The organism is Chryseobacterium sp. SIMBA_029 (assembly GCF_046535275.1).
GTDB lineage: Bacteria > Bacteroidota > Bacteroidia > Flavobacteriales > Weeksellaceae > Chryseobacterium.
In genome coordinates, this window is record NZ_JAWRXA010000014.1 from 1 (window position 1) to 57,671 (window position 57,671).

General features: G+C 36.4%; 56 protein-coding genes. 18 read left to right on the forward strand and 38 right to left on the reverse strand.

Going from position 1 to position 57,671, the window contains the following annotated elements:
• Positions 1–137: 137 nt before the first annotated feature.
• On the reverse strand, positions 138–1,907 hold the full coding sequence (locus tag SB679_RS20840) for a TonB-dependent receptor (protein WP_410704236.1): 1,770 nt from the start codon (positions 1,905–1,907) through the stop codon (positions 138–140).
• Between the two features lie 73 nt (positions 1,908–1,980).
• Positions 1,981–4,944, reverse strand: coding sequence for a tetratricopeptide repeat protein (locus tag SB679_RS20845; protein ID WP_410704237.1), 2,964 nt, complete (start codon positions 4,942–4,944; stop codon positions 1,981–1,983).
• Between the two features lie 174 nt (positions 4,945–5,118).
• Between SB679_RS20845 and SB679_RS20850 the strand changes: the two genes are divergently transcribed.
• Positions 5,119–6,795 (forward strand): APC family permease, encoded by a 1,677-nt coding sequence (locus tag SB679_RS20850; protein ID WP_410704238.1) that lies wholly within the window; start codon positions 5,119–5,121, stop codon positions 6,793–6,795.
• Between the two features lie 118 nt (positions 6,796–6,913).
• Positions 6,914–7,264: an Mpo1-like protein gene (locus SB679_RS20855; protein ID WP_410704239.1), complete on the forward strand. Its 351-nt coding sequence runs from the start codon at positions 6,914–6,916 to the stop codon at positions 7,262–7,264.
• 76 nt (positions 7,265–7,340) lie between these two features.
• Here SB679_RS20855 and SB679_RS20860 read toward each other — a convergent pair whose 3' ends face one another.
• On the reverse strand, positions 7,341–9,362 hold the full coding sequence (locus SB679_RS20860) for a hypothetical protein (protein ID WP_410704240.1): 2,022 nt from the start codon (positions 9,360–9,362) through the stop codon (positions 7,341–7,343).
• Positions 9,363–9,510: 148 nt separating this feature from the next.
• Here SB679_RS20860 and SB679_RS20865 point away from each other — a divergent pair, with 148 nt between their 5' ends.
• A complete protein-coding gene (locus tag SB679_RS20865; RefSeq protein ID WP_410704241.1) occupies positions 9,511–9,858 on the forward strand; it encodes a DUF4377 domain-containing protein in 348 nt (115 codons plus the stop codon).
• Between the two features lie 69 nt (positions 9,859–9,927).
• On the opposite strand, the gene SB679_RS20870 is transcribed toward SB679_RS20865, so the two are convergent.
• Positions 9,928–10,857 carry an SPFH domain-containing protein gene (locus SB679_RS20870; RefSeq protein ID WP_410704242.1) on the reverse strand — a complete coding sequence of 310 codons (930 nt, stop codon included), beginning with the start codon at positions 10,855–10,857 and terminating at the stop codon, positions 9,928–9,930.
• A gap of 55 nt (positions 10,858–10,912) precedes the next feature.
• On the reverse strand, positions 10,913–12,268 hold the full coding sequence (locus SB679_RS20875; RefSeq protein ID WP_410704340.1) for a deoxyguanosinetriphosphate triphosphohydrolase: 1,356 nt from the start codon (positions 12,266–12,268) through the stop codon (positions 10,913–10,915).
• 46 nt (positions 12,269–12,314) lie between these two features.
• Between SB679_RS20875 and SB679_RS20880 the strand changes: the two genes are divergently transcribed.
• The 4 genes from SB679_RS20880 (at position 12,315) to SB679_RS20895 (ending at position 15,318) form a co-directional block, all read left to right on the forward strand.
• Entirely contained in the window at positions 12,315–13,379 is a 1,065-nt protein-coding gene (locus SB679_RS20880) for a hypothetical protein (protein ID WP_410704243.1), read from the forward strand.
• Complete coding sequence (locus SB679_RS20885; RefSeq protein ID WP_410704244.1) at positions 13,379–14,113, forward strand: DNA-formamidopyrimidine glycosylase family protein; 735 nt, start codon at positions 13,379–13,381, stop codon at positions 14,111–14,113. Before SB679_RS20880 ends, SB679_RS20885 begins: the two co-directional genes overlap by 1 nt.
• A gap of 156 nt (positions 14,114–14,269) precedes the next feature.
• The gene (locus SB679_RS20890) at positions 14,270–14,893 is read left to right on the forward strand and encodes a class I SAM-dependent methyltransferase (RefSeq protein ID WP_410704245.1); all 624 of its coding nucleotides are present in this window, start codon (positions 14,270–14,272) and stop codon (positions 14,891–14,893) included.
• 26 nt (positions 14,894–14,919) lie between these two features.
• A complete protein-coding gene (locus tag SB679_RS20895; protein WP_410704246.1) occupies positions 14,920–15,318 on the forward strand; it encodes a YybH family protein in 399 nt (132 codons plus the stop codon).
• A gap of 48 nt (positions 15,319–15,366) precedes the next feature.
• On the opposite strand, the gene SB679_RS20900 is transcribed toward SB679_RS20895, so the two are convergent.
• Both SB679_RS20900 and SB679_RS20905 read right to left on the reverse strand, forming a co-directional pair.
• On the reverse strand, positions 15,367–16,092 hold the full coding sequence (locus SB679_RS20900) for a LytR/AlgR family response regulator transcription factor (protein WP_410704247.1): 726 nt from the start codon (positions 16,090–16,092) through the stop codon (positions 15,367–15,369).
• Positions 16,089–17,144, reverse strand: a complete 1,056-nt coding sequence (locus SB679_RS20905) for a sensor histidine kinase (RefSeq protein ID WP_410704248.1) — start codon at positions 17,142–17,144, stop codon at positions 16,089–16,091. The genes SB679_RS20900 and SB679_RS20905 overlap by 4 nt, the downstream gene beginning before the upstream one ends.
• A 219-nt stretch (positions 17,145–17,363) precedes the next feature.
• On the opposite strand from SB679_RS20905, the gene SB679_RS20910 reads away from it, so the two are divergent.
• Both SB679_RS20910 and SB679_RS20915 read left to right on the forward strand, forming a co-directional pair.
• Positions 17,364–17,792 (forward strand): hypothetical protein, encoded by a 429-nt coding sequence (locus tag SB679_RS20910; protein WP_410704249.1) that lies wholly within the window; start codon positions 17,364–17,366, stop codon positions 17,790–17,792.
• Positions 17,789–18,763 carry a DUF6268 family outer membrane beta-barrel protein gene (locus tag SB679_RS20915; RefSeq protein ID WP_410704250.1) on the forward strand — a complete coding sequence of 325 codons (975 nt, stop codon included), beginning with the start codon at positions 17,789–17,791 and terminating at the stop codon, positions 18,761–18,763. The genes SB679_RS20910 and SB679_RS20915 overlap by 4 nt, the downstream gene beginning before the upstream one ends.
• 163 nt (positions 18,764–18,926) lie before the next feature.
• Here the strand turns inward: SB679_RS20915 and SB679_RS20920 are convergent, their stop codons facing one another.
• The gene (locus SB679_RS20920; RefSeq protein WP_410704251.1) at positions 18,927–19,262 is read right to left on the reverse strand and encodes a DMT family transporter; all 336 of its coding nucleotides are present in this window, start codon (positions 19,260–19,262) and stop codon (positions 18,927–18,929) included.
• A 1,196-nt stretch (positions 19,263–20,458) separates the two neighbouring features.
• Here SB679_RS20920 and SB679_RS20925 point away from each other — a divergent pair.
• Together SB679_RS20925 and SB679_RS20930 are read left to right on the forward strand one after the other, a co-directional pair.
• A complete protein-coding gene (locus SB679_RS20925) occupies positions 20,459–21,187 on the forward strand; it encodes an AAA family ATPase (RefSeq protein ID WP_410704252.1) in 729 nt (242 codons plus the stop codon).
• Positions 21,188–21,317: 130 nt separating this feature from the next.
• On the forward strand, positions 21,318–21,932 hold the full coding sequence (locus SB679_RS20930; protein ID WP_410704253.1) for a hypothetical protein: 615 nt from the start codon (positions 21,318–21,320) through the stop codon (positions 21,930–21,932).
• An 879-nt stretch (positions 21,933–22,811) separates the two neighbouring features.
• On the opposite strand, the gene gcvP is transcribed toward SB679_RS20930, so the two are convergent.
• From gcvP to SB679_RS21020, 18 genes are all read right to left on the reverse strand, one after another.
• Positions 22,812–25,670 (reverse strand): aminomethyl-transferring glycine dehydrogenase, encoded by a 2,859-nt coding sequence (gcvP, locus tag SB679_RS20935; RefSeq protein WP_410704254.1) that lies wholly within the window; start codon positions 25,668–25,670, stop codon positions 22,812–22,814.
• Between the two features lie 1,034 nt (positions 25,671–26,704).
• Positions 26,705–27,349, reverse strand: a complete 645-nt coding sequence (locus SB679_RS20940) for a J domain-containing protein (protein WP_410704255.1) — start codon at positions 27,347–27,349, stop codon at positions 26,705–26,707.
• A 418-nt stretch (positions 27,350–27,767) separates the two neighbouring features.
• Positions 27,768–28,025 carry a hypothetical protein gene (locus tag SB679_RS20945; RefSeq protein ID WP_410704256.1) on the reverse strand — a complete coding sequence of 86 codons (258 nt, stop codon included), beginning with the start codon at positions 28,023–28,025 and terminating at the stop codon, positions 27,768–27,770.
• A gap of 91 nt (positions 28,026–28,116) precedes the next feature.
• Entirely contained in the window at positions 28,117–28,464 is a 348-nt protein-coding gene (locus SB679_RS20950; RefSeq protein ID WP_034711702.1) for a hypothetical protein, read from the reverse strand.
• A 13-nt stretch (positions 28,465–28,477) separates the two neighbouring features.
• A complete protein-coding gene (locus SB679_RS20955) occupies positions 28,478–29,032 on the reverse strand; it encodes an RNA polymerase sigma factor (protein ID WP_228384362.1) in 555 nt (184 codons plus the stop codon).
• 618 nt (positions 29,033–29,650) lie between these two features.
• Positions 29,651–30,109: a hypothetical protein gene (locus SB679_RS20960; protein ID WP_410704257.1), complete on the reverse strand. Its 459-nt coding sequence runs from the start codon at positions 30,107–30,109 to the stop codon at positions 29,651–29,653.
• 107 nt (positions 30,110–30,216) lie between these two features.
• The gene (locus tag SB679_RS20965) at positions 30,217–30,663 is read right to left on the reverse strand and encodes an SRPBCC family protein (protein WP_410704258.1); all 447 of its coding nucleotides are present in this window, start codon (positions 30,661–30,663) and stop codon (positions 30,217–30,219) included.
• 91 nt (positions 30,664–30,754) lie between these two features.
• On the reverse strand, positions 30,755–31,183 hold the full coding sequence (locus tag SB679_RS20970) for an SRPBCC domain-containing protein (RefSeq protein ID WP_410704259.1): 429 nt from the start codon (positions 31,181–31,183) through the stop codon (positions 30,755–30,757).
• A 102-nt stretch (positions 31,184–31,285) separates the two neighbouring features.
• Positions 31,286–32,119 carry an SDR family oxidoreductase gene (locus tag SB679_RS20975; protein WP_410704260.1) on the reverse strand — a complete coding sequence of 278 codons (834 nt, stop codon included), beginning with the start codon at positions 32,117–32,119 and terminating at the stop codon, positions 31,286–31,288.
• A gap of 48 nt (positions 32,120–32,167) precedes the next feature.
• On the reverse strand, positions 32,168–33,025 hold the full coding sequence (locus tag SB679_RS20980; RefSeq protein WP_410704261.1) for a VOC family protein: 858 nt from the start codon (positions 33,023–33,025) through the stop codon (positions 32,168–32,170).
• Positions 33,026–33,070: 45 nt separating this feature from the next.
• Positions 33,071–33,322 (reverse strand): hypothetical protein, encoded by a 252-nt coding sequence (locus SB679_RS20985; protein ID WP_410704262.1) that lies wholly within the window; start codon positions 33,320–33,322, stop codon positions 33,071–33,073.
• 35 nt (positions 33,323–33,357) lie between these two features.
• The gene (locus SB679_RS20990; protein ID WP_410704263.1) at positions 33,358–33,771 is read right to left on the reverse strand and encodes an SRPBCC family protein; all 414 of its coding nucleotides are present in this window, start codon (positions 33,769–33,771) and stop codon (positions 33,358–33,360) included.
• 78 nt (positions 33,772–33,849) lie between these two features.
• Positions 33,850–34,281 (reverse strand): VOC family protein, encoded by a 432-nt coding sequence (locus SB679_RS20995; protein ID WP_410704264.1) that lies wholly within the window; start codon positions 34,279–34,281, stop codon positions 33,850–33,852.
• A gap of 102 nt (positions 34,282–34,383) precedes the next feature.
• Positions 34,384–35,160, reverse strand: coding sequence for an alpha/beta fold hydrolase (locus SB679_RS21000; protein ID WP_410704265.1), 777 nt, complete (start codon positions 35,158–35,160; stop codon positions 34,384–34,386).
• A gap of 3 nt (positions 35,161–35,163) precedes the next feature.
• Positions 35,164–35,688: a DinB family protein gene (locus SB679_RS21005; RefSeq protein ID WP_410704266.1), complete on the reverse strand. Its 525-nt coding sequence runs from the start codon at positions 35,686–35,688 to the stop codon at positions 35,164–35,166.
• A gap of 124 nt (positions 35,689–35,812) precedes the next feature.
• Positions 35,813–36,205 (reverse strand): hypothetical protein, encoded by a 393-nt coding sequence (locus tag SB679_RS21010; RefSeq protein ID WP_410704267.1) that lies wholly within the window; start codon positions 36,203–36,205, stop codon positions 35,813–35,815.
• A 73-nt stretch (positions 36,206–36,278) separates the two neighbouring features.
• Positions 36,279–36,686, reverse strand: a complete 408-nt coding sequence (locus tag SB679_RS21015; protein ID WP_410704268.1) for a VOC family protein — start codon at positions 36,684–36,686, stop codon at positions 36,279–36,281.
• 77 nt (positions 36,687–36,763) lie between these two features.
• The gene (locus tag SB679_RS21020) at positions 36,764–37,354 is read right to left on the reverse strand and encodes a Crp/Fnr family transcriptional regulator (RefSeq protein ID WP_410704269.1); all 591 of its coding nucleotides are present in this window, start codon (positions 37,352–37,354) and stop codon (positions 36,764–36,766) included.
• Between the two features lie 404 nt (positions 37,355–37,758).
• Between SB679_RS21020 and SB679_RS21025 the strand changes: the two genes are divergently transcribed.
• Both SB679_RS21025 and mdlD read left to right on the forward strand, forming a co-directional pair.
• Positions 37,759–38,445 (forward strand): type 1 glutamine amidotransferase domain-containing protein, encoded by a 687-nt coding sequence (locus SB679_RS21025; RefSeq protein WP_410704270.1) that lies wholly within the window; start codon positions 37,759–37,761, stop codon positions 38,443–38,445.
• Between the two features lie 2 nt (positions 38,446–38,447).
• A complete protein-coding gene (mdlD, locus tag SB679_RS21030; RefSeq protein ID WP_410704271.1) occupies positions 38,448–39,767 on the forward strand; it encodes an NAD(P)-dependent benzaldehyde dehydrogenase MdlD in 1,320 nt (439 codons plus the stop codon).
• Between the two features lie 329 nt (positions 39,768–40,096).
• Here the strand turns inward: mdlD and SB679_RS21035 are convergent, their stop codons facing one another.
• The 4 genes from SB679_RS21035 to tpx (SB679_RS21050) form a co-directional block, all read right to left on the reverse strand.
• Entirely contained in the window at positions 40,097–41,308 is a 1,212-nt protein-coding gene (locus SB679_RS21035) for a DUF763 domain-containing protein (protein WP_410704272.1), read from the reverse strand.
• 92 nt (positions 41,309–41,400) lie between these two features.
• On the reverse strand, positions 41,401–41,805 hold the full coding sequence (locus SB679_RS21040) for a glyoxalase superfamily protein (RefSeq protein WP_410704273.1): 405 nt from the start codon (positions 41,803–41,805) through the stop codon (positions 41,401–41,403).
• Positions 41,806–41,819: 14 nt separating this feature from the next.
• Positions 41,820–42,164 (reverse strand): VOC family protein, encoded by a 345-nt coding sequence (locus SB679_RS21045; protein ID WP_410704274.1) that lies wholly within the window; start codon positions 42,162–42,164, stop codon positions 41,820–41,822.
• Between the two features lie 84 nt (positions 42,165–42,248).
• Positions 42,249–42,746, reverse strand: a complete 498-nt coding sequence (tpx, locus tag SB679_RS21050; RefSeq protein WP_410704275.1) for a thiol peroxidase — start codon at positions 42,744–42,746, stop codon at positions 42,249–42,251.
• Positions 42,747–43,128: 382 nt separating this feature from the next.
• On the opposite strand from tpx (SB679_RS21050), the gene SB679_RS21055 reads away from it, so the two are divergent.
• The gene (locus tag SB679_RS21055) at positions 43,129–45,348 is read left to right on the forward strand and encodes an NADP-dependent isocitrate dehydrogenase (RefSeq protein WP_410704276.1); all 2,220 of its coding nucleotides are present in this window, start codon (positions 43,129–43,131) and stop codon (positions 45,346–45,348) included.
• Between the two features lie 155 nt (positions 45,349–45,503).
• Here the strand turns inward: SB679_RS21055 and SB679_RS21060 are convergent, their stop codons facing one another.
• From SB679_RS21060 to SB679_RS21075, 4 genes are all read right to left on the reverse strand, one after another.
• Positions 45,504–46,496 (reverse strand): MBL fold metallo-hydrolase, encoded by a 993-nt coding sequence (locus tag SB679_RS21060; RefSeq protein WP_410704277.1) that lies wholly within the window; start codon positions 46,494–46,496, stop codon positions 45,504–45,506.
• Positions 46,497–46,671: 175 nt separating this feature from the next.
• Positions 46,672–47,673 carry an aldo/keto reductase gene (locus SB679_RS21065; RefSeq protein WP_410704278.1) on the reverse strand — a complete coding sequence of 334 codons (1,002 nt, stop codon included), beginning with the start codon at positions 47,671–47,673 and terminating at the stop codon, positions 46,672–46,674.
• A gap of 88 nt (positions 47,674–47,761) precedes the next feature.
• Positions 47,762–48,673 (reverse strand): helix-turn-helix domain-containing protein, encoded by a 912-nt coding sequence (locus SB679_RS21070; RefSeq protein ID WP_410704279.1) that lies wholly within the window; start codon positions 48,671–48,673, stop codon positions 47,762–47,764.
• Positions 48,674–48,795: 122 nt separating this feature from the next.
• Positions 48,796–49,245 (reverse strand): hypothetical protein, encoded by a 450-nt coding sequence (locus SB679_RS21075; RefSeq protein ID WP_410704280.1) that lies wholly within the window; start codon positions 49,243–49,245, stop codon positions 48,796–48,798.
• A gap of 287 nt (positions 49,246–49,532) precedes the next feature.
• Between SB679_RS21075 and SB679_RS21080 the strand changes: the two genes are divergently transcribed.
• On the forward strand, positions 49,533–49,820 hold the full coding sequence (locus SB679_RS21080; RefSeq protein ID WP_034711741.1) for a GNAT family N-acetyltransferase: 288 nt from the start codon (positions 49,533–49,535) through the stop codon (positions 49,818–49,820).
• 1 nt (position 49,821) lies between these two features.
• On the opposite strand, the gene SB679_RS21085 is transcribed toward SB679_RS21080, so the two are convergent.
• The gene (locus SB679_RS21085; protein WP_410704281.1) at positions 49,822–50,919 is read right to left on the reverse strand and encodes an MBL fold metallo-hydrolase; all 1,098 of its coding nucleotides are present in this window, start codon (positions 50,917–50,919) and stop codon (positions 49,822–49,824) included.
• 172 nt (positions 50,920–51,091) lie between these two features.
• Here SB679_RS21085 and SB679_RS21090 point away from each other — a divergent pair, with 172 nt between their 5' ends.
• On the forward strand, positions 51,092–52,630 hold the full coding sequence (locus SB679_RS21090) for a S41 family peptidase (protein WP_410704282.1): 1,539 nt from the start codon (positions 51,092–51,094) through the stop codon (positions 52,628–52,630).
• A gap of 14 nt (positions 52,631–52,644) precedes the next feature.
• Positions 52,645–53,385 carry a YdcF family protein gene (locus SB679_RS21095; RefSeq protein WP_410704283.1) on the forward strand — a complete coding sequence of 247 codons (741 nt, stop codon included), beginning with the start codon at positions 52,645–52,647 and terminating at the stop codon, positions 53,383–53,385.
• On the opposite strand, the gene SB679_RS21100 is transcribed toward SB679_RS21095, so the two are convergent.
• A complete protein-coding gene (locus SB679_RS21100; RefSeq protein ID WP_410704284.1) occupies positions 53,323–54,951 on the reverse strand; it encodes an NADP-dependent glyceraldehyde-3-phosphate dehydrogenase in 1,629 nt (542 codons plus the stop codon). The two genes, SB679_RS21095 and SB679_RS21100, sit on opposite strands and share 63 nt — an antisense overlap.
• 172 nt (positions 54,952–55,123) lie before the next feature.
• Here SB679_RS21100 and tpx (SB679_RS21105) point away from each other — a divergent pair, with 172 nt between their 5' ends.
• Entirely contained in the window at positions 55,124–55,696 is a 573-nt protein-coding gene (gene tpx, locus SB679_RS21105) for a thiol peroxidase (RefSeq protein ID WP_410704285.1), read from the forward strand.
• Between the two features lie 70 nt (positions 55,697–55,766).
• On the opposite strand, the gene SB679_RS21110 is transcribed toward tpx (SB679_RS21105), so the two are convergent.
• Both SB679_RS21110 and SB679_RS21115 read right to left on the reverse strand, forming a co-directional pair.
• On the reverse strand, positions 55,767–56,555 hold the full coding sequence (locus SB679_RS21110; RefSeq protein WP_410704286.1) for a porin family protein: 789 nt from the start codon (positions 56,553–56,555) through the stop codon (positions 55,767–55,769).
• Between the two features lies 1 nt (position 56,556).
• Entirely contained in the window at positions 56,557–57,642 is a 1,086-nt protein-coding gene (locus SB679_RS21115) for a PCMD domain-containing protein (RefSeq protein ID WP_410704287.1), read from the reverse strand.
• Positions 57,643–57,671 lie beyond the last annotated feature (29 nt).

A 57,671-nucleotide genomic window follows, 5' to 3' on the forward strand; every position in this document is an offset into this window, starting at 1 on the left:
GACATACTGGGTTTCTAAATGTTCTTCCATAACGATTCTTTTTTTGTGTATCGATATTTCAGGACTAGACATTGATAAAAACAAAAAGCCTTACATTTTAGAATGTAAGGCTTTTATTTTGTTGTATATTTTTTAGTTTAGAATGTAATCTTCACCCCTCCTACAACCTGTGCACCAAGAACTTTATAGCCTTTGTACGTTTGGTATTTTGAGCTTAGAAGATTATTTCCAAGTGCGAAAATGCTAAAATTCTTGTGAAATTTATACTCTGCGGAAAGATTTAAATCAGCATAGCCACCAACTTTATCGTTTTTGTTCTCCGTAGACTGATAAATCATCCCCGGATTCGCTATACCTTCGATAGCGAAAGAGTTTGTGGTTCTGTCACTTGCGAAGATTCCTTTGAATCCTAACAGTAGTTTTTTATCAAGCATTGTATATTTTGCTCCGATGCTTGCATTCAGCAATGGAACGTTATAAATATCTTCATAATTATTCAGATCGTACTTGGTAAAACGAACTTCACCGTCTATAATCAGGTTAGCCAAAGGAAAATACTGGATGCTTCCTTTGATGTCACTTACATTTCCGTCGTCATATACAGCGGAGAATGTATTCGCAAAATTGTAGGCAGAACGGTTCAGCGTAAATCCGTTGTCAAAAATACTGTTTCCTTTAAAGAACATAATATCTCTCATTTTTCCATACCCTGCCGAAACATCATACTTGATGGTTTCATCGATATCTCCTCTCAAACCTACATACAGATGATATTTGGTTTCTGTTGGTTTCAGATATTGATCAGAAACAAGGAACGGGTTTTCCTGCAGCATATCTCCGTACGTATTGATCTTCAGGCCTCCGTCTACCCCACCATAGAATTTAAATTCTTTAGCAGCAGCAAACTGAAACTCAGCCTGTGGAAACCAATAGGTCTTATTGTTTTTCATCTGCTCAGCCATCAGATCATTTGAATTTTTGGCATTCAGGAATGAAAATGCAGAACCTAGCATTAAATATGAATCTCCTTTTCTAAAAGTAACTTTCGGTGTTAGACTTGTATTGAAAAAATTAGATGAATTTCTGTCTCTGATAGCAAAATCCGTTTTTACAGCTTCTAGTCCAATACCTAAGTCTGCATTTAAGGTAATACCTGATTTACCCATCTCAACGGCATGTTTAGACAAATTAGCCAGCATGGAAACCTGGTTTTCCTGAGCATCAAAATGATCTTTTAAGAATGAAGATTTCACCCGTATATCATTTAAAATTTCATTGGAATAGAAGTCATAATATCCATTCACTTTAAACTGGTTGACTGTTTGCTTCAGATCAACATCAGAAGACGGCTGTAAGGCGTAAATGCCATAGTAATTGTAGTTGTTTAAGCCATACTCCGCATTCAGGTTAAGCTTCCCTTTATCACCATAAGAATTTACGAAAGCCCCGATGGTTGCAGAACTCTGCTTGGAATCCCAGTCGTATTCTTTTTTAAGTCCCTGAGTGGAAAGGAAATGGAAATCACCACCTACTTCAAGTTTATTCTGAAGGGTTTTAGAGATATTGGCATCTCCAAGGATCTTTCCATAGTTGCCCATTCCAAACTGGACGTAATTATTCTGTGCTGTTCCTTCAAATTTTGGAGCTACATCTTCCCCTTGAATCGTCGAAGTTTTGAAATCCGAAACCGCAGGAACATCTGTAATTTTGTATTGTACAGGATTCTGAGATTTCTCTTCCGGCGGATAATTCTTAATGGTTTCTACAGAAGTTTTCTTCTTTTCGATCTTCTTCACCTCCGGTTCTCTTTTTTTATTAAGAATCAGCTTCTCTTCTTTAATCTGGGAAAACGCAACCTGCGAAACTCCTAAAAATAATATGGATAATATTTGAATTTTTCTGTTCATTACATATTGTATTTATGTATTCACGTAAAATGTATTAATCGATATAATACTCATGAATACGATCGTACATTTTTTATTTCTTAATCTGCTTTTTAACTTCTTTCGCTTCTGCAACGATTTCCGGGAAATCCTTGTAATTGGCAATAATCTGGTCGCAGGTATAACTTGCCTGGTAATTATCTTTAAGACCGATGTAGTTCTTAGCCATTAGTACCAAAGCTTTCGCACCCCAGAATTCTTCCGATGCGTAGTTGTTAGCCAGCTTAAAAATCGTTTCATTGGAAGATTTGAACGCCTTCCCTTTATTTTGATAATAAGCCTTCGCATACAGCGCTTCTGCTGCTACAGAGGTATTCGATGATTTTTCAAGAGAAGTGTAAGCAGTCTGTGATTCTTTATCTTTTCCGGCATTCATCAGACTTCTTGCTTTAATCACTTTCGCAGTTTCAATAACGGCTGCTGAGTTTTTGGTATTAGCAATCACTGCATCCGCCAATTTTTCAGCCTGAGAGAAGTTCTTCTCTTCAGCGTACATCTTCATCAGTTCTACATTAGCATAATTTTTAATGCTTATATCAGAAGAGTTTTTGATGCTCTCCAAATATTTTTTAGCTTCTGCATTATTTCCCTGAGCAATAAAAATCTGTGCTAAACGGGTCTGCGCGTCATCCTGATAATCGTTCTGAACATTGGCAACTTCCTGTAAAACTAACAGGGCTTTCGTTGCATTATTAGTTTGATAATAACTTTCTCCCAATTCGTATTTAGCCTGATAAAGGCCTTCTCCCGTTGGGTTCTGCGTTAGATATTTTTCGTAATAAGAAATAGCATTTTTGTAATCTTTCTTCGTGAAATATTGTTTTCCTGTAGAAAGATTGATTTCGTCGATTTCAGAAGAAGCAACGTTAACTCCTATATTTTTCGCGAAATTTTCGTATCCTGAAACATCACCGTTTTTCGTAAAAATAGGTTTTGCAGCCTGAACGATTTTCTGAGCGTATGCAGTATTTTTATACTGCTCACCAAGAGATTTCAGTTCAGAAAGAGCTTTGTCACTCTGGTTCTGATCAATATAATTCTGTGCTCTGTAAATCGAAGCATTGGCAATAAGATCTTTATCAGAAGATGTTTTGATCACTTTTGCAAAAGCATCATTTGAATTCGTAAAATCATCCTGTGCGGCATATGCTGTTCCGATCTCATATTGTGAATCATCATAATATTCAGAATCCGGATACTTGGAAAGAAGCGTTTTCAAATTGTTAATCTTCGCCTGGGTATCTCCTTTAAATCCTAAAGCCATTGCTTTCTGATACAAGGTATAGTCGGTAGCATCTTCATTTTTATCGTAAATGGCAATGGCTTCATTCAGATCATTATTCGCATAATGGATATCGGCTAAACGAAGTTCTGCATCATTTTTAAACTCAGGTTTTGGGTTCGTCAGGTACTGCTGGAAATAGGTCTGTGCCTGATCGAATTTTTTAGACTTGAAATAAGCATATCCCAGGTCATATGGCAACTGCTGCTTTTCAGGGAAGGTTTCGTTAAGAAGCTTTTCATAACGTACAATCGCAGAAGGATAGTTTCCTTTCTGATAATAGGTCTGTCCCAGCCAGTACAGTGCTCTGCTGTTAAATTCTTTATTGATATTAAATCCTAAACTTCTCAGGAAATACCTTTCTGCCTCGTCATAATTTCCTTTGTTGAATTCTTCTGTTCCCAATAAATAAGAAACTTCCTGATCTACTTTATTGATATCAGGAGTAGAATTCTGCAATCTGTCGATGGCATTTAATGTCTCTTTATAGTTCCCGGAATACAAGTATGATTTCACTAAAAGCGATCTCATCTCCGATGCATTCGGGGCATTCTGATTTTCATTGATATAATTTTGAATGACCGTAGAGGCACTTTCAAAAGGGTTTCCGATATCGTAACTCAGTTTTGCATATTGTTCATGAGCCAGCTTTTTCACTTTAGGATCATAATCCATCTGATAAGAAGAACGGAACGCTGAAAGTGCTTCCTGCTTTTTATCTACTGCCAAATAAGCATTTCCTAATTGATAGTAGGCATTTTGAGCTAAAGCAGAATTACTGTTCAGAAGCTGATTGTAATATGAAACGGCTTCGTCATATTTTTTCAGCTGTGCTGCAACAAATCCTATTTCATACAGGTCATTTTCAGACGGATTTTGCTGAACGCTTAAATAGTCCTTCAAATGCGGATAAGCGGAAGCGTAATCATTTTTCATGAAGTAGCTTTCTCCAATGATTTTATGAACTTCTGCCTTGTAAGAATCGGAAAGATTTTCGTTGAGTAATGCATTCCCTTCCGAAATCGCTTTATCGTAATCCTTATCGTTATAATACATCTGTACATAATAAGGACGCACGAGTTTCGAGAACTTCGGCTGCTCTTTTATAGAATCAAAATACTGGAACGCTTTATCATTCTGTCTGTTGGAATAATATAAATGACCGAGCATATAGGCGATGTCTCCTTTTTGGGATTCATCAGCTGTTTTATAGGCTTCCTCCAGAGCGTCTACTGCTCCTTTGGTATCTCCGGTCATAAACTTAGCATAGCCCAACTTCAGGATATACTGTGTATTTTCCTCTTTTGAAAGCTGATACTGATTAACCTTTTTCAAGGTTTCCAACGCTTTATCAAAATCTTTCTTAGCAAGATAATAATCTGCCAAAGGTAAGTTAGCCTGAGCAAAATAGGCAGAATTCGGATATTCTTTCATAAAAGCAGTTAATCCTTCTTCAGCATGATTCTTCTGAAGGATAACCCCGATTACATTATCAAAAAACTGTGCACCTTCTTTCTTCGACCTCGACAAATTCTGATTGTAAAAATATTGTCTTGCATATTCATATTGAGAAGCACTGTATATTTTGGTCTGATAAAGATTTTCAGCTAGGTTGAATCTATAGTTTTCTTTCTGGGTAAAGTATTGGGACTGTTGAGCTTCGGAAACTCCGAAATAAAGCACAGCAGCCGCTAAAAGTATTTTTCTTGATTTCATTCTTTTTGAATAAAAAAATTAGTCTGTATATATCAACGAAAGTATTGAAAACTTATTGCTTAAACAAGTCTATAACGGGAGTTTAAGAAAAATATAGAAAATTTAGCCATTTTTTAACATACTTTTATAATTATCATTACATTTGTTTTTTTTCAAATCAAATATAGACATTGAATGAATCAGCTTTTTAGAAGAAAAATCTATTCAGAGACGGACACATCTACCAGCCTTTTAAGAGTTTTAGGCGTTTGGGACATCGTTTTTTTTGGCATTGCGGCAATTATTGGAGCAGGAAGTTTTAGCAGTTTAGGAGAAGCCGTTTTCAGAGGCGGTCCCGGTGTTATTCTGCTATATTTGATCTGTGGTTTCGCCTGTGGTTTTACGGCATTATGCTACGCAGAATTTGCCAGCAGAATTCCTACAGCAGGTTCCGCTTATACTTATGCCTATGCCAGTTTCGGGGAATTGATCGCCTGGATTATCGGCTGGGCCCTGATTATGGAGTATTCATTCGGAAATATATATGTAGCCTTTTCATGGTCAGATTATTTCACCAGCTTTCTACATCGTTTAGGCATGCATATTCCCGACTATCTTACCTGCAGTTACACAGAAGCTAAAAAAGCATTCATGAACGGTTCTACCAATACAGAATTGATTAACGCCTGGAAATCCGCGCCTCTAATCGGAAGCTTAAAATTCATTGTTGATGTTCCTGCTTTGGTCATCAACGGATTGATCACATGGCTTTGTTATGTGGGGGTTAAGGAAAGTAAAAATTTCAACAACTCATTGGTTATCTTAAAATTAGCTGTAATTGTGTTGGTTATTCTGGTAGGTTTCTCTTATATCAATACAGAAAACTGGACGCCTATCAATCCCGAAACAAAGGTTGCCTCTTTCATGCCAAATGGTTTTGCAGGAGTGATGAGTGCTGTTTCCGGAGTTTTCTTCGCTTATATAGGTTTTGATGCATTAAGTGTACTTTCTGAAGAAACAAAAGATCCTCAAAAGACATTACCAAAAGGGATGATCATCTCGCTTGTATTGTGTACTGTCATTTATATTGCATTAACATTGGTGCTTACAGGAATGGTAGATTACCGAAAATTTGACGGTATCGGAGATCCACTTTCTTTTATCTTTGAAAAAACGAATGCCAATGTCGCATGGATGGAACTGGTCGTTTCATTTGTAGCTATTGTGGCTATTACCACCGTATTATTAGTATTCCAGATGGGACAGCCCAGAATTTGGTACGCCATGAGCCGTGACGGGTTGATGCCTGAAAAATTCAAAACTGTACATCCAAAATATAAAACTCCTTCATTTGCAACGATCGTAACCGGTATTGCCGTAGGAGTTCCTATCTTATTTACAGATAAAACATTCATCCTTGATTTTACAAGTATCGGGACCATTTTCGCTTTCGTTTTGGTGTGTGCCGGAGTTTTAATGCTTCCTGCCAAAGAAAAAATCAAAGGCAGATTCCACCTTCCTTATATTAACGGTAAAATCATTTTCCCGGTTATTTTTATCGGGAGCTTAGTGGGTTTCTATCTATGGCAACCAGATTTTTTCCATGCCTTAATGGACTGGAAAGATCCTAAAGAAGGTGAATTCAGAGCATCGATCTGTGTTTTCATTATCATTAATCTGGTGCTTTGCATCGTTACTTTTATTAAAAATTTCTCTTTAATTCCTTTAATCGGTTTAAGCTCTTGTTTATACCTTCTTACCGGAATGAGCCACGAAAACTGGTTCTGGTTTGGGATGTGGTTTGCCGTAGGTCTGGTGATCTATTTCTTCTACGGTTACAGAAACAGTAACCTTAGGAAGCAGTCCGTTTAAAGAGCATTATTAAGAATAAAATATAAAGGTGAATTTGCTAATCTGCAGATTCACCTTTTTGCTTTTTTAGATTGGCGGAATTATTGCTTTGATCTCAATAATCATAAACTAATATATCATGTCTGAAAGAATAAAAACATATCGTGAATTTTATCAATTCTACCTTACCGAGCACAGTAAAACAGGAACCAGAATCTTTCATTTTATCGGAACCCTTCTGGTATTTGGGGTGATCTGGTATGTAATCAGTTCAGGAAAAGAAAGATTTTTATGGTACATCCCGATCTTCGGATACGGCTTCGCCTGGTTCAGTCATGCTGTGATTGAAAAAAATAAACCTGCCACTTTTACATATCCTCTTTGGTCTTTAATCTCTGATTTTAGATTATTTTTTGAACTGTTGATTGGTAAACAGAAATTCAGAGGAATTGCACCAAAACCCAAGGAAACCGAAAGTCCTGTGGTTTAAAAATAATTCCGGCGGCCTTTGGCCGCCGGAATCATGAACAATAGGATGTTTAGAATTTAAAACTAAAGTCCAAAACTTATTTAAATTTCTTTTTAAAACTGAATTTAAGCCGGTTCATCAATCCGGGTTCTATAATATCAACACCCAATCCAAAATTACTGTCTGCTACTGTATGATGGTCTGTTCTGAATGTCTCAAAGTCTTTTTGAGGGATTTCCAGATTAACGAGAGGATTGTACTCAATGAATACTGTGGCTCCGTTTTTAGTTACTTTCTTACGGCTTTTATAATCAAAATACGGATTGGCAATGGTGCTTTCCTGAACCGTATATTTTTCTTCGGTATCTATTTTATGATCCGTATACAAACTAATTTCATATTTTTCGCTGTCGAAATTATGCCAGAATGAAAGATCTTTATGGATAAAATCACGTGCGCTAGCCTTTACCACATTACGGTCAAAATACATTAAGAAACGGTTTTTCTGCGGATCTGTGTAATAAGGATTTTCAACGGTTGCCTGATAGTGGATCGTAAACTCATTCTGCTTTTTATCATCACTTACAATATCGATGGATGCATCCTTGAATACATTTCTGATATCCGTTCCGTTTCTATCACTTGAATAATTCAATCCGTAAAACAGGAAATTGTTCCAGCTGTCGACAATCTCTCTTTTATTGGTGCTTTTAAAATACCTTCTCATAGCATTCGCACGATTTCCTTTATACACTGTGGTCAGTTGTAAAGTTCCATTGGTATCCTGAGCATTGAATTCAATTTTTTCATTCACACAATAATATGGGAATTTATATGGCTTTCTTACCTGAAGCTCCTGATTAGGTTTTATTTCCAGGTAATGCATAAAATAGATAAATCCACGGTTTTCGATGAGCCCAAATTCATCACGGATGGTGGCATCAATGAAATATTCCTCTCCTTTGTAGTTCACTTTTACCACGACGTGATTAAAATTCAATAAAGAAGGCAGGTAATATTTAATATAAAAATCGGTATGAAAATTCACTAAAACTACAGAAGCATCCACTCCGATATAGTCCAGTATTACTTTTAACAATACTGATTTCGCTTTACAGTCTCCCTGCTTGTTTTCATAGGTTACAGCCGGTTCCTGTGGTTTATGGCCATTCATTTCATCTGCATTGAACACATAATAAATATGGTTCTGAACATATTCTATGGCAAACTGCAACTTTTCATCCTGATTGGGAATGGCATCGAGCTTTTCCACTAAATTCGGAGCAAATTCCGGCAACGAAGATTTGTTGAAAATTTCTTCATAAATAGGAGCAATATAATTGGAAAGATCTTTCCAGTTACTATCTGTAGCGAAGTCGATGTAAGGAAAAATTTCACGTCCTGCATCTACAGGATTGATATAATTTTCTTCTTCAATCACAAACTGCTCCCCTTTTTTCAAATAGCTGATTTCCGGTTCTAAAACATTTCCGTTTTCATCCCTGAAAAATGTTTTCTTATACGCAATCGTCTCCTCACGGTCATTGATCATCGTAAATCTAAAGCTTCCATATGCCCAATAATTATCCGGACTTACCCAAACGTATTTGGAGAATTCTTTTCTAAGAAAATCGCGGTCCGTAAAAGCTTTCACCCTGGAATCTTCCATGATCAGAACATCATACAGCCTCAGGTCTTTTATGGTGATATTAATCTTTTTATTGCTGCTTAATACTCCCCCGCTGCTCTGGTTTTCACTGTCCAGTACTTTAATTTTTGTATCGGGAATTTTATCAATCAGTACGCCATCTCTCAGCACACTGATTCTGTGAATGCTGTATACTTCATTTTCCTCAACCACCACATCGGTTGCTGATGCACGCTCTAAATTGCCTGGTTCATTCAGTGTGTAGGCCATGCAGGCATATTCACTGTTTTCAGTATTGCTGGTATAATATTTTTTATCTAAAAAATAGCAGTAATCTCTTCCTTCATCAATCTGTTTTTTTGCAAATTCAGAATCTTTGATCCTGTTTATAATTTCCTGATCTTCAATTATTCCCGCCCACGCTTCAGGTTGTTGGATTTTGTAATTTTCAGTTTGAATTTGATTATCCATATTATATTGTACTATTTATTTACTTGATTTCAATCATTAAGGGGGTTCAAATTAATTAATTAAAAAATAAAAAACAAGAGTAGAACCACGACAATTTCCGTAAATCAGTTCGGCATAATAATTGTCGGGTAAGGATAAAATCAGACTTATGAAAAGTATAGCAACCATTTTAAAAGGAGCAGTTCCTGCAGTAGCCTTATTTGCAATGACACAGTGCACAACCTCAGCCAATGCAACCAAAGGTGATGAAAAAACATTCATCGTGGGACCTCAAACTGCAGATTGTACGGGTGTTGCCCCAATGAAATGCCTTCAGGTAAAAGAAAAAGCTTCAGAAAACTGGACTAATTTCTATAGTAATATCGAAGGATTTACCTATGAACCGGGTTATGAATATGTATTAAAGGTAAAAACAGAAAAAATTGCCAATCCACCCGCTGATGCCTCTTCTATAAAGTACACACTGGTACAGCAGGTTTCTAAAACAAAGAAATAATACAGATAACAATTCCGGCGCCCCAATTGGGGCGCCGGAATTGTTTGTATCTCAAACTTCTGTAAGAATTTAGTGTTGATGATTTTTGGGAGGATCAATATGTCCTTTACTTGCCTCTCCTACAGTATTTGCAGTAGTCATCGCAACCACAAGGTCATTCAGCATTCCGCTTGCTGCAGTTGGTGAATTCGGAAGCAATACCAAGCTGCTTCTGTTCGTCGCTCCAATAGAGTGTAAAGTATCATAATGCTGGGTAACTACGATAAGCGCTGATGCTTCATGAGAGTTAATATCCACATTATTCAGCATTCTTACGGATTCCTCCAAACCTTTGGCGATCTCTCTTCTCTGATCTGCAATCCCCTGTCCCTGTAATTTTTTAGATTCCGCTTCCGCTTTTGCTACCGCTACAATTCTGATTCTTTGGGCTTCAGATTCGTATTCTGCGGCTGTTTTTTCTCTTTCTGCAGCATTGATCCTGTTCATGGCATGTTTTACCTGCTCATCGGGATCAATATCCGTAACCAAAGCTTTGATAATATCGTAGCCATAACTTTGCATTGCTTCCTGAAGTTCTGCCTTTACGGCAACAGCAATATCATCTTTCTTCAGGAAAACATCATCCAGTTTTAATTTGGGAACTTCTGCTCTTACGACATCAAAAACATAAGAAGTAATCTGATCGTGCGGGCTTTCCAATCTATAGAAAGCATCTGCCACCTGGCTTCTGATCACCTGAAACTGCACGGAAATTTTCATTTTCACAAAAACATTATCCAAAGTTTTGGTATCGATCATCACATCCAGCTGCTGGATCCTAAGATTCATTCTTTTTGAAATTTTATCTAAATAAGGAATTTTCAATTGAAGTCCTGCGTGACGGACCGAGTGAAATTTACCCAATCGTTCTACAATTGCTGCGGTCTCCTGCTTCACGGTAAAAAATGAAGCAAATAAGGTCACAAGACCAATGAAAATAATAATACCTAAGTACGCCATAGTTTAATTTTTTTTATGTGTTTGTAATTTTTTATATATAAAAAGGACGAAATTACTATACCGTCATCCCAATGTCGATTCCTTTTATTTTTCGGTATAAGTCGGTCGCATAATTGTCTGTCATTCCCGATACAAAATCAATCACACCCAATACTTTCTCATAGTCTGTCCCCTGCTCATATACAAACTGAATCGGAAGAAGTTTTAAAGCCATTTTATCATACGATTTTCTTTGACCTCCCGATTTCAGAACAGATGGTATAAAATGATCCAGCAATTCGTACATTACGTTGTATCCAGCATTTTCTATCTCTACAACAGCTTTATGGTTATAAATCTTGGCAATAGAGAACTTTTCTATTTCCTGCAATGCCGTGTTTTCAGATTTATACATATCCAGAAGCGCATGCTCCAAATTACCCTGAAGAATCGTTTCAAAATGCTGTTTATAGGTTTCTATTGATTTATTAATCAAAGCATTGATCACTTTTGCTCTTAAATAAGAAATTCTTTCATTATCATTGGAAATAGAAGCCAATTTATCTTTGATCCTTTTCGTATCGTTGCTTTCAGATTTTACCAATTCGAAAAACAGGTTCTCGCAGTCGGCAGTAGATACGATTCCCAGCCTGTGGGCATCTTCCATATCAATGATATTATAGCAGATATCGTCTGCTGCTTCTACCAGCCAGACAAATGGATGTCTTTTAAAAATATGGGGTTCTTCACTTTCTGAAATTAAATTAGTCGCTTTTGCAATTTCAAGAAAAGTCTCCTTCTCATTTTGAAAAAACCCAAATTTCTTTCTATGAATAATTCCTTTTTTCTTAGCAATGGCTTCACATGGATATTTTGCAATGCTTGCCAGTGTTGCAAAGGTTAGCTGGAGCCCGCCTGCATCTTTACCCTGCTGTTGGTGCGCTAATACACGTATGGCATTGGCATTTCCTTCAAAGTTAACGAGATCCGCCCATTCTTTATCATTGAATTTAGGTTTCAGATCGTTTTCATTTCTTTCAAAATAACTGGCAATGGCATCCTCTCCAGAATGTCCAAAAGCTGGGTTTCCAACATCATGGCACAGACATGCCGCCGCAATCACATTTCCAAGATTATGAAGATAAAAACTGCTGGAATCTTCAGTAAGTTCATTCCTGAAATTTTCAGAAATAAATTCTCCAATGATACTTCCCAAACTTCTTCCCACTGATGAAACCTCCAGTGAATGGGTAAGTCTGTTGTGAACAAAAACACTTCCGGGAAGAGGAAAAACCTGAGTCTTGTTTTGAAGCCTCCTGAATGCGGATGAGAAAATAATTCTGTCGAAATCTCTTTGAAAATCGGTTCTTGAAGCCTTTGTATGTGGATTATTTCCCGTACGCTGATTCGTGAAAATCTGGTTTAAGTTCATCATTTTTCAAAATTAAGTTTTAAATTTAAAATTCGAAAGAAACTGCATGAAAAATATCCTTTTATTCCTTCTTCCTATTTATTTTTTCTCTCAAAATAGCAACACTCCAAATCTTTGTTTTGGTGATGGCACTCGTGAATATTTTGGAAAACTTTTGGTAAATGATTCTGAAGAAACGATTGTATCTGAAAATCCCAGTCATATAAAGTTCTACGAAAACAAAAATCATATCAGCTATGAAGAGGATAAGAAAAACAGATACGGGGCACCACCAGCTAACGAGCAGACTTTTCAAAAATGGCATAACGCTTACGAAAAAAAATACGCCGGATTTACAAAATACTTTGGTAATTCATTCAGCTATATTCAGATCCAGACTCACAAAAAAGAGTCTTTTGCACTTGCAGAAAACAGGTTTGGATATTGGCTGTTAGAAATTAAAAATAACAATCCAAAAGCCTATTATATCGGATTCAGTAAATACACTCATCTCAATTATCATCAGGATCAGCCTTTTATAAAAGACAATATTCTTTCTGTATCCGGAAGTTTTGTAAGGAATCTTCAAGCAGTAAGATATCAAACTATTGAACCGGTAAAAGATTTTCTGACCTTTGAAGTACCGTTAGATGAAATCCGAAAAGATTCCGATCAGGATGGATATAATGATTTTTTTGAGCATTTAATTTACTTAAATCCCTATTCAAAAGACAGTGATCAGGATGGAATCTCTGATTTCTTTGACACCAATCCATTATATGCCTCTGAAAGCAATAAATTTTCAAATCTTTACGAACAAATTATTGATGGCAGATCAGAAAATGCTGACAATCCTTATAATTTTGATGTATACCGTTCAGATTGCGAATATTTCCAACAAGTCAATTCTAAAAAAAACCGAGTATTAATACTCAATGAAAAGCAGTCCTATCAATTTGATGAACACTACAGAAGAGATCTTTATCCCACCATTTATAATAAAATAATTAAGGACCCAAAGGATAATATATTTCGCATCCCATACCACACAATATCAAGTGGTGGCGAAATTATTGCTGTATATGAAAATAGACAATGGACTATCACTGAACATCAAACCTATATCATCTAATGCCTGAAGGACCCTCTATACTACTCATGAAAGAAAACCTGCAGAAATTCGCAGGTAAAAAAGTGGTGGAAGCATCAGGAAATGCTTCTATTGATACCGACCTGCTGGAGGGAAAAACTCTGCTTGAAATCCGAACCTTTGGAAAACAGACCTACCTTGTCTTTGATGAGGTGAGTGTAAGAATTCATCTTTTAATGTTTGGATCTTACAGCGTTGATGAGCAAACCAAACCGGATAAAAACCTCCGGCTGGCTTTACTATTTACGAAAGGTGGTATGTATTTCTATACCTGTTCTATAAAACTCGTTGATCCTGAATTTTTATCGGCCATTGATTGGGAAGCTGATATTTTAAGCGATGACTGGAATCCTGAAAAAGCCGAAAAGAAACTGAAAGCCAAACCGGAAATGATGGTATGTGATGCACTAATGGATCAGGATATTTTCTCCGGAGTCGGGAATATTATTAAGAACGAAGTTCTGTTCAGGATCGGCGTTCACCCTGAAAGCCTGATCGGAAAACTACCCGCTAAAAAACTAAAAGAACTCATCGCTGAAGCCAGAAATTACAGTTTCGATTTTCTGGAATGGAAAAGAGCATTTGTCCTTAAAAAGCACTGGCAGATTTACCATAAAAAAACATGCCCTATCTGCGGGCAAAAGGTAATCAAGAAAAATACAGGGCTTGGAAAGAGAAGTAGTTTTTATTGCGAAAAAGATCAAAAACTGTATTAGAAAACACATCACCTATCTATAAAAAAACAAAGTATTTCTCTTTGCCAGTAAATTGTATGTTTTTTGTCATGCATAAGCCTTTGCCATTCGTTTTTTCGTAATTTAACCCTCAGAAAAAGAAGATTTTTCGATAGTCTATTACTTAAAAACAAAACCATGAAAGATAGTTGGACCCACCGATGGGACGAGCGATACAGCAGCAATGAATTTGCATACGGCACAGCACCCAATACTTATGTAAAAGAACAACTGGAAAAACTTGGTCCCGGAACTATCCTTTTTCCGGCTGAGGGAGAAGGGCGTAATGCCGTTTTTGCAGCAAAATCAGGCTGGGAAGTTTCCGCATTTGATATCAGTGCTGAGGGAAAAAATAAAGCTTTACAACTTGCAGAAAGTAACGGAGTCACCATCGATTATCAGGTGGGTGAACTTCAGAACCTTTCTTTTAAAACAGAACAATTCGATGTGATCGCATTAATCTACGCTCATTTTCCTGCGGAGATCAAATCATCTATCCATCAAATGCTTAGTCAGTATCTCCGCAAGGGAGGGATGATTATCTTTGAAGCATTTAGTAAAAGCCATCTGGATTATGTGTTGAAAAACGAAAAAGTCGGCGGTCCAAAAGACATCGGATCTTTATTCTCCATCGACGAGATTAAAGCAGATTTTCCGGATTATAATTTTTTAGTGCTGGAAGAAACCGAAATTGAACTTAATGAAGGGCTTTTTCACAATGGAACAGGATCCGTAATACGATGTGTCGCACAAAAAAGATAATCACCAGATACAAAATTAAAAAAACAATGCCGCAAAATTTTGACAGAACCCAACCCGCTGATGCTGTAAACTTCTTCAGACACTGCATCCTGACGGGTAATGTAGAAGGTGCTTTAAGCTGTTTCGATAAAGACGCCATCTATATTGAAAGAGACGGAGACGAAATAAAAGGATTGGAAAACATCAGAAAACCATTAGAACATCTCTGTGGTTGGAAACCCAATATTCAGGGGATTAGGCATAAAGCTACTGTTGTGGGCAACCTTGCGGTATGGGCTGATAAATGGATTCTGAAAGCTCATGCACCGGATGGAAGCCCTATTGAAATGAAGGGAGCAACAACCTGTATGATGAAAAAAAATGAAGCGGGAATCTGGTTATGGCTTGTAGACAATCCGTTTGCAGGACAACTATTTGAGGATTAATAGTAGCTTCCAACCTCCCTCTTCCAGCCTCGGGCTCTTTCATATTATTTAAGATTCGGGATTCAGAGAATTTCCTGAGTATCGTATAAAAAAGTCTGATTTATATACTTCACCCAGCGGAATTTCTGAATCCTCGATGTAGATATTATGATTGTCGAAAGAATCAATATAATCAATGTTCACCACATAAGATTTGCTTACCCGTAAAAACTTATTTGCCGGAATTTTCTGATGAATCGTCTTCAGATTCATAGCGGTAATGAGTTTTTGGGTCCGGGTATGGATAACCACATAATCTTTCAGGCCTTCAATAAATTTAATATCAGAAAAATGTATTTTGTAATACCTTCTGTCTGCTTTGATAAATAGAAAATCTGCCGTATTCGATTCCACCGTATTTTTCACAGTGTCTTTGGAAAGAAGGTCTTTATACAAAACTGCTTTATTGATCGCTTTTTCCAGCCGTTTTTTCTCAATTGGTTTCAGAAGATAATCTACCGCATCCAGCTCATAACTTTTAAGCGCATATTGTGAATAGGCTGTGGTAAAAATCACAAGTGTTTCTTTTGGAAGCAGGGCCGCAAACTCCAGGCCGGTTACCGAAGGCATTTCAATATCTAAAAAAATAAGGTCGGTTTCTTTGGTTTTTAAAAATTCCATAGCAGCAGGAGCATTGGAAAAACTTCCCAAAATATCAATTTTGGAAACTTCATTAATCAGCGACTGCATTTCTGCCCTGGCCAGCGGCTCATCATCTACAATAATACAATTCATACGGGAACAATTAAATTTACAGTGTATTCTTTATCGGTGGAAACAATATCCAAATGATAGGTATTGCGGTACAAAAGCTCCAGACGTCTTTTAATATTAGCCAGTCCCAACCCGCCGGAATTCTTCTCTGCAGGACGATAGTCCGAATTTCTGGAATTGATGCATGTAAAATGAAGTTTTTTGTTCTCAATCATTATATGTATTTTAATATAATATTCTTTTCCGCTGATATCTACACTGTGTTTTACAGCATTTTCTACAAACGTTGTAAATAAATTGGGCGGAATAAAAATACTGTTCAATGTCCTTTTATCAATAGCTACATTCATATCTACAGAAAAATCTTCCCTTCTTATTTTCTCCAGGTTGATAAAATTGGAAAGAAACTCTATTTCGGAAGTTAGTAAGGTTTTTTCCTCTCCGTTTTCATACAACTGATAGCGCAGGAACTCAGACAATTTCATGATCACTGTAGTTGCTTTTTCCGGATCGGTTCTGATCAAGGCTTTGACATTATTAAGCATATTAAAAAGGAAATGCGGATTGATCTGATTACGCAGTTCATTAAGTTCCATCCGAAGCGTCAGGTTACTGAGTTCTGTGATTCTTTTATTATCCCGTATCCATTTCTGGAGTAATTTCACAGTGGTTGTCATCATAATAATAGAAATACACATCATCGCTCCTTCATACAGACCGGTCTTTCTGCTTTCTCCCTCCATGCTATTCAGGCGGTACTCAGAAAAAAGATGATTAAATCCATAGCCGATCAGATTAAGTCCTCCTATTCCCAACATCAATAGAAATATAACGTATACAATATATCTTGACCGAAAGAAGAATACAGGAACCAGCACATACATATTAATATAAGCCATGATCACCAGTGATGTATAGACAAACGCCAAAGCGTAATACTGGTAAATCCCGGAAAACCAATGCCAGAACCGGGCAAAGTACATCAGCCCGAAAAAGAAAAGCAAAAATGTACAGTGCCTCCAAAACCTGTATCGGTCTTCTACCAGAAAATCGATGATTAAGGTGTCTTTCATTTTCGGCGAATGGTATCCTGTCATGTTTCAGCACTTTTATAAGTAGAGACAAAAATAAGTAATAACGGTATTCCTCTCTATAATATTATACCAACCCTGCATTTTATTATACCAAGTTGAAAGATTCCGGATTTGGTATAAATTGTAAGGCCTTTGGTATAAAAAATAAATCTTCTAACGCTTTTCTCTATTCCTTTGTCTCGTTCAATTTACATGCTTATGGAATTAGCCGTTTTTCAGGAATTAACTGAACAGATAACATTAGAATGCTTTTTTATGACGGATTCTCAACAGGAGGAAAAAGTGATTCAGCTTATCGACCTGCATCATTTTATAGAATGTTATGACCACAAGATCATCATTCTTAATTACCTGCACCACTCTATCAATATCATTGAAGACCATGGGATAAGAAAGGGAATTTTATTTTATGATCTGAAACATTCAGCCTCATTGGATCTGAATGCCAATGAAGATTTTAAAAGAAAAAACAACCTCAAAGAACTCTGGTTTGTATTTGTGGAAGAAGATACCGGGAGCAGCTCACCAGGAAACTATACCCATTTTATCAGTGAAAACAGCATTGATATCTATTATGACAGAATATTTAAGTTCAGCTTTTTTCAATCTATAATCCACTTACTATGAAAACCTTAAGAAAACTCTTCATTCCTATCGCATTCCTTCCCATTAAAAATCTAATCTATGCCCAGAAACGGGACAGCATTCCCATTAGGGTACGGGCATTTGTTGCCGATAAATTTCCACAGGCCAGAGATCTTAATGTGGAATATACCCATGTGATGCCTTATCAATACACCTCCAGGTTACAAAATGGGGATTTGCCCGATAATAAAGTTAAAAGTTTCCAGCAGGTAAAAGCGAATGCCAATATTTATTTCATTAAAAAACAGAAATGGATGCTGAGCACTTCCCTAAACTACCGCTACACCTCGCTCAATACAGAACATCCGGTATTAGCCGAAGCCACCCCGCAGGAAAAAGATTTCCATTACCATTCTGAAGCGTTGAATTTCAGTTATTTTTCAAGATTGTTCAATAAAACAGCCATTTACAGCGCCACTGCTTCTGTAGACGGCAGCGAACAGCATTTTGAAAGGATCCGCGGTATGGTAACCGGTTCTCTTGTATTGAAAGCAACGCCAAAAACTAAAATAATGCTGGGACTTGCCGCTTTTATTGATCCCAGTGCACAAATTCCGATCCTTCCTATTTTTACTCTTGAAAATAAGTTTGATAACGGCTGGGTACTGGATGTATTGCTTCCTAAAAAAGTACTGATCAGAAAAGATATTTTCGCCAATGGAAGAATTTCCTTGGGAACCGAAATGGACAACACCTCATTTTACATTTACCGCTCTGATAAAACCTATGAATTCCGCCAGATGGAAATCAATTCCGGAGCGATTTACGAGCATAATTTAGGGGGAAATTTTATAGGCACTTTAAAAACCGGAATCCGGGCAACGCCACGAACAAGAATATTTGAAAAGCAGGAATCTTTTAAAGATTATGTCTTTGAATCTACCAATAAACCAGCATTCTATTTCAATGTCGGAGTTTCTTATAATCCTTTTGGAAAGCCGAGGGTGAGGTAGTTTTGTTTGGTTATTAGTTTATGGTTGTTGGTGTTTGGTGCTTAGTGTTCTCTGTATAATTTATAATGTATAATGTATAATGTATAATGTACGAATTATGAAGTGAGATGTCTAATGTCTGATGTCTGAAATCTAATATCTATTATCTAAAAAACCCCACTCATCAATGCGTTCCCATTTTAGAAAAAACATTAATAATGACGACACCAATAACGATCAAAGCTATTCCAATAATGGCAGGAAGATCCGGAACCTGCTTAAAAGCTATGATTCCAATCAGTGTAATAAAAACAATTCCCACTCCGGACCAAATAGCATAGGTAATTCCCACAGGGATTTGTCGAAGAGTCAGACTCAGAAAATAGAACGCTGCCGAATATCCTATGATAGTCACCACCGAAGGCCAAAGCTTTGAAAATTCTTCAGATTTTTTCAAAAAAGTAGTAGCGATAATTTCAAACGTAATCGCCAAAGCAAGAAAAATATAACTGCGTCCCATATTTACTTTTTACACAAAAGTAACGAAAATAGCTTTCTTTTCCATTAAAAGAGAGCTGTAGATCATGGAAAATCAATATTGATTTTCATTCTGTAATGCATGACAATTTTCTTATCATATTAAAAAAAATCCTTCCATCGAGTGATTAAAATTTGTAAGCCTTTTTTGAAAAATCGAACTGAAAACCAGTTCAGTCTCCTTTCAAAATAACTCATTATACTTAGATATATTTTACATAAGGTCATGATTTTTTTTGATTTCTGATTTTATTATTTTGTATTTATTTGACAAGATTGCGTCCCAAAATAAAACATAAATACCTGAAATAATGATACTTAAAAAATACATCTTCATAAAATAAAATCTACCATCCTTCATAAAAACGGACAATTCAGTTTAAAAACGTGACATTATTCAATAAATAGTGACAATAGGTCCGCCATTATTGTCATAAAACATGACAGATTGAAAATAAATTCAGTGGTAAAAATTCAGACTGAAAAATAAATTTTATTAACATAAAAATTCGTTTCACGAAAAAAATTCATGCTGAAAAATGGTACCGTTCGGCAATATTATGCATACCATTCCTTCTTTTTTGTTTTATCAAGTCCAATATATAAGTGTTCAATTGATTGTCAAATTTTCAAAATTTTACAGATAATATAATAAACATATTAATAAATTCTCAATAACACATTAATTTAATCTAAACAAATGTTCACTAAAAACGAACAATAAACACACATAACATACTGATATACATCATAATGATTTGCTTTGGCACATGATTTGAAAGTAGTAATATTGCAATTGAAAGATTGATAAAATAAAGTCAAATAATTAAAAATAAAACAAAATGATCACTTACATCGGAATCGCAACATGTTTAGTAGTATTCGCTTCTTACTTTATGACTGTAAAGAGAGAAAACAACTAAGAATTTCTAAAACCGTATCTTCTGACTTAAGAAGGTATGAATTGTATTGTTTATGTTTATATCTGGTCACCAGATTCGCTCTTTTACTCAACCGGAGTAAAAGAGCTCCAAACATACAATACCCTATTTCAAAACAAATTTTAATATATATAGTTTGGCCGGACTCCCCAGTTCGGCTTTTCTTTTTTTCATAACCGGACTTCAAACTTTAAGAAAGTTTTATCTTTGTAGTCAATAAAGCGAATTTCTTTTACTCATGAATCTGTACAATCTCATTATCCAGGACAAAGAACAAGTTACCTTACAGGATGTATTCCTTGATGGCAACAACAGGAAACAATTTGTACAGCTTATCAAAGAACACACTTACCTCAAAGAACTGCAAGAATACGGACTTCCGGTCAATAATAAAGTATTGCTTCAGGGAAGTTCAGGATGCGGGAAAACGATGACCGCAAAAGCGCTTGCGAATGCTTTGGGAAGAAATATTCTTATTCTTAACCTCAGTAATATTGTTTCTTCGCGTATCGGAGAAACATCACAAAATATCAAAATGATCTTCGATAAAGCCGGCAGGGAAAGGTCTGTTTTATTTCTGGATGAACTCGACCAAATTGGGAAAGCCAGAGGCAGTGATGATAAGGATGTCGGGGAAATGAGAAGACTGGTGAATACTCTGATCCAGCTGATCGATTATTATCCTGAAAATGCGCTCTTACTGTGCGCTACCAACCACCCTGAGATCATTGATACTGCGTTAATAAGACGTTTTCAACTGAAGATCAACTACGAAATGCCTTCTCACGAATTTTTAAACACCTATTACGATAGCCTGATGTCTAAATTTCCAGAAGATCTAAGGAATATTGAGCGTAAGTATAACATCTCTTTTGCAGAAGCGAAGGATTATGCTTTTACATTAGTGAAAGGACGTTTGATTGAGAAATTGGAGACTCAACAAAAAGTTAGAATACAAACAGATTAAAATGATGAAAACATATACATATTTCTTCATTTTCTCATAAAGGCAATATTTATTACTTTTATAAAAATATAGACTGAATCTACTTAAATACTGAAGATCAAGATTATTAACTGAATGTAAAGATGAATTGATGACAAAAAAAATTTCAATTTTAGTAATAACATGGTTAATTTTTGTGTTTGCCTACTATTTTTATCTTCCTTATTTTGTTCAACCATTTTCCTGGCTTTTAGTCTGTATTATCTTGCTATTTTTATTTGTTAGACAGGTAACAAAAACAATAACAGAACGTAAAAACTTAAAGGAAAACAGAATATTAAATCTCCCTACAACATTCATTTTATTTTTCCTGATATTTTATAATTTCAACAAAATTCCAAGCTCAATAATTGAAAAAGTTGACCGGACAATTTCTTATAACAAACGTAAACAAATAGTAGAAGAAGTTTTAAGTGAAAAATTGAGGCCTAATACAAAAATGAATAATGGTATTTGTAAACTTTCATTTGATTTTCCAATTATTTCAAACGGAGGAAATGACATTTGGATTTATAAAAATAAAACAGAAAACACAAAAACTATTAAATTTTGGATTTCCCGTGGTTTTTTTGAATCGCCACAAACTTATTTTATATTCACAAATGACAATGAAGTAAAAAAACAATACGAAAAGCAAATAAAAATAAAACCTGAATCTAATTGGAAGTTAGAAGAAAACTGGTATCGGATAATGGAGAGAGATTAATCAACTGCAAATAAATTAGCCCATTGACATTGCAGAAATACAATCATTGATATACATAGAAGTTTTGAATTTTGGAAGTATAATTATTGCTCTCTGCCAACAAAATAAATCAAGTGCTAAAAATTATACTATTCCACTCATTTCCTATTCATCACATACTGAATCCTCATTAAAATAGACGATTCGGTATCTTTTTTGCTCGTAAAACAGTAAAAACCAAACAATTATATTTATGATTAAAAAATTACTTTTGGGCTGTCTGTTCATGACAGTAGTTTTCTTGTCCTCATGTGATAAACATCGCAATGCATCACAGACAAAGGACAGTGAAGTATCTATTCAAACCGTTTCAATGGTAACTTGTGTCACCATGGCCATAGCACTTGTCGTAGCCTATAGCTACCGAAGAAGATAATAGGATAAAATAATTTAAAAACCTCTGTTTAGAATCTAAACAGAGGTTTTTTTATGATATACATGATATTAAAATTATAAGAATCAATCATTATTTTGTTTAGAGCAAAATCATCTATTTCTTTTTTTTAAATTGAGTATAGCCTCCTGCAATAACTATTACAAGGAGTAAAATATAAAAGGGATTGTTATTCATCATTTTTTTATTTTACAAATATTTATGTAAAAATAGTATTCCATTTGCAATAAATTATCTTTCAAATGAAATTTTAATAAATGTTAATAATTTCAAAATTTGTAGTCAATAATCACTCTTCAACTTGCATAAAACAGTGAAACTTTTCCAATGATACTTGTATCAATATGTTCATAGCATTTCTCGTAGCCTATAGCCATAGAAAAGGTAATTAAAAAATGCCCCGTTTAGAGTTTCTAAACGGGGCATTTATATGATATAATATTGTATTACATATAAGCTTCAATCGGCTCACAAGTACACACTAAGTTTCTGTCTCCATAAGCTTCATCCACTCTTGCAACCGTTGCAAAGAATTTATGGTCTCTTACCCACTCTAGCGGATATGCTGCTTTTTCTCTTCCATAAGGTTTATCCCAGTTATCAGAGATGACAAGCTGCTCCGTGTGAGGCGCATTTTTCAATACGTTATTGGTCGCATCTGCTTCGCCATTAGCAATCTCATCAATTTCACTTTTGATAGAGATTAAAGCCTCTGCAAAACGGTCGATCTCAGCCTTACTTTCTGATTCCGTAGGCTCGATCATTAACGTTCCAGCTACCGGGAAAGAAACGGTTGGAGCATGGAATCCATAATCCATTAATCTCTTGGCAACATCAGCTACTTCAATTCCTAATGACTTGAACTGACGGAAGTCTACGATACACTCGTGAGCTACTTTTCCGTTTTTGTTTGAATATAAGATCGGGAAATGCTCTGCTAAAATTTCTTTTAAATAATTAGCATTTAAGATCGCATGTTCAGTTGCTTTTTTCAAACCTGAAGTTCCCAGCATTTTAATATAAGCGTAAGAAATATTCAAGATCAATCCTGAACCGTAAGGTGCAGCAGAAATCCCATCAATAGCTTCTTTGGTTCCAACCTGGATATTTGCATTCGTAGGAAGGAATGGTACTAAGTGCTTAGCAACACAGATCGGCCCAACTCCAGGACCTCCACCTCCGTGAGGAATAGCGAAAGTTTTGTGAAGATTTAAGTGGCAAACGTCTGCTCCAATATTTCCTGGGCTTGTGTAGCCTACCTGAGCATTCATATTCGCTCCATCCATATACACCTGTCCGCCGTGCTCATGGATAAGATCTGTAATTTCTATAATGTTGGCATCAAAGAATCCGTAAGTAGACGGATAAGTGATCATTACACAAGATAAATTCTCTGAATGCTGTTCTGTTTTAGCTTTTAAATCTTCAAAGTCGATTTCTCCGCTTTCAAGATTTTTAACTACCACGATTTTCATACCAGCCATTGCAGCAGAAGCTGGGTTGGTTCCGTGTGCAGACTGAGGGATCAGTACGATATTTCTGTGACCTTCTCCTCTTGAGATATGGTATTCTCTGATCACCATTAATCCTGCATATTCTCCCTGAGCTCCAGAGTTTGGTTGAAGAGATGTTCCTGCAAAACCAGTAATCTCTGCCAAGTCCTTCTCCAATTCTTTAATCATTTCCTGATACCCTCCAGCCTGGTCAACCGGTACAAATGGGTGAACACTTCCCCAATCTGCCCAAGAAAGTGGCAACATTTGAGTAGCAGCATTCAGCTTCATGGTACAAGAACCTAGAGAAATCATCGAATGCGTTAATGATAAATCTTTTCTTTCCAAACGTTTGATGTAACGCATCAATTCCGTTTCTGTATGGTATTTGTTGAATACTTCTTCCGTAAGAATTTCGTCTTTTCTTAAATTCTCTTCCGGAATGCTGTATCCTTCTTTTATTTCTAATTTGAATGTTTGCTTGTCTTTAAACTGAGCAAAAGAAGCCATTAGAACATTTAATTTATCTAATGTTGTACTTTCATTGATGGCAATGCTTACCACTCCTTCTGTAAAGTAGTTTAGATTCAATCGGTGATCAAGCATCATTCTTGATAATCTCCCTTTCTCATCTTCGCTCATCAAGATTTTTACCGTATCGAAGATTGGTTCTTCAACAGCTTCATATCCTAATGCTTTAAGACCATTTTTCAAAGCGTTTGCTTTAAAGTGAATCTGGTCAGCGATATAATTCAATCCTTTAGGACCGTGGTATACAGCATACATTCCAGCCATTACCGCTAAAAGAACCTGAGCCGTACAAATATTTGAAGTTGCTCTTTCTCTTTTAATATGCTGTTCTCTGGTCTGTAAAGCCATTCTCAATGCACGTTTTCCGTACATATCCTGAGAAACTCCGATAATTCTTCCTGGAATATCTCTTTTATAATCATCCTTACAAGAGAAAAATGCTGCGTGAGGACCTCCATATCCTAATGGAATTCCAAAACGCTGTGAAGTTCCAACTGCACAGTCAGCACCCATAGATGCCGGTGATTTCAATTTCACCAATGCCATTGGGTCACAAGCAACCACTACCTGAAGGTCTAATTTCTTATATCCAACAATATCCTCCGTATAATCCAGAACGATTCCGTTCTTACCTGGATATTGTAATAGAACTCCATAATAGGTTTCGTCAAGCTGATGGGTTTTATGGTCACCTACTACAATTTCGATGGCCAGTCCTTCCGCTTTAGTTTTCAATACAGAAACTGTTTGAGGTAAAACAAGGTCCGAAACAAAGAATTTGTTCGCATTTGCTTTTTTCTGATCTTTCGTTCTGTTATTGAAAAACATGTGCATTGCCTCGGCAGCCGCTGTAGATTCATCCAATAATGAAGCATTTGCCAATGTAAAGCCTGTCAGATCACATACAACAGTCTGAAAATTAAGAAGAGCTTCCAATCTTCCCTGTGCAATTTCCGCCTGATAAGGAGTATACGCTGTATACCAACTCGGGTTTTCGAAAATATTTCTCTGAATTGCCGATGGTAAAAGAGTATTATGATATCCAAAACCGATATAGCTTGTAAAATCAGTGTTTTTTGATGCCAATTCTTTCGAATGATTTAGCATCTCGTACTCTGAAAGCGGTTCTGAGATTTCAAGATCTTTTTCTAAACGGATAGAAGAAGGGATGGTTTGAGAAATTAACTCTTCGATACTTGAAACGCCAACTCTTTCCAACATGGCCTGTTTATCGGCTTCATTAAGGGAAATGTGACGGCTCACAAACTGTTCTGTATTCATTTTTTATATTAGATTTTGTTTGTAAAAAAGATTCGTAAAATTACAATTTCTCAAAGAATTATGCAATAGCTTAGAATTGATGATAAATTAACAAAACCTTAATATCAATTCGAAAAACACATGTTTTTAAAACTTTCATCAACAAAAGAATAAATCTTCATTTTGTCAGCAGCATTTTTATCGTTTAAAATTTCATCCTGTTTTGCTCTGTTTAATTTCCGGAATTCAGGTATATTCTTTCAGCATTCTAATGCTAACAACTCATCAATTGATTCCTTTTTTGAGTACTATGATGTTGGAATTCCAATTTATTTAAACCATTGAAATTCAAATCAAAAAGAAATATTTTTTTATTGATCTCTTTTCTTACCATCTCAATATTCAGCACAATATATTATCGATTGAAAAATACCTTCCAGGCAATTTTTTTGTCCATTTCATCCTTATAAAAACAGATATTTATACTTACTCCATACAACTGTTTAATTAAAAACCCGTATAGTTCCATAAATCTTTCATAGTGAGTTTAAATAAGTCTTTGAATCTTACGATTGTAGTTTACCAACGATTTTACCTGTATTTCAAATTGAAGATCTTTTAATGAAAATTTTATATTAATCCGAAAAATGCATCGGGTAAAAACCTAGCTGATGAAAAAAAGGCATCCTAATACATCCCATTATATAGGATCCTGTTAGATATTCATAAAAGTGTAAAAAACATTCAAAATCCAGTTTTGAATATCAATTTTGGAATGACGAAATGTTAAAATAATGATTTCTTACTTATCATATATAGCTATAAACCAGCTATTAGAGGAAAAAGCATGATTTATGAAAATTTATTAATTATATTTATTCTAAATTAATATATTTGCATCATGAATATGATTGTCCCTTTTAAAGTACCGCCTTTAACTCCTGTATATTCTTTTAGTAATGAAGAAATGTACTGCGAAAAAAAATCCTGCTGCAAGAAATTCAAGAAAGGAAAAAGATGTAAAAAATGCCCGGGAAGAAAGAAATTGGCCTAGTTTATAAGCTTTTTATAATAAAATAGATGGTTGCTGCCAGGATGATAGCTCCCCAGATGAGTGCCACAATTTTAGGCTGACCCATTCTGTTTATTCTTGTTCGTGGCTGTGGTTTAAAAAATTCTTCTACACTGCTTTTGAATTTTTCAGTGTCATTTTCAAACACTTCCGTAATGGTGATTCCCTGAACCACTGTTTTGTGCAGTAATGAGTTGGTGGCATGAAGCAAAAGCTGAAATTTTCCGTCTTTAAACTCTGTGATTTTAAAAATTCTTTCTCCATAAGCCTTTTCAAGTCCGAAAGGCAGTACTTTCACAACATCGGCATTACTCGTCTGCCAGTTGATGATAATTTCCTCTCCTTTTTTTGCATGAATTTTATTGGCTGTAAAAGTTTTAATAGCAGGCGGAATATTATATCTGAAACTTTTTTGATGACTCTCCAAATTCTGGTCATACGTATTTCTTCTTGCCTTGTCACTCAGCGTTTCATACGCTTCCTGAATTTCACGGAAACGCTCTGCAAAGAAATCATCGTTATCATTTTTGTCCGGATGGTATTTTAAAGAGAGTTTTCTATAGACTTTTTTGATGTCTTCTTCCGAAGCATCGTGAGAAATCCCGAGAAAATAATAATAATCCTTCATGTGTAACGGTACAAAAATAAGAAAATATTTTTCGAAATGGTTTTTATGTGGGGGAAAATTGTTGTCAGAGGTTGGTTTATGGTTGTTAGTGTTGGTGTTTAGATCTTGTCTCTTTGTTCTTTGTTCTTTGTTCTTAACTCTTATTAATTACGTTGGCTCTCTAGCCTAGCCCCGATAGCAGCGGTTACCCTGCAGCAAGCAAAGGGAAAAGGGTTGGCGCGAGGAGTAAAAGCGGATAGCGGGAATAAGCTACAAAAAAATAAGTACTGAGTAATTGGTAGTGAATAATAAATACGTGTACCAGACATTTTGAGATGGCCACATTGCTTCGCTCCCCGCAATGACATAAAAAAATTCAGGCTCGGGAAGCAAAGCTTCCCGAGCCTGAATTAAACAATTTCAATTTAGTTTTTGCGAATTATGCTTCGCAGGTATTATCTTTTCTGCAGCATCTTGAAGCAAATTCTTTTTTGAATTTTCCTTTCAGCTCCTGATATTCCTCATCATTCATTTCTCTGATCTTATCTGCAAGTCCGAAAGGAGATTTTTCTTTAATTCCGTATTCGTTAAAAATACCTTTTATAAATCTTTTTCTTTCTGCCATTTTTTTAGCAACCAATGCTACACCTACTACGGCTAATGCTCCAAGAGCACCTTTTAATACTGAATTTTTCATTTTTTCGAATTTTAAATTTTACTACTTCTTGTTTTTTATATAGACGAATAAGTTTTAATTTTACTTTACTACTTCTTTACAATTTTTTAAATTATTCGTTAGTTCTGTTGTTTCTGTTAAAGAATCCGCCTGAGCATCTGTCTTTCCAGACTTCTTTGAATTTTTCACGTTCTTCAGGAGATAAACTCATCATTTTTTCCCGCATCATTTTTTTCTCTTTAAAATCTCTCATTCCTTTTCCAAAATGGAAGCCCCCAAAAAGAATTTTACTTAAAATCAATATCCCCATAGCCTGCCAATAGGTGATCGATTTCACCCCTAAAATATCGGGAAGCAGACAATTCCAAAGAGCCATGACGATCCATGTAACTCCCAGTAAGATTAACGGCGGACATAAGAATAAAAAAATCCAGCCTTTTTTGTGTTTATTATGATTCATACCTTTCTTTTTACTAACTATTTAAATCTTCGTATAATTTTCTCAGCCTGTTTCTTAAATGCTTCACAGCATAATTTTTTCTGCTGATAATTGTTTTAATGTTTTCGCCTTGTTCATCGGCTATTTCCTGAAGTGTTCTGTCATTCAGTTCGTTTTCTACGTATACCAGTCTTTGTTTTTCCGGTAATTCATCCAGTGCTTCAAAAAGCTTTTTCCAGATTTCATCCTGAAACATTTTCACTTCCGGGCCTGCACTTTCATCCAGCAAAAGAATATCTTTTATAGAAAAGCTGCCGTCTTCATCTTCGTATACAAAATCTTCAAGGTTTTCCGTCTTCTTTTTACGATACTTATCCGTAATTTTATTGGCAGTAACTCTATACAACCAGCCGCCAACATTTACAATCTCGGAAAGATTGGTAAGACTGCTGAACTGGTACCACACTTCCTGCAAAATATCTTCTGCATCTTCCGTGTTTTTCACTTTTGGACGAATATAGGACATCAGCTTTCCGCCGTACTTTGAAACGGTTTGCGAGATGATACTTTCTTTCTCCTTCTGTGGCATTGTTATTTTTTCGACAACCTCCATATTGCTATGACGATCGATCTTTTGGTTTTACTTTAATAAATGTAAAGTATTTTTTTACAATAGTCAATTTTTCTTTTGTTTACGGTAGAATAGCGCTTTATATTTTTTTAGGAAGCTATTCCTGCTATCCGCTTTTACTCCTCGCGCCAAGCCCTTCCCTTCTCTGCTGTGGGGTAACCGCTGCTATCAGGGCTAGGGAGTCAACGTAATTATCACTACCGTCATTGCGAACCAAAGGTGAAGCAATCTCATTATAAAGAACAAAAAAGGTTGTTATCAACTACAAGCCACTGACAACAGTCAACACTTTTCCGTTTAAGACAAAAAAGAGATTGCTTCGTCTCTTCGTTCCTCGCAATGACGTTTTGATTTATATGTTTTTAAAAAAGCAATCCTTTATCAAGCGAAGCGCCCTTGCTTCTTAAACAAATCCAGCAGATAACCCTTTCGCGCCTTTGCGTTAAAAAACATTTAAGAATCAAGATCTAAAATTAAACATACTTAACTGTCAACCAACACAAGATAACGGACAACAAAAAAACGGAAAGTAAGTACTTCCCGCTTCTGTTATTGTTACATTCCGCAATGTATTATTTAGCTTAAATAGATTCCAAAATACCAGGTCCATGCAATTAAAATAATCTGCATCGGAATCCTTTCTTTATAAAGGTATGCCATCCCTGGGCCTGTATAATCTCCTTTGAAAATATTGATGTTTTTCTTTGATGAATTGATATTGGCCACAAAAACCAATACATAGAAAATAATCAGCAGCACAGCGGTTATTTCTCGGATTGAAGGAATCATCAACCCAATCCCGGCTGCAATTTCTATAAAGCCTGTAGCGTATACCCAAAACATTTTTGTAGGCATAAAATCCGGAATCATCATCGCCATTCCTTTTTGAAATTTAAAATGAGAAAGGCCCGTGAAAATAATAAAAACCGCCATTCCAAGATTTCCGGAAAATAAAAAATTCCAGTTTCCCTGAATGATTGTTGTTCCCAGCAAGGCCAGAAGAAAAGTACCGAATAGAATGGTTAATAATTTCATAGTGTATTGATTATTTCAGGGTAAGTGAATCTTAACATGATTTTTAATAAAGAGTAAAGTTAATTAAAATCAGGCTTTCCAACCCGTAAATTCCAATGGCATCCATACTATCTGGATTCTTCAGCAAGCCTTTTTACAACTTCCAGGCCTTTTGTAAAACCTGTATTCATAAACTCCTGCCAGTTTTTTTCGACCTGTACTTCAGTGTGAAGCTTGGTTTGGCCATCAAAATCAATCAGAATATACTTTTCAAAAGCTCCGCTCCATTGCTTGACCTCCATGCTTTCGGTATCTTCTACTCCATCCTGCACCATTCCTAAGTGTTTAAAAATAATTTGATTAGGCTCATCTATACTGTCAATGGTGGAAACCATACCATCTCCTTTTGCATCAACAAAATAGGTTTTCCCATCCACTTTCCAGTCGGATTTCATAACAGTAGATCCTGCCCCGAAAAACTGGGTCCATTCGCTGTATGTTTCCGGTCCCCAAAGAATGTCCCATACTTTCTGTGCAGGAGCATTGATTACGATTTCATAAGATAATGTTTCCATAGTTTTAATTTGATGATTTAATTATTTTTCAATCACAAAAGCATTCATTTTTTTTAGTTATGCCATCGTAATGAAAGAGTTTCTCTACAATTTAGAGCTGATTTTCTGAAAGATTTTTAATAATTCCCAAGGCTTTTGGAAAGTTTTCCTCGAAAAAATCTTTAAATTCTACAGGTGTCTGAATTTCACATGTTAAAGTAGTTCCGGTTTCAGTTTCTTCTAAAATATAGGCTTCAGTAGCTTCACCCCATTCCTGAGGAGCTTCCACTCCATCATAGATTTCACCAAGATGCAGAAATTTCATTTCTTTGCCCGGTTCGTTTTTCTCAACCCGGCTGTACATTCCGTTGTTTTGGGGATCGAAAAACTTCACAATACTTCCTTCTTCAAGGGTTCCTTCATAAAAAGAGCCTTCCGTAAAAGCAGTCGTCCATTGTCTGTATGTAATATCCCCCCAAAGTACACCCCATATCCTTTCCGGTGCTGCCTCTATTTCAATTTCATAAGATAATGTTTCCATGTTGTCTGTTTATTATTTAAATGAATCCCTTACAGGATCAATAGGTTAAAATTATTAGGTAAAAGATGAATACAATTCTCGTGTGATAACTTCATTTTAAAATTAACCGCCCACAAAATCTCCGCCGTTGATATGAATGATTTCGCCTGTAATATAAGTGGCATCATCAGAAGCCAGAAAAACATAAGCCGGCGCCACTTCAGAAGGCTGCCCTGCACGTTTTAACGGGGTATCTTTTCCAAATGTTGAAAGCGTATCGAATGTTTCCTTTACCAAAGGAGTCCAGATTGGGCCCGGAGCAACTCCATTAACCAGGATTTTCTTTTCTGCAAGGTTAACGGCTAACGACCGGATAAAGGTTGCAATCGCTCCTTTGGTAGCAGAATAATCAAGCAAATGATCACTTCCCCGATATGCCGTAACAGAAGTCGTACAGATAATTCTTCCGCCTTTATTCATAAGGGGAAGGAAATTCCTCGTAAAGGAAATCATGGAAATGATATTGACATTAAAGGTCTCCTGTATCTGATGATCCGATATGTTTTCAATATCATTCTTTGGAAACTGAACGCCCGCATTATTAACTAAAATATCCAGCGTTTTCCATTCTTTTTTTATTTTCTGTACACATTTTGTACGGAAAGCAGCTTTTGAAATATCACCTTTTATCAGAATGCATTTTCTGCCTTCTTTTTCTACGAGCTTTAAGGTTTCTTTAGCGTCTTTATCACTTTCTTTATATACAATGGCAACATCTGCTCCTTCTCTCGCAAAGTGAACAGCTACGGCTTGCCCTATTCCGCTGTCACCTCCGGAAATAAGTGCTTTTTTATTGACCAGTTTTTGGCTTCCCCGGTAGTTTTCACGAATAATCTCGGGAAATAAACCATCTTTGGGTACTTTTGATTTAGATTGTGACTTGTTCTGTGTCTTCATAGGCAAATCTGTTTTCTAAAGAAACATCAAACAGCAAGCCGAACTGTATTAAGCGTTATAAGCTTCTTCTAAATCTTTAATGATAATTTTCTGCATTTTCATCATTGCCTGAACCACTTGCTGAGATTTTCCCTGATCAGCATCATTCATCAGTTGAATCAGTTTTTTAGGAACAATCTGCCAGCTGAAACCGTATTTATCTTTTAGCCAGCCGCACATACTCTCTCTTCCACCTCCTGAAATCAGGGTATTCCACAAATGATCGGTTTCTTCCTGATCATCGGTCATAGTCACCATTGAAATTCCTTCGTTAAAATCAAAGGCGTGGTCATAGGAATTATCCATGCAGAATAAGCTATATCCGTCGATCATAAAATGAGCATGCTGTACATTTTCAGGAACTTCATTAGGCTCACCACCATCTTTATAATGTAAAATATTTCCTATTTTAGAATTCGGGAAGGTTTGGGTATAAAATTCCATCGCTTCCTTGGCTTTTCCATTATTCTGATGAATAAACATGAGTGTAGGTACTAATTTCTGTTCATCGGCTTTTTCTCCTAAAAACAGCTGCCATGTAGTACCAAAACGGTCTTTTACCCAGCCGTATTTTTTGCTCCAAGGATAAGAATCCAGGGCCATTAAAGCCATTCCACCATCTAATAACTGATCCCAATATTGCTGAACCTCATCTTCTGTATCACAAATGACCATAAAAGAAACGGAAGCATTTTTTTCAAAGTGTGGCCCACCGTTCAAAAGCATCAGTTTTTGACCAAAAATATCAATATTCACTACTACCGGGGTGTCGGCAGTAATGGTTCCGCCAAATACTTTACAGTACAATGCAGCAGCTTCCCCTGCATCTCCATCATGCCAGAGACATGGAAAAATATCGTTATTCATAATTTTTAAATTTAAGGAGTGATTTTTCTTTCAAAATAACCGGTGTTATTTTATTTTTTCATTCTTTTTAAAGGAAAGCTGATTTTCCTTCATGTGATTTTTCAGTTTTTCCATAGCGTTCTTTCCGAAGCCATGAAACTGCAAGATTTCTTCTTCAGAATAATCTGATAATTTTTCCAAAGAATCAATTTTTTCTGTTTCTAAAGCCCTTCTTGCAGGAGACGCAATGATTCCCCGCAAAAAATTTCCTCTAACAACATGATCAACAGCATACATGGAGCTTAAACATTTTGCCATTATGATTAAATTTATCATGACTGTTGCAGAGTTTTTTAGTGGTTTTCTACATATTTATGGAAATTGTTGAGAATGGCATACCAGCCTTCCCGCTGCATTTCCACGGAATTTTGTTTTTCAGGATCGAAAATCTCGGTTACTTTCGTCGTATTTTCGTCTATGACATCAAAAATAACTTCTACTTTTCTCCCATCTTCAAGATGATACTGTATTTTCTCATGGCGAATAACTTCATCGTAAATTCCTTCAAAATCAAATCCGAAACTGCCATCCTTTGCTTCCATTCTGGTTTTGAATTTTCCGCCTACCCTCAAATCGTTTTCAGAACTTGGGCACTGCCAGCTTTCATGGGCAAAATTCCATTTAGTGATATGTTTAGGTTCATTGAAATAATTCCAAACCTTTTCCACAGGGGCTAAAATCGTAATGTCTATTGTAATTGGATCCATCGTTCTTTATTTTAATTGTTCAGTGAAAGGGTAACCGAAAGCAGCTACCCTTCTTTAATAATTTAGATAAATATAAGATTATTTTGTATATCCTTCATTATAGTTCACCATCCAATGAACCCCATATTTATCCTGAAAGCTTCCAAAGTAATCTCCCCAAAACTGATCTTCAATCGGCATTTCTACGTTTCCGCCTTCAGAAAGTCCTTTAAAAAGCCTGTCTGCTTCTTCCTTGGATTCAGGGAAAATAGATACATAGTTGTTATTTCCAACGGTTAAGCGTTGTCCGAATTCCGGTACAATATCAGACGCCATTAATAGATCTCCGCCGATGGGAAGGGCAATGTGCATTACTCTGTTTTTTGCTTCTTCAGATAAATTTTCGGTACCGGGAGCATTTCCCATTTTATGTACTTCACCAAGAAATTCACCTCCGAAAACAGATTTGTAAAAAGTGAATGCTTCTTCTGCTGTACCATCAAAATTGAGGTACGGATTTAATTTAGCCATGCTATTTGTTTTTAAAGTTTGTATTAATTGTAGTTATAGCGCACAATGCGTAAAATCTTTGCGACAGCTCTTATTATAAGCTGGAAGAATCCAGAGAATTTTTTACTTGTTTAAAAATTTCTCTATCTCGGAAACCGTCAGGTCTATCAAATTCCTGTCAACATTTCCGTCGAAATCTGCCATCATATAAGATCCGTGAGTGGCTGGCAGAATCATTAATTGAGAATTGGCAACCAGACGCCACATGTCTACAACATGTTCGGGTTTTATGACATCTTTATCTCCGGAAATAAATAATGTCGGCACCTTTATCGATGTTAATACTACAGGGTCCCAGTCCCCAAAATTCTGCATCCTTTTGCAGTCTTTATCAAATAGGTTTTCAAGTTTCGAAAAGTCCGGATTTTGGCTTAAAAAATTGATTTTAAGAGGTTCAGGCATTGATTCGAATGTAGCGTTTTGCATACTTTCAAAGAACCCGTCTATCATTCCGCTTTTTTTATAAAATGAAGAGGCAATAATGAGTTTTTCAACCTTCCCGGGATAAAGATGGGCAACCTGCATCACGGTATTTCCGCCATTGCTGAATCCCCAAAATGAGGCTTTTTCAATTTTGAGCTCTTTTAAAAGGGCGGCAATATCATGGGCATCCTGTTCAAAAGTCTCCGGGATATCGCGATGTTCCGTCATTCCATGATTCTGGAGATCAATTCCAATGAGCTGAAATTTGTCTTGTAACCTTTCTATGGCTTCTTTAAAATCAAACAGCATCGAAGAACCGCCACCATGAATTAATATCAATGGCTTTCCGGAACCATAGATTTCATAATACATCTGGATGCCATTGACTTTTTTGTATCCTTTTTCCAGAGGACTCATGATTTAATAGTTAAGGTTTTTATCAAAATCATATTTCATCCCTTCATACCCGAGAATTCTGCGCATCAGTCCGATTTGTCCGCATAGATAATCCTCACGGCCAATACACATTCCTACGAAGTTTAAGATGTTTTCCGGGAAAAAATCTATATTCATTCCCATTGGAAAGGCTTTTTCCAGCTCTTCATCGGTAGCTGCAAGCAATTTTTGATAAACCAAAGGTGATATTTTATGAAAATCCTCTTTAAGCTGCTGCAGAGAAGGATATGTAAAACTTTCATCCAAGGCTTTCCCCTGAAAGAAAAAATCTTTATACTCAAATTCTTCATTCAGCCCAAGTACATTTCCGAGTGCATAGCGCATGTCGAGAAAATTACCGGCCATCCATATGATATGATTGGTTCTGCCTTCGATTCTTTTGAGTGCATTTTCTTCAGAAATTCCATCGAGAACCATCAGAAAACTTTGACTGTGCCCTCTAAAAGCAGGAATAATTATATCTAATTTTTTTGAAGTTGGTGTGTCCATTTTTTTGATTTGGTTGATTAAATTTCTCGCTGATTGTGTAGATTAAGCAGATTTTTTTTAAGCTTAATCCCGATTAATGAATTTACATTTTACAGATTGTACAATCTTTGAAAGTAATTCTCTTTTATTTTATCGCTCCAGATTTCCCGAGAATTCTTCTGAGATAACCGAATTGACCACTGTGGTAAATTTCGTGAAGAGATAATCCTGATACATCATTAATTATTGCAGAATCAATGCTTTCCAGACTGTTCAGCTTTGCTTCAAACTTATCCTGAGTTTTTTTCAGATACAATTTTAAATCTTCGAAACTTATAAATTCATCTTTTCTATTCAAAGGAATTTCTCCCCTATTGTAGCATGAGAATTGGTCATTATCCCAAACGGATTCTTCACCTAAAACATTCAAAAAAGCATTTCTTATATAAATTAAATGTCCTAAAATCCAATTCATGCAATTGGCATCACCATTGGGAAAAATCATAGATTCTTCGTTTGAAATATCATTAATATTCATCGAAATTACTTTGTAATTACTCGATATCAGATATTTTATAATTGTAATATCATTTGATTGCGTTTCCATTTGATTATCCTTGAGGAAGTTGAGAAAGATCTGCAAACGTCACATTCCAGCCATGTCCGTTGATGTCCCAAAAAGAATTTTGATACATCCATCCATAATCCTGTGGCTCTTCATGTTGATGAGCTCCGTTTTCGACAGCAGAATGTACCACCTGGTCAACCTCTTCACGGCTGTTGAGCCCGATGGCTACCAAAACCTGAGTGGTATCCCCTTTTGGAACGGGTCTTTCAGAAAAAGTCTGGAAATACTCTTCTGTCAAAAACATGACATAAATATTGTCATTCATCACTACACAAACTGCTTTTTCATCTGAAAATTGTTCGTTGATCGTAAATCCCAGTTTGATCCAAAATTCTTTTGTTTTCTGAATGTCTTTCACAGGAAGATTCACATAGATTTGATTGATTTTCATTTTGTAATTTTTTAATGTTAAACTTTTAACCAAAATTACCAAGTCGTTACGGATATCTACTTGTCATAAGACAAGATTTAATTTTTCTTTGGATGGGAAACCAATTCTTTACGGATTCTGCTTAAAGAAGTATCTGTAACGCCCAAGTAGGAGGCAATCTGTTTTAAAGGGGCAAACTGTACGACCTGAGCTTTTTGTTCTAAGAGATTGAGATAGCGTTTGGTAGCAGAAAGGGTAAACATTTCTACAGATCGCTGCTTATAGGTAAAAAGTTCTTTGGACATCCATGATCTTCCCCATTCCCGAAGGTTGGGAATTTTATGAAATAAGTCCTGAAAAGTATCATAGTCTAACCGATAACACTCACAATCGGTAATACAAACGATATTTTCCTGAGACGGAATTCTCTGGAAAAGTGATAAAACCTCAATAATAATTTCATTGTCTGCAAAAAAATGGGTGGTTACTTCGTTTCCGTTAAAATCATTAACAAAAGATCTGGCCAGCCCTTTTTCCAAAATGTAGTATTCGTTCGCGTTCTTTCCTTCTTCAAGAATATACTCTCCTTTTTGAAAGGTTACCTTTTCATGTGCCTTGAATATTTCATCGAGCTCATCATGCATAAAAAACGGAAAATCATAACATATATCTAAGGCTTTACTATTCATCAGGCGAGTATTTTATAAGGTTTTAAAATTATCAATTTTATTGGAATTGGTGAGAGAAATCATAAATAAATTCATAAAATATCATGGGTGTGAATAGACAGCCTGGGATGATAACTTTGCTAGCGCAGTTTTTCACCTTATCATACATTGTACACTTCCCAAATTTTATACATTTATTATACATAAAAAATAATTGTACTCTTTTATTATTGAAATTGAAGTTGGTAGATCTTAGCCTTTACTTAATATAAATATCTAAACATATTTTTAACTTGATCTTTCTATAATACTCATAAAACATTTCAATCAAATAATTGACTCATTCAAAGAGAAGTGCACTGTATTTGCTTATCCTTTATGTCAAAAAAAATATAACTTTTAATCAAACAATTAAAATAAAGACTATGAATATATTATTCGTCATTACTTCCCACGACCAATTGGGAAACACCGGACGTAAAACAGGCTTCTGGGTAGAAGAGTTTGCGGCTCCTTATTATACTTTTAAAGATAATGGATATGCCATCACCATCGCAACACCAAAAGGAGGACAGGCTCCCATAGACCCGAGTAGTGAAGCAGAATCGGCACAGACAGGAGCCACCGAACGGTATTACAAAGACCTTGAAACCCAAAATCTCATCGCTCATACTCATCCATTATCTGAAATGAAAGCTTCTGATTTTGATGCCGTTTTCTATCCTGGAGGTCATGGGCCGCTTTGGGATCTTGCCAATGATACAAATTCGGCAAAGCTTATTCTGGACTTTTACAACAGCGGAAAACCTGTAGGAGCCGTTTGTCATGCTCCAGGGGTATTTAAGAATGTAACATTTGAAAATGGAGATCCTTTCGTTAAAGGAAAAAATGTAACCGGTTTTTCAAATTCCGAAGAAGAAGCAGTACAACTTACCGAGGTTGTTCCTTTTCTGGTAGAAGATGAATTACAAAAACTGGGTGGTCATTATACCAAAGGTGCTGACTGGGGAGTACACGTTGTTGAAGACGGCCTGTTGATTACCGGTCAGAATCCAGCCTCTTCAGAAGCGGTAGCAGAAAAAATAATGTCCCTTTTAAAAAATAAATTCTAAGAATGAATACTGAACAGACACAACATATTACCAATCTTTTTCAAAGTCAAAAGAAATTTTTTGCATCCCGTCAAACACAATCCATTGATTTTAGAATCAAACAGCTGGAGCGTTTTAAAAAGGTTTTATCTGAACATACGGATGAAATTTGTGATGCATTATATACCGATCTGGGAAAAAGCAGGCAGGAAGCCGAATACGCTGAGATAAAATTAGTAGTTGATGAATTAGATTACTGTATTGCAAATCTTGAAGCGTGGGCAAAACCTGTTGAAATGCCAACGGTGACCCATTCTTCCGGAAATGAAATGCTGAGCAGAATTATTCACCAGCCGTATGGTGTTGTATACATTGTAGGTCCTTTTAATTATCCGGTACAATTGACATTCAGTCCTTTAGTAGGCGCTTTAATGGCTGGGAATACAGCAATCATTAAACCATCGGAAAACACTCCGCATGTAGCCAGCGTTATTGAAAAGATCGTAAACGAAGCTTTTGTTGCTGAATATGTTTCAGTAGTGCAAGGTGCTATTGAAGAAAACACATTGCTGCTAAGCCTGGATTTTGATTATATTTTCTTTACGGGAAGCCCTAATGTAGGCAAAATTGTTATGAAAGCAGCTGCTGAAAAGCTCATTCCGTTAACGCTTGAGCTGGGTGGAAAATCACCAACGATTGTTCATAAAGATGCAGATCTTAATAAAACAGTTGAAAGAATTGCCAGAGGTAAATGGATGAACTGCGGACAGACTTGTGTAGCCCCGGATTATATTTATGTCCATGAATCTATAAAAGATGAGCTTATTCAAAGACTTAAAGCCCATTTAGATAAAACGTATCCGGATACTTCGTTAGGGAAAATTGGTAAAATTGTTTCTCAGCAGCAGGTTAAAAATCTTGCAGGCTATTTAACCGCAGCGCAGGATAAAGTAGTCTATGGAGGAAATTATGATCTTGAAACCCGTCATTTTGAAGCCACTATCATGGATCATGTAACCTGGGACGATGCTGTTATGCAGCAGGAAATCTTTGGTCCTATCTTACCGTTTTTAACGTATACTGATATTGATACCGTTCTGGATGAAATTAATTCCAGACCAAAACCATTGGCTTTGTATGTGTTTTCAGAAGACAGCAATTTTGCAGCCGATGTGTTGAACAGAACTACAAGCGGAGATGCTGAGATCAACAGTACCCTGATTCATGTTGGAGTACATTTTCTGCCGTTTGGCGGGGTTGGAACTTCCGGAATGGGAAAATACCATGGGAAGTACAGCTTTGAGACCTTTAGCCATGCACGGTCTGTGCTGGAATTAAAATAATAATTTATAAGCCTTGTGAATCTTTATTTGCAAGGTTTTTTATTTGGAGCTTATTCTCAAATGGAAAGATTTAACTTAAAAAATAAAGTATTTTTAATTTTATAACCACAGAGTTCACAGATTTGCACAGATGAGTATGTTAAACTCTCGCGGATTATGCTAATTAATCAGATTTTTTACTTAGGTGAACTTATTATGCGCAATCATTTAAACTTAAAAAACTAAAGTGCTTTAAAACTTTTGTGCCTTTTGTGGTTTAGTTTTATTAACCAAAGATTTCGCAGATTTACACAGATGATCATGGTAAATTCTTGCAGGTGATATGATATTTAAAACAAAGACAACTGAATGTCGTTCGGTTTTTTTGGTTTTACCGCATTGCCGAAAACGGTTTTCCCTCCAAATTTCCATGAGTTTTGTCTTTCTTCTTCTATCACTTGCTGGATATCAAAATCCGGAGTGAAATCTTTTTCTGTTTCAGCAACAATCTGATGGAGTTTATTTAAAGTTTTCAGCTTATCAGAGTTTCCCAATTTAGATTTTTCAATTCCTGTTCTGAGAATCTGAATACTTTCATCGTATACATTGGTCGGAACCGGAAACGGGTGTCCGTCTTTTCCACCATGGGCAAAAGAAAATCGTGCAGGATCATTAAATCTTGACGGTGCTCCGTGTATCACCTCACTTACCAACGCCAGCGACTGCATGGTTCTGGGTCCTACTCCTTCCAATAGTAATAAATCCTCAAAGTTTTGAGGCTGCTGCTCGCGGGTAACATACAACAGCGCTCCTAATCTTTTCAGATCAACATCTGAAGCCCGAACGTCATGATGTGCCGGAAGTATTAGTCTTGAAAAATCATTCATAATTTCTGCAGAATCGGTGTGAGAAATATCCAGAATACCTTTACGGTTGTCAGAGGCCTGCGCATCGGTAAGATTAAGGATTTGCCCTCTGGAAATCCCGTTAATTCCTGTATGAGGCTCTTCAATGAATGATTTTATATTTCCTGAGTGCCAATGATAACGTCTTGCCGTACCATCTGATTCGTGCATTCCCTGCTGAACAACACTCCAGTTTCCGTTATCAGCCAAAATAAAATTATGCAGGTATAATTGATACCCATCCTGAATGGCTGTATTATCTACTTTTGCTGAAAGTTTACTGGCTTTTACGAGTTCTGTTCCATTTAACCCTGTTTTATCAGCAATCTGAATCAGTTCTGACGGAGTTTCTCTTGAGAATTTGCCCTTTCCGCCACAGATATAAATTCCCAATGATTGTGAATTGGGATTAATAGAGCGTTTCAAGGCGCCCATCACAGAGGTTGTGATTCCTGAGGAATGCCAGTCCATCCCCATCACAGCACCGAAACACTGAAACCAAAATGGATCTGCCAACCGTCTTAAAACCTCATCTTTCCCGTAATCCATTAAGATCACCTCGATCATGGAAAGTCCGAGAATAGACATACGTTCGTACAGCCATGGCGGTACTTTGCCATAGTGAAGGGGTAAATCTGCTGTTCCTGATCGTTTCATTTTCGATTGTAAATTTAGCTTTAATACGGTAAAGTTTTGATGACCTTACTCAATGAAGTTTGAAATACTAAAGTAACGAGAATATCATTCTTTTATTCCGGGGAATACAATTTCAAATCCTGATGTTTGACGGCATCAAATTTTTCATTGAAAATAACTTTATTTCCGAAAGGGTCATGTACGGTAAAGGAGATGGCATCATAAAATGTTTTTTCAAGTCCGGGACGGTTATATTTGTAGTTTTTATCAATCAACTCCCGATGATAATCCGCTATTCCTTCACCCCAGATAAACACACTGCTTCCAGGAGTTGAATCCCCGTGATGTTCACTTAAATGAAAAATGACATTGTCTTTTTTTACTTCCATATAAACGGGAGTATGGTTTTCGAAACGGTGTTCCCATATGATTTCAAAGCCTAACCAATCGATATAGAATTCAATTGTTTTTTGGTAATCAAAAATTCTGAGTACCGGGATAATCTGTTCAGCTTTCATTGGATTTTACATTTTTAATGAGAAAGGATATTTACTGTTTTTCCAAACGGGTCACGGACAAAGAATCTCCGGACTCCCCAGTCTTCATTGGTAATGTTGTATGTTATTTCAAAACCGGAAGCCTTCATTTTTTCATATACCTGATCCACTTCGTCAACCTCAATGGAAAGATCCGGAACTTCGGTGTCATTACCACCCTGAACCGCAAAGCTAATCTGAACCTTTGCCGTTTCATCATTTCCAAATGTCCTGATCCATCCGTGATCCATCAGGAGTTCAAGTCCAAGTATCTGGTGATAAAATTCGTCAGCTTTTGACAGGTCATCTGTCTGTATATTGGCTACAATTCTTTTTACCATTTAGAAAAATTTAGAAATTCTTACTGCTGAAAAAGCCCTGCAAAATGAAACTTCCACAGGGCTTTATGAAATTGTATGGTTTATTTATTTCAAAGCTTCAATAGCTGCACTGTAATTAGGTTCATCTGCAATTTCAGAAACCTGCTCTGTGTATACCACTTTGTTATCTGCATCCGTTACAATTACTGCACGGCTCAATAATCCCTGTAATGGAGAATCGGTAATCGTTACCTGATAATCATCTCCGAAGCTGCTTCTGAAATCTGAAAGAGTTTCTACATTATTCAGTCCTTCTGCTGCACAAAATCTGCCTAATGCAAATGGTAAATCTTTAGAAACGTTGATTACTACAGCATTATCTAGTTTAGAAGCTTCTTCATTGAATTTTCTTGTAGAAGCCGCACATGTTGGAGTATCAATACTTGGGAAAATATTGAATACTTTTTTCTTTCCATCAAAATTTGAAAGCGTTTTTACATTCAATCCCGAATCTACCAGTGCAAAATCGTTAATCGTTGTTCCTACAGATGGTAATGTTCCTATTGTATGTACTTCGTTTCCTTTTAATGTAATATTTGACATAATATATCTTTTTAAGTTTTTCAAATTTACTCAAATTAGATATTTTTTCTATTGAAGTAAAGGTTAAATAATTCTTAAAGTGAAAATAAAACATCTGCTTCCTACCATCATACGGTAATCTGAGGAAATTATATGGGAAAACCTGAATGACGGACTTTTTAATATAAATGGTTTAAGTATTACTTTCCCAACCTTACGAGCACTCCGAAAAATCATAAAATTGAATTCACTATAAATTTTGACGGTACAGGAGCGTATACAATCACACATATATAAATTTAAAGAGGCCTATACCTCTTTTTTTTATAGAAATACCTTTATAAAACAATCATATTTAGTAAATTTGTGAGACTTTAAAAATCAAATAATAAATAACAGTATAATGTCAGACAAATCAAAAATTTATTACACACTTACGGATGAAGCGCCAATGCTGGCAACACACTCATTTTTACCTATCGTAAAGGCATTTACAAAATCAGCAAATATTGAGATCGCAGTTCCGGATATTTCTTTGGCAGGAAGAATTCTAGCCAACTTTCCTGAATTCTTAAAAGATGATCAAAAAATCGATGATGCATTAGCTCAATTGGGCCAGCTTGCTACACAACCCGACGCCAACATTATTAAATTACCCAATATTTCAGCTTCTGCTCCTCAATTGGATGCAGCTATCGCTGAATTACAGTCTAAAGGTTTCGCCGTTCCAAATTATCCTGCTGAGCCTAAGAATGACGAAGAGAAAGCGATTAAAGCTAAATATGCTAAAGTATTAGGAAGCGCTGTAAATCCTGTGTTAAGAGAAGGAAATTCTGACAGACGTGCTCCAAAAGCAGTTAAAAACTACGCAAAAGCAAATCCACACAGAATGGGTGACTGGGCTTCTGACAGCAAAACAGATGTTGCCCACATGAATAACGGAGATTTCTATGGTACTGAAACTTCCACAACTCTTGAGAACGCTACGAAATATAAAATTGTTTTTAAAGGAAACGACGGTGCTGAAACTTTATTAAAAGATTTCGCAGGTCTTCAGGCTGGAGAAGTTATTGACTCTTCTGTAATGAACCTGAATGCTTTAAGAACTTTCGTACAAGAAGCTATCGAAGAAGCTAAAAGCAAAAATGTACTTCTTTCTGCACACTTAAAAGCGACGATGATGAAGATCTCTGATCCTATTATTTTCGGAGCTATCGTAGAAACGTTCTTTAAAGATGTATTTACTAAATATGCTGAAACATTTAAGTCTTTAGATGTTAATCCTAACAACGGTCTTGCCGATCTTTTTGATAAAATCAAAGGAAATGCTCAGGAAGCTGACATTAAAGCAGATATTGAAACAGCTTTAGCAAACGGACCGAGAGTAGCTATGGTAAATTCTGACAAAGGAATTACCAATTTCCATGTTCCTTCTGATATCATTGTTGATGCATCTATGGCTGCCTTAGTAAGAGGTGGAGGTAAAATGTGGAACAAAGAAGGGAAAGAGGAAGATACGGTTTGTATTATCCCGGACCGTTCTTATGCAGGTTTCTATCAGTCTGTAATCGATGATATGAAAGCTCACGGTAAACTGGACCCTACGACTATGGGATCTGTTCCTAACGTTGGTTTAATGGCTCAAAAAGCTGAAGAATACGGATCTCACGATAAAACATTCCAGGCTGCTGCAGATGGAACGATTGAAGTTCAGGATGAAACCGGAAACGTTCTTCTTTCTCAAAAAGTAGAAAAAAGTGATATCTTCAGAATGTGTCAGACTAAAGATGCTCCTATTCAGGACTGGGTAAAATTAGCAGTGAACAGATCAAGATTATCTGATACTCCGGCTATTTTCTGGTTAGACAAAGGAAGAGCTCACGACAGAGAGATCATCAAAAAAGTTGAAAAATATCTCAAAGATTATGATACTGCAGGATTAGACATCAAAATTCTTGATGTAAAAGATGCAATGACTGAAACTTTAAAAAGAGCAAGAGAAGGAAAAGATACTATTTCTGTTTCAGGAAATGTATTGAGAGATTATTTAACCGACCTTTTCCCAATCTTAGAGCTTGGAACTTCTGCAAAAATGCTTTCTATCGTTCCATTGATGAACGGAGGTGGTTTATTCGAAACCGGAGCCGGTGGTTCTGCTCCAAAACATGTTGAGCAATTCCTTGAAGAAGGATACTTAAGATGGGATTCATTAGGAGAATTCCTAGCATTACAGGCATCTTTAGAGCATTTGGCACAAACTCAGGGGAATACAAAAGCTCAGGTGTTAGCAGATGCATTAGACGAGGCAAACGCTAAATTCTTGGCTACAGATAAATCTCCGGCAAGAAAAGTTGGACAAATCGACAACAGAGGTTCTCACTTCTATTTAGCAATGTACTGGGCTGAAGCACTGGCAAACCAAACTGCTGATGCTGAATTAGCAGCTCAATTTGCTCCCGTTGCAGAAGCAATGCAGGAAAATGAAGAAGTTATTAATTCTGAATTAATTGGTGCTCAAGGTAAGCCTCAAAATATTGACGGTTACTACAAAACTGATACATACAAAACGTATGAAGCAATGAGACCAAGTACTGTTTTAAATGAAATTGTTGACGGAATCTAATTGTCAACTTTCACATATAAAAAAAGCACCTTTTCAGGTGCTTTTTTGTTTTTACTGTAGATTTGGCTAAAGCCATTGGAATTTATAAAAGCAGAACGGACTAAAGTCCGTTTCTATTGAATATTCTTGATGGATTCCGTAATGGTTTATTCTGATTAATTCATGAAACTTTCTGCGACCCATTCATACTCATTATTCTTAGTTCTTGTAAAACCGAGTCCCGGCCATGGCAAATGGTATGATAAAGCCCTTGTTTTTGTCTCTGCTAATTGCTTAAGCAGTTTCTTACGGGAAGCTATGGCAATATCCAAATCGGTATCTCCATAATAGCCCCATTCCGGATGCGGAAATAAGATCACATCAGAATGTATCAAATCTGCGATATACAACAGCTTTTCAGTTCCGGATGTAATAGCAACCGTTGTTAATCCCGGCGTATGGCCCGGCGCTAACTGAAAACTGAAATTTTCATACAGCGCTTTATCCAGCTCATAAAACTTTAGTTTCGGCTTTATGAGTTTTAATACCTTCTGAATGGAAGGGACAATCTGCTTGATCACTTCCGGATATTTACTCAGTTCGCTATTTTTAAAATCTTTAGCCGTTGCCTGCATCCAAAAATCATATTCAATTTTTGAAATAAAGAGATTGGCATTGGGAAAAACCAGTTTATCCTGCTTATCTACGACTCCGCCAATATGATCCGGATGCGCATGGGAAATAAATACGTCTGTAATTTCTGCCGGAGAAAAGCCTACTTTCTTCAAACTTTTCAGTACAAATCCGGTTCTTTCATCAGCGAAAATCCCCATTCCCGTATCCATCAGAATCAGGCGGTTTTTTGTTTTGACAAGAAGTACATTCATTGCCATGTCAATATAATCCTCGGAACGGAAGTTATCTTTGAGAAGTGCCTTCAGTTCAGAAAGATTTCCTCTCGGAGCAAAAGATTTTAAATTTTTCTCATGGATATAACCATCAGTAAGGATAAACAACTCTAAGTCGCCTAATTGAACCTTTTTATATCCTGAAAGATCATCTTCGGAAGAAGATGAAAGTTCTTTAGTTTCAGCGAAAGTATTTGAAAATGGAATGATACTGAATGCCCCTGCGAGCAATCCCGTTTTTAAAAGTTCTCTTCTATTCATAAATGTATGTGTTTTTTATTTTTATGATCATTACAATAAGCGGATTCCACATTTACAACATGTATTTTTTTGTTGGAAATCTAAGGATGTATAAAAAAGGCTATTTCAAATATAATATCAGTATAAAATCCAGATTCCCAATATCAATTATCGGGAATCTAAATTTTACTGTTTTTTAGTTATTAACCAACTTCATTGAGCCTTCGCTGTATCTTTCTCCAATATTGGGATATTTTTTCAGAATGGCATCAATGGTTTGCAAATCGTCCTGAGAAAGATCAATATTCACTGCTGCAATATTTTCTTCTAAATACTTAATGCGTTTTGTTCCCGGAATCGGAATAATATCATCTCCTTGATTCAGTACCCAGGCAAGGGCCAGCTGTGTTCCTTTTACTCCTTTAGAAGCTGCAAAATCATTAAATTCCTTAGCCAGATTTCTGTTGTTTTCCAAACTTTCATTCTGATAGCGCGGCAGCGATTTTCTGAAATCATCATCACCAAATTTCTCAGCTTCATTGATATTAGCAAAAAGTCCTCTTGCTAACGGTGAATAAGGTACCAATGTAATTCCAAGCTCTCTGATCGTCGGCAAAATCTCTTTTTCAACATCTTTAGTAAGGATAGAATATTCGGACTGTAAAGCGGCAATAGGATGAATTGCATTAGCTTTTCTGATGGATTCAGGCGATGCTTCTGATAAACCAAGATATTTAACTTTCCCTGCTTTTACCAACTCCGCCATTGCTCCTACCGTTTCCTCAACAGGAATATTCGGGTCTACTCTATGCGCATAATAAAGATCTATGGTGTCGATCTTTAATCTTTGAAGACTAAGATCCACAGCCTGCTTGATCCATTCCGGTGAGCCGTCAAAATAAGTTCCCGGAGCAGAACTGTGACTTGCTTTACCATCCTTGAATCTAAATCCAAATTTGGTTGCAATGAAAATCTTGTCACGGTTAGGTACCAAGACTTTAGAAATCAGTTTTTCATTTTCTCCATTGGCATACATATCTGCTGTATCCCAAAAATTGACTCCCAGATCAAGGGCTTTGTGTAATGTATTGATGTTTTCCTGTTCATCTGCAGGGCCATAAGCAAAGCTCATTCCCATACACCCCAATCCAATAGCTGATAACTGCTCTCCTGTGTTTCCTAATTTTTTAAATTTCATGATAGTCTGTGATTTTAAATTTATAGGACAAAATTAGGACAAGAGTTTTCTATTGTTGATATAGAATTCAAACTAAGAATTATAAAATTCAAACAAGGTTAGCTCTTAATGCATTTGGCGTAGATCCGGTTTGCTTTTTAAAATAATTGGTAAAATAGGCAGGTTCTTCAAATCCTAATCCATAAGCGATTTCAGAGATATTCCAATCCGTGTGTATCAGCAAAGCATTCGCTTCCTGTATAATTCTTGAGGTAATCTGCTGGGTAGTGGTTTTGCCGGTAATTTCTTTTACAGAACGGTTTAGAGAATTTACGTGAACTGAAAGGCTTTCGGCGTAATCGTTGGGTGTCTTTAATTTCAGAAAAGCTTCGGGGCTGTCAATAGGAAACTGTCTTTCAAGCAATTCCATAAACAAAGAGGCTACTTTCTGGGAAGCATTCTGATAAGGTTCGAAACTTTCTGCAGGATTCATTTTCATCGTTTCATGGATCAAAAGATGAAGATAGGCACGAAGCATATCGTATTTATGCATATAATCAGACTGAATTTCAGCCATCATTTTAATGAAAATTTCTGAAACAGATTGTTGCTGGAGTTCATCAACAAAAAAGATCGGGGTTCCTCCTATTTTAAACAGCTGAGAGTCCTGAATATGCCCCAAACGGTTACCATTCTGCAGAAACTGATCGGTAAAGAGGCAAAACCAGCCGGTTTGGTCTTCATCTTCTCCCTCCCACGAATAGGGAATTACAGGATTGGAAAACAGCAATGCTGGCCGGTCTACGTATATCCATTTATCTGCATAATGAAGTTTTCCTTTACCTATGATTAAAGAAATCTTATAGTAATCCCGTCTGCTGTAAGGCGTAACCAACGCACAATCATCTCTGGAAAAAACATTAAAATGTCCTAATCCCGCATTGGCATTAGCAAGACCGGTAGTAGAAACAGGGACCTGAGTCCTTGTATAAAACTGCTGTAAAGATTCTGTAGATTCCATAGATCAAAATTATAAAATTCAAACAAAACTTTATTAAAAAATTCCAATAATTTGATACTATAAAAAATGACCGATCTTTCGACCGGCCACTAATAAATAATTGAATGTAGAGTGAATAGTGATTAATGTCTGTGCCCATTACCATTGTCGTGATCATTACCATTGTCATGATCATACTTATGAGATTTAGCCTTTTTTTCCATATGCTTATATCTCTTATCATTATTTTTATTTCTGTTGTATACGGCAATAGGGTTTTGTCCTTTATAGTATTTTGTTTTGAACTTTGTGTATTTATCCCGCCCCATAATCCTTTCGATTTCAGAATATCGGTCATCCCTCCATCTGTCCGGATTGCTTACATACACTTTATTCCATGAATTATAGTCGTTGTACCTGTCGTTAAGACTATACAATTGCTTGGTTTGTACTGTTGAAAGAAGTAAGTCTGCAGCAACCGTCTGCCAATTGACATCTGAAATACTTCTTCTATAATCATTATAATACTCTGACTGCGCATAGCTCAAACTGAATGTTCCAACTAATAATGCTGTTATGAATAATTTTTTCATTTTATTTTAAATTTAATCTGCTGGTAAGATTTCAATTAAAATGCCAAATCCCCAACACACATTCATAATTTTTGTTAAAAAAATCACAAGAGCTGAAAAACAAAGGAAATTTTTAAAAATATTTCAATAAAAATAATGATTATGATAAGTGATTAATATCAAAAATAAAATCTTTATTAAAAATATTTAAAATGTATTACATTATCATTTTTAATTTGTAATTTTAAGAAAATGAATTCATAAAAGGGTTTTCATTGTCATTTTAAATCAATCAAATCTCAATACTTATGGAAAATTTAAAAATTGAAATATCTCCATACCAGGACGAACTGCAACTTTTAATTGATGATAAAAAAGCAGGTTATATGTCCATAAAAATTGATGGAAGATTATTGATCGTCTATTATACCAAATTAGACGAAGAGCGCGAGGGTAAAGGCTACGCTAAAATGCTTCTGGACGAATTGGTTAATTACGCTGAAGAAAAAGATCTGCTTGTAGATCCTGAATGTGATTTTGTAAGACAACAGTTTGAGAACCACCCGGCGAGATATAAAGATATCTGGCACGCCTAACTTAATCCTCCCACCACACTTTGAAATGGTTGTCCGTTCTATTCAGGTCAACCGTTTCACCGATGAGCGGGGTAAGCACATGCAGGCCTTTTTCTTTACCCAGGCCTGCCACTTTTTTCAAGGGCTCATTCCACGGATGAAGCGCCAGTGCAAATTTTGAAGAGTGAACAGGGATAATATTCTTGGCTTTGATATCAATACAAGCCTGAATCACATCTTCCGGTAATGCATGGATATACTTCCAGGCTTCATTATACTGTCCGTTTTCAATTACGGCATAATCAAAAGGTCCGTATTTTTCACCAATCATTTTAAAGTGGGAATCATAGCCACTGTCGCCCCCTAAAAACATTTTCTTAGTGGGTGTTTCCAGTACATAAGAAGTCCAAAGCGTTACGTTACGTTTCACTTTTCTTCCGGAAAAATGTCTTGCAGGAGTGAATGTAATCTTCAAATTATTCTTTAAAAATGCTTCGCCACCCCATTCTTCCTCAATAAGCTGGTTTTCGGCATATCCCCATCTTTCAAAGTGGGCACCGACTCCTAAAGGCAAAATTACCATTCCTACCCTGTCTTTTATTGCTTTTGCAGTTGGATAATCCAGATGATCGTAATGATCATGAGTGATAATAAGATAATCGATATTGGGAATATCTTCAGGTTTAAAAATATCTGCTCCTTTAAAAGCTTTATTGAAATATTTAAAAGGCGAACCATACAGACTCAGCACAGGATCTATAAGGAAAGAAACTCCGTCTGTCTGAATATAATAGGAAGAATGCCCCAGCCAAATGAACACATCCTCCTCTTTTGAAATGTTTTTTAAGTCGGTATGAATGGCAGGAATGCTTTTCAGAGGCTTCAGCAAAGGATCTTTTTTGGCAAAAAAGAAATCGTACATTACTTTAGTGACTCCATATCCTTCGGTAATCGACGGCGTATAACTTGTATTCTGAAACTGACTGTTCTTATATAATTTTGATTGTTTCATCCTTTCAAGCCTTTTACCTTTTGGTTCTGCACCAAAAACCTGTTGGCTGGTGATGATAAAATAGGCTGCGATCAATACAACAACAATTGTAATAACTGAGTAAATCATTTGTAATAAATAAGCATCAAATATATTTACTTTTGCCTTTATTTAAAAATTACATCGGCAACTATTATTTTTTTAACTAAATTTATAAGGCATTCAGAATAATTTATCATTAATAATTTTAACTGATATATTCAAACTTCCTAATTTAGCCGATTGAAAAAAAACAAACACATTGAAAAATTATTCAATTATACTGCTTTATGTAGCCCTTTCATCTTGTGCCTCCATACGGAAGCATAATGAACAAAGAGCTACAGATGTGGCTCCGAAAAAGCTTAAAGAGGACATAGATTATGCCTACTCCAAGCTTCAGGAAATGCATCCGCAGCTTTATTGGTATATTTCAAAACCGGAATTGGATTATAAAATTGACAGCCTGAAACAGACGATCAGTGAACCACTGACTCCTCTTCAGTTTTATTTTAAGCTGCAGCCCGTGATTGCAGACATCCGGGAGGGACATCTTGCATTGCGAATTCCAAGAAAAAAGTTCACCAAGAAAGAAGCTAAAGCATTAGAACATAAAAAAGCAATGTTCGTCCGTTTTGAATATTATATTGAAGAAAATCGTCTTTATATTATTGAAAATAAAGATTCTATCCAAAACATAAAACCGGGAACTGAAATTGTAGCGATCAATAATGTTCCTGTTTCTGAATATATCAAAAAATACCGCAAACTCATCAGCAGCGATGGGTACAATACTACCTTTCAGTCCTATTTTTTAAAGGATGTATTTTTCAATTTTTATACTGCTGAAAACGGATTTACAGACAATGCAACCATTGAAACAATTTATAACAACGAAAAACATACGTATACACTGACCAGGGAAGCCAAATCTAAAAATGATCTGGAAAAGGATAAAGAACTGGAAAAAAGAACTCCGGAGAAAAAAGTAAATGATTATGTGGCATTCAGCAATTCTTATAACCGGAATTTCAAATTTCTGGACAAAGACAGCACGACTGCTTATGTGAAAGTGAAAAGTTTTTCAAAGGATTATTCTGATGAATTTTATAAGGATACTTTTGCTAAAATTAAAGAAGCAAAATCATCTTACCTCATCATTGATATTCGTAATAATTACGGAGGTTCCCTGTACGAGATCAATAAGCTCTATTCTTATCTGGCTTCCGAGCCTTTTGTACTGATAAAGCCTTCACAGGTGACTTCAAGGATCACCCCATTGAAGACCAACTATTTCAGAACCAGCAGCCCGCTGGAATATGCATTAAAAAGCTTCACCTATCCTACTTATTTTTTTGCACAGGCTTTCAGCACTTATAAAAAAGACGGTAAAATCTTTTACAAAATGAAAGCTGATAAACCTACAAGTCCCAATAAAAATGCGTTCCACGGAAAAGTTTTTGTTCTCATCAACGGTGGTAGTTTTTCGGCTTCTTCGATTATTACGGCAAAATTAAAAAATGATAAGAGAGCAATACTGGTTGGTGAAGAAACCGGAGGTGCCAATGATGGAACGGTGGCAGGATTTTATTCTTATCAAAAACTTCCCAATTCGCGGATAAAACTCCCGATTGGACTACTTCTGGTGCAGCCTAATATCAGTTTTTTAAATGATAAAAGAGGAGTACTTCCTGATGTAACCGTTACCCAAACAATGCAGGATATTATTGATAAAAAAGATCCGCAATTAGAATGGGTTCAAAAGGAAATTGTACGGGAAAAAGAAAATACCGTGAAATAAATACAGCAGCATCAATGTCAAAACCTGTATTTAAATTTTTAAAAATTACCTGTTCTCTTCTCCTGTTATGGTTTACAGTACATTCTATCTATACCATTATTGACGGCTTGTCTGACAATGGGGATAAAGCTGATCTTGCCATCATTTTAGGAAGCAAAGTAAACGAAAACGGAACATTATCTGAACGGCTGGCCAAACGTTTGGAAAGCGGAGTTCTTCTTTACAGCGAACATCGCGTAAAAAAGATTCTTGTGAGTGGAGGCCTTGGAAAAGAAGGATTTTATGAAGGAGATAAAATGAAAGAGTACCTGATTCATCAAGGCATCCCAGATTCTGTGATCATTGTAGATAATAAAGGAAATACCACACGAGCAACCGTTGACAATACCATGAAATTAAAAGAAAAATCCCCCTTCAACAGTGCTATTGTGGTGTCGCAATATTTTCATGTTACCCGGACTAAAAAGTTATTTAGGGACAAAGGCTTCACCAATATAAGCAGCGTAAGTCCCGCTATTTTGAGTGGAGAGATGTATATTCAATTCTCAGAGAATTTCCGGCTTATTATACGCAATAAGTTTCGGCGGGCTTTCAGCCCGCCGAAACTTATCTTCCAATTCATCCAGAAGACTTTCAAAATCTGTGAGAAAGCTATAATAATGAATGTATTGGATTTTTATATTCAATTCAAACTAGAAAATATAGTCTGTACTCAGGAAGTTGGAATCGTGTTCTCTTACAATGGTATTCAATAAAGTTTTATTAGATTCCGTCAATTTGGCAGCCACTAAAGATCGGATTGAAAATGAACGGAGCGCATCAAAAACCGAAAGCGTACCTTCTGCGCTGTCTTTTCTTCCGGTAAAAGGAAATACATCCGGACCACGCTGGGCCTGGCAGTTGATGTTCACACGGCTTACCAGATTCACAAAAGGATCAATCAGCTGGGCAACTTCCAAGGCATCTTCACTGAAGATACTTACCTGCATTCCATGCGAAGCATTGACCTGATAATCGATAGGCTCATCAATATGTTCAAAAGGAACTACGGGAATCACCGGACCAAACTGCTCTTCGTGATAAAGTTTCATCTCGCTGTTCACCGGATATACTACCGCCGGAAAAACAAATGAAGCTTCATGATAGCCGCCATTTTCATTGAGAACAGTTGCTCCATGAGCGATTGCATCATCAATGCATTCTTTAAGATAATCCGGCTTATTCACCTCAGGAAGCGGTGTTATCTTCACGTCTTTTTCCCAAGGCAATCCCGGTTTGAGTGCAGAAACCGCTTTATTCAGTTTTTCAGTAAATTCAGCGGCTACTTCTTTCTGTACAAAGATCAGTTTAAGTGCTGTACATCGTTGTCCGTTGAATGAAAGCGCACCGAGGATACATTCACTTACGGCTACATCCAGATTGGCATTTTTAGTTACGATCGCTGCATTTTTAGCATCTAAACTAAGAATAGCTCTTAAACGGTTAACTTTCGGATGCAGTTTTTTCAGTCCGTTAGCTACTTTACTCGATCCGATGAAAGCCAGTACATTTACTTTTCCGCTTTCCATGATGGGAGTAATGATCTCCGACCCTTTTCCATACAATGTATTCACCGTTCCCTTTGGAAATGCTTCCTTAAAGGCATTCAATAAAGGATAATGGGCTAAAACACCATGCTTGGGAAGTTTAAACAGAATGGTATTTCCCATGATCAGGGCAGGAATCAGCGTTGTAAATATTTCATTCAAAGGATAATTGAAAGGTCCCATGCTCAATACCACTCCCAGTGGAGCTCTTCTGATCTGGGCAATTGTTCCTTCAGATTCCTGAAAACGGGACGATTCTCTGTCTAAATCCTTCAGGGCATCAATAGTTTGATTAATATAATCTACCGTACGGTCAAATTCTTTGGTAGAATCCGGCAGTGTTTTTCCGATTTCCCACATCAGCAGTTTGATCACCAGATCTCTTTGCTGAATCATCAGATACACAAACTTCTGCATACACTTGATGCGTCCTTCTACAGACATCGTCGGCCATTCGCCTAATCCGTTATCGTAGGCATTAACGCAGGCTTCCAACACTTCCATCGCCTCTTTCTGGCCAATATTCGGGATACTTCCCAGCAGCTTCCTTTCCAGGCCATTTTCTGTAGGAATACAGATGGGTGAATATACATTGGTAACTTCTCCTTTCCATTCGATCAGCTCACCATTCAGCAGATAGGTTCTCTGATGGATTTCCTGAACTTTATATTCTTCGGGGATTTCTTTTTCGCTTTTAAAAATGTCGTGAAATGACGGGTTGTGTACTGAATCCATAAATCTATTTACTTTTTTAATAATTGGGGTGTCAATTTTTGTCATATTAAAGGTAGCCGTAAAAATTGATTTTAAAAACAGGTGATTAATAGATTTGCTCTATTGGGTGGTATTTGAATTAAAGTTAATGTCGGGTCCCAAAAAAAGAATAATTTTGTTAAAAATAAAATTCATGTTTTCAAAAATAATTTTCAGCACAGTACTTTTTTTCTCAACATTATCTTTCGCTCAGAATGCTAAAACAGCCAACACTGTTTTAATGGGGGGAAAACCTGTACATACCTATGCAAAACTGCCTTCTGTAAATAAAGCAGCGCCGAAGTTTACCCTTACCGATGTCAGTATGAAAGATCAGACTCTGGATTCTTACAAAGGGAAGTTTATGATTCTTAATATCTTTCCAAGTGTGGATACAGGCGTTTGTTCTGCTTCCGTTCGTCATTTCAATGAAGATGCAGCTAACCTTCCGAACACCGTGGTGCTTTGTATTTCTAAAGATTTACCGTTTGCCCAAAAAAGATTTTGTGGTGCCGAAGGCATTAAAAATGTAGTGATGCTTTCAGACTTCCGTTCTGATTTCGGAAAAATCTATGGAGTAGAAATTACTGATTCCGTGATGAAAGGTCTTTTAAGCAGAGCGGTTGTAGTAATAGATCCTTCAGGAAAAATTGTTTACGAAGAGCAGGTAGCTGACATTTCACAGGAACCTAATTATGAAGCAGCGATTAAGGCAGCAAAAAATTAAGTTTTTATCTTACCATAATTTTAAAACCTCCTTCGATGAAAATTGACGGAGGTTTTTATTGAAATAAGGTTTAAAAACTATACCCGGCACCCAGATTTACATAAACAGGCCGCATCGTAAAAGTTATCGTCTTAAATTCCGGTTTAAACATATTATTCAACCCAAAACTCAGATCACCGAAAACATTGATGTGTTTGGAAATCTGCCATGCTGACCCCGCCTGAATGCCATAGGAAAAATGCCGCAGATCATTGGAGAAATCATAAGAAGCTGTTTTCCCATCTTCGAAAACCACTTTATCTCCGGTAGGACCTCCCTCCCGCAAATAGCCATCAAATACATACCCCGAAAAATTCTTATCCACCAGCAGAGACCAGAAAAAACCTCCGGAAAAAGACCATCTGTCATTCACTTTATACGCCACCAAAGTCGGAACGGTTATATATGAATTGGCTGCATGCGTAGAAACACTACCCGTCCAGTTTCCGGCTACCTTTTCCCCTTCTCCGCCGATAATTTCCATTCCGTAGTTTTTAACTCTGGAATCGGCTTTCATTCCCTTATTTTCCAAACGGATTCCTGTACGAAATCCCCATGAATGTGGAGACTGCTTCATCCAGTAGATCACATTTCCTTCTATACTGATATTCAGCATTGGATTAAAGCTTTTCAGTGCCCGGATTTCAGCAGGCAGCGGAATGGGAGTAAATCCTCCTATATTCACTCCTACCCGCAATTGGTATTCAATTACACCAGATTCTTTTTTCACAGGATCCAGATCCTGAGCATGGACTAATGGACTTCCTCCAAAAAGTACCATCAAAAAAGTGGCAGCGATAAGATGCAGATGATTCTTCATGCTAATGGGTTAATTCAATTTCATCGATTAATAAGGTACTTCCTTCGGCACCGGCAAAGGTATCGCCATCAATACTTGAGGTGAACACCAGAGACAGACTGTATTTTCCGTCTTTTAATTTTTGCTGATCGATCGTTTGGTTATTGATCACTTCAAAAGGGATATAAAATTCAGTCCATTCGGAAGCTTCAATCCTTTGGGCATCAGTAATACGGGCAATAGAATAAATATTGGGATGAGTGAATTTATTCGTTCCGTCAAGGTATTTCAGTGCATCATCGGTTTCAAAAAAGATGGCATACACATCCCAGTTGTCCTTCTTGTTCGGCTGTACGACTCCCCCAGCTTTATATACCGGGCCTGCTTTATATTTGAAAAAGCCTTTTACTCCTGTAGGAACAAGATCTACGGGTATTCCGAGGTGTAAACTTTTTAAAGGATTGGTCACGGAAGCCGCCAAATCGAACTCACCCATAAACAGGTTTCCTGCTGCTATAGGTTTTCCCATGATGGCTCCTAAACTTCCTGTAGATTGGGTCGTTAATTTCACTCCCTGCCCTACTTTCCCTTCAGCCAAACGGGCCGTAGGATATCCTTCCGGGTTGGATGATGCTCCTGTTAAGCTAAAGCCGGCATTACCACTGGCCCAATCCATGATGTTCTGATTATTCTGATCGGTTTCAAAAAATACATCAAACTTATTATTTTCAAGACGCACATGTTCAAAGCTAAACTTCGAACCGATCGTTGAAATGATATAGGAAACTTCATACTTCTTTGTAGACTGATGATCTTCCGAGGTTACGGTATAGATCTGAGGTTTCGTAAAATTCAGCACAGTTCCACTTTCTGGAAAGATGGTTGCTCCTGGAGTTAACGTAAAGACAGGTGCCTGTTTCGTCAGGTCTGTACTGGATTTCACCAGGATCTGGATGCGGTTATTCTGGATGATAGGATCTTTTCTCAGGATAAGCGGGTCTACTGTACAGGACAGTATATCTGCTTCAGCATTGGGAAGTTCCGGCCGGATGCAGGATATAAAAAAGCAGCTTATGACCAGCAGAATAATATGGTTAATGTTTTTCATAGAATATGGCATAAAAAGGACGAACTTTT

Coding starts and splice junctions, on each gene's coding strand:
- SB679_RS21005 (WP_410704266.1), bottom strand. CDS start 35,688: ATGGACACACCAACTTCAAAAAAATTAGATATAATTATTCCTGCTTTT.
- SB679_RS20875 (WP_410704340.1), bottom strand. CDS start 12,268: ATGAACTTAAACCAGATTTTCACGAATCAGCGTACGGGAAATAATCCA.
- SB679_RS20945 (WP_410704256.1), bottom strand. CDS start 28,025: ATGAAAAATTCAGTATTAAAAGGTGCTCTTGGAGCATTAGCCGTAGTA.
- SB679_RS20905 (WP_410704248.1), bottom strand. CDS start 17,144: ATGAAAGACACCTTAATCATCGATTTTCTGGTAGAAGACCGATACAGG.
- SB679_RS21110 (WP_410704286.1), bottom strand. CDS start 56,555: ATGAAGAATCATCTGCATCTTATCGCTGCCACTTTTTTGATGGTACTT.
- SB679_RS21060 (WP_410704277.1), bottom strand. CDS start 46,496: ATGAATAGAAGAGAACTTTTAAAAACGGGATTGCTCGCAGGGGCATTC.
- SB679_RS21070 (WP_410704279.1), bottom strand. CDS start 48,673: ATGGAATCTACAGAATCTTTACAGCAGTTTTATACAAGGACTCAGGTC.
- SB679_RS21100 (WP_410704284.1), bottom strand. CDS start 54,951: ATGGATTCAGTACACAACCCGTCATTTCACGACATTTTTAAAAGCGAA.
- SB679_RS20955 (WP_228384362.1), bottom strand. CDS start 29,032: ATGCCACAGAAGGAGAAAGAAAGTATCATCTCGCAAACCGTTTCAAAG.
- SB679_RS20915 (WP_410704250.1), top strand. CDS start 17,789: ATGAAAACCTTAAGAAAACTCTTCATTCCTATCGCATTCCTTCCCATT.
- SB679_RS20920 (WP_410704251.1), bottom strand. CDS start 19,262: ATGGGACGCAGTTATATTTTTCTTGCTTTGGCGATTACGTTTGAAATT.
- SB679_RS21010 (WP_410704267.1), bottom strand. CDS start 36,205: ATGAATATTAATGATATTTCAAACGAAGAATCTATGATTTTTCCCAAT.
- tpx (WP_410704275.1), bottom strand. CDS start 42,746: ATGTCAAATATTACATTAAAAGGAAACGAAGTACATACAATAGGAACA.
- SB679_RS21115 (WP_410704287.1), bottom strand. CDS start 57,642: ATGAAAAACATTAACCATATTATTCTGCTGGTCATAAGCTGCTTTTTT.
- SB679_RS21055 (WP_410704276.1), top strand. CDS start 43,129: ATGTCAGACAAATCAAAAATTTATTACACACTTACGGATGAAGCGCCA.
- SB679_RS20865 (WP_410704241.1), top strand. CDS start 9,511: ATGAAAAGTATAGCAACCATTTTAAAAGGAGCAGTTCCTGCAGTAGCC.
- SB679_RS21020 (WP_410704269.1), bottom strand. CDS start 37,354: ATGAATAGTAAAGCCTTAGATATATGTTATGATTTTCCGTTTTTTATG.
- SB679_RS20845 (WP_410704237.1), bottom strand. CDS start 4,944: ATGAAATCAAGAAAAATACTTTTAGCGGCTGCTGTGCTTTATTTCGGA.
- SB679_RS20960 (WP_410704257.1), bottom strand. CDS start 30,109: ATGAAATTATTAACCATTCTATTCGGTACTTTTCTTCTGGCCTTGCTG.
- SB679_RS21035 (WP_410704272.1), bottom strand. CDS start 41,308: ATGAAACGATCAGGAACAGCAGATTTACCCCTTCACTATGGCAAAGTA.
- gcvP (WP_410704254.1), bottom strand. CDS start 25,670: ATGAATACAGAACAGTTTGTGAGCCGTCACATTTCCCTTAATGAAGCC.
- SB679_RS20850 (WP_410704238.1), top strand. CDS start 5,119: ATGAATCAGCTTTTTAGAAGAAAAATCTATTCAGAGACGGACACATCT.
- SB679_RS20860 (WP_410704240.1), bottom strand. CDS start 9,362: ATGGATAATCAAATTCAAACTGAAAATTACAAAATCCAACAACCTGAA.
- SB679_RS20870 (WP_410704242.1), bottom strand. CDS start 10,857: ATGGCGTACTTAGGTATTATTATTTTCATTGGTCTTGTGACCTTATTT.
- SB679_RS20895 (WP_410704246.1), top strand. CDS start 14,920: ATGCCGCAAAATTTTGACAGAACCCAACCCGCTGATGCTGTAAACTTC.
- SB679_RS20925 (WP_410704252.1), top strand. CDS start 20,459: ATGAATCTGTACAATCTCATTATCCAGGACAAAGAACAAGTTACCTTA.
- SB679_RS20980 (WP_410704261.1), bottom strand. CDS start 33,025: ATGAATAACGATATTTTTCCATGTCTCTGGCATGATGGAGATGCAGGG.
- SB679_RS20950 (WP_034711702.1), bottom strand. CDS start 28,464: ATGAATCATAATAAACACAAAAAAGGCTGGATTTTTTTATTCTTATGT.
- SB679_RS21025 (WP_410704270.1), top strand. CDS start 37,759: ATGAATATATTATTCGTCATTACTTCCCACGACCAATTGGGAAACACC.
- SB679_RS21075 (WP_410704280.1), bottom strand. CDS start 49,245: ATGAAAAAATTATTCATAACAGCATTATTAGTTGGAACATTCAGTTTG.
- SB679_RS20975 (WP_410704260.1), bottom strand. CDS start 32,119: ATGAAGACACAGAACAAGTCACAATCTAAATCAAAAGTACCCAAAGAT.
- SB679_RS21095 (WP_410704283.1), top strand. CDS start 52,645: ATGTCAAAACCTGTATTTAAATTTTTAAAAATTACCTGTTCTCTTCTC.
- SB679_RS20855 (WP_410704239.1), top strand. CDS start 6,914: ATGTCTGAAAGAATAAAAACATATCGTGAATTTTATCAATTCTACCTT.
- SB679_RS21085 (WP_410704281.1), bottom strand. CDS start 50,919: ATGATTTACTCAGTTATTACAATTGTTGTTGTATTGATCGCAGCCTAT.
- SB679_RS20840 (WP_410704236.1), bottom strand. CDS start 1,907: ATGAACAGAAAAATTCAAATATTATCCATATTATTTTTAGGAGTTTCG.
- SB679_RS21080 (WP_034711741.1), top strand. CDS start 49,533: ATGGAAAATTTAAAAATTGAAATATCTCCATACCAGGACGAACTGCAA.
- SB679_RS21040 (WP_410704273.1), bottom strand. CDS start 41,805: ATGAAAGCTGAACAGATTATCCCGGTACTCAGAATTTTTGATTACCAA.
- tpx (WP_410704285.1), top strand. CDS start 55,124: ATGTTTTCAAAAATAATTTTCAGCACAGTACTTTTTTTCTCAACATTA.
- SB679_RS20930 (WP_410704253.1), top strand. CDS start 21,318: ATGACAAAAAAAATTTCAATTTTAGTAATAACATGGTTAATTTTTGTG.
- SB679_RS20910 (WP_410704249.1), top strand. CDS start 17,364: ATGGAATTAGCCGTTTTTCAGGAATTAACTGAACAGATAACATTAGAA.
- SB679_RS20900 (WP_410704247.1), bottom strand. CDS start 16,092: ATGAATTGTATTATTGTAGATGATGAGCCGCTGGCCAGGGCAGAAATG.
- SB679_RS20995 (WP_410704264.1), bottom strand. CDS start 34,281: ATGGCTAAATTAAATCCGTACCTCAATTTTGATGGTACAGCAGAAGAA.
- SB679_RS21045 (WP_410704274.1), bottom strand. CDS start 42,164: ATGGTAAAAAGAATTGTAGCCAATATACAGACAGATGACCTGTCAAAA.
- SB679_RS20890 (WP_410704245.1), top strand. CDS start 14,270: ATGAAAGATAGTTGGACCCACCGATGGGACGAGCGATACAGCAGCAAT.
- mdlD (WP_410704271.1), top strand. CDS start 38,448: ATGAATACTGAACAGACACAACATATTACCAATCTTTTTCAAAGTCAA.
- SB679_RS20985 (WP_410704262.1), bottom strand. CDS start 33,322: ATGGCAAAATGTTTAAGCTCCATGTATGCTGTTGATCATGTTGTTAGA.
- SB679_RS20970 (WP_410704259.1), bottom strand. CDS start 31,183: ATGGAAACATTATCTTATGAAATTGAAATAGAGGCAGCACCGGAAAGG.
- SB679_RS21015 (WP_410704268.1), bottom strand. CDS start 36,686: ATGAAAATCAATCAAATCTATGTGAATCTTCCTGTGAAAGACATTCAG.
- SB679_RS20965 (WP_410704258.1), bottom strand. CDS start 30,663: ATGGAAACATTATCTTATGAAATCGTAATCAATGCTCCTGCACAGAAA.
- SB679_RS20990 (WP_410704263.1), bottom strand. CDS start 33,771: ATGGATCCAATTACAATAGACATTACGATTTTAGCCCCTGTGGAAAAG.
- SB679_RS20880 (WP_410704243.1), top strand. CDS start 12,315: ATGAAAAATATCCTTTTATTCCTTCTTCCTATTTATTTTTTCTCTCAA.
- SB679_RS21000 (WP_410704265.1), bottom strand. CDS start 35,160: ATGAGTCCTCTGGAAAAAGGATACAAAAAAGTCAATGGCATCCAGATG.
- SB679_RS20885 (WP_410704244.1), top strand. CDS start 13,379: ATGCCTGAAGGACCCTCTATACTACTCATGAAAGAAAACCTGCAGAAA.
- SB679_RS21065 (WP_410704278.1), bottom strand. CDS start 47,673: ATGAAATTTAAAAAATTAGGAAACACAGGAGAGCAGTTATCAGCTATT.
- SB679_RS20940 (WP_410704255.1), bottom strand. CDS start 27,349: ATGAAGGATTATTATTATTTTCTCGGGATTTCTCACGATGCTTCGGAA.